Origin of the sequence: Pseudomonas sp. SJZ103, from assembly GCF_007828335.1 — a bacterium.
GTDB lineage: Bacteria > Pseudomonadota > Gammaproteobacteria > Pseudomonadales > Pseudomonadaceae > Aquipseudomonas.
The window spans coordinates 113,667-170,735 of the sequence record NZ_VIUN01000008.1 but is presented as its reverse complement, the minus strand read 5'-3'; the positions used below and the strand labels follow the sequence as shown (position 1 = coordinate 170,735).

Here is a 57,069-nt window from a genome sequence, read left to right as displayed (position 1 = left end):
TATTCACCACCGAGGCTTCAAACACATGGTGCACGGTGTCGCGGGCTTTAAGCTCCTGCAAGTACAGCAACCCGTCCACGTTCAACCCGGTTTCCTCTTCCAGCTCCCGTTCGGCCGCACCGACCGGGCGCTCGTCGCGTTCGACCTTGCCACCCGGCAAGGCCCATTTTGATCTGGCCTTGCGCACGAAGAGGATATGCCCTTCGTGTTCGCAAATGACCGTTGCGCGTATTTTCATCGTCTGTGCCCCGCAGCGGGATGAGTGTCATAAAAGTGTAATGCAATTGTCATGCTAAGTGGTTATGGCGCGCCGCGATGGGGATGTGGATACTGCTCGATTGATGAAAACGGACGAGGAAAACAGATGAGCAGCGTACGTTGGGGCATGATCGGGTGTGGCAGTGTCACTGAGTTGAAGAGTGGACCCGCTTTCTACAAAGCGCCAGGCTCGGCGCTGGTGGCCGTGATGGGGCGGCGCGAGGACGCTGTGCGCGATTATGCGTCACGTCATGGAATTGCCCGTTACTACACCAACGCCCAGGCGTTGATCAACGACCCCGAAGTGGACGCGGTGTACATTGCCACGCCGCCCGACAGCCACCTGGAATACAGCCTGATGGTGGCGGCGGCCGGCAAGCATTGCTGCGTCGAGAAGCCGATGTCGCTGAACGCCGAACAGAGCGCGCTGATGCAGCGCACCTTCGAACGTGCCGGGCTGCACCTGTTTGTTTCCTACTACCGGCGCTCGCTGCCGCGCTTCCAGCAAGTGCGCGCGTGGCTGCAGGAAGGGCGCATCGGCACGTTACGCCACCTGACCTGGACCCTGTGCAAGCCGCCGGCCGCCGAAGATGCCAGCGCCGCCAACTGGCGTACCGACCCGGCCATTGCCGGTGGCGGCTACTTTGCCGACCTGGCCAGCCACGGTTTTGACCTGTTCCAATACCTGGCCGGGGACATCGTCGAGGTCTCGGGCTTTACTGCGCGACAGGCCGGGCACTATGCGGCCGAGGACGCCGTGACGGCCTGCTGGACATTCAGTTCTGGCGCACTGGGCATGGGCTGCTGGAACTTTGTCGCTGATCGCCGGGAGGATCGAGTGGAGTTGATCGGCAGCCGGGGACGTATTCAGTTCTCGGTGTTCGAAGACCAACCGCTGCGCCTGGAGGGCGAAACGCATGAGGTGCTGGAAGTCCCGTGCCACGCACATATCCAATGGCACCACGTACTTGCCATGAACGCGCATATTCGCGGCGAAGCCGAGCACCCGTCGCTGGCGATCGAGGCATTGAAGACCGATCGGATCCTGGACAAGGTGCTGCAACGTAATCCCAATCTGCCTGGATGATGTTTCAAGGAATCGCGGAATGAAATACTGGATGGTCCTGTGGCTGGCACTTGCCACAACGGCAATGGCAGCCCCGCGTAACCAAGGGACGCCTGGGGAGTTTGATTTTTATGTGTTGTCGTTGTCATGGTCGCCGACCTTCTGCCTGACGCACCCGGACAACGAACAGTGTTCGGGCAAGGGCTACGGCTTTGTGCTGCACGGTTTGTGGCCGCAATACGCGCGCGGAGGGTGGCCGGCCTCTTGCGCGCCGCAATCACGGTTGAGCCGCGAAGAGATGGACAAGGGCGCGGCGCTGTTCCCGACGCGCTCGCTGCTCAAGCACGAATGGGCCAAGCACGGCACCTGCAGCGGGCTGGAGCCGCTGGCGTACTTGGAGAAAACCGATACGGCGTTGGGCGTGGTTACCATTCCGCAACAACTGCAACCGTTCAACACGCCGGCGTCGTTGCCGGCCCGCGAGATCGAGGCGCTGTTTCGCGAGAGCAACCCGCGCATGGGCAACCATGGGCTGGCGGTGATCTGCAAAGGCAAGGTGCTGTCGGAGGTGCGTGTGTGCCTGACTAAAGACCTGGCCTTCGCCGGCTGCCCGCGCAATGTGAAAACTCAATGCCGTGATGGCGAAATTCGCATCCCCATGCAGCGCTAAGGCAGCATTGCCACGCGGTAGCGCTCGTCAAAGTCTTCGGCCAACTGCGCCAGGGTGACCTTGCCCAGGCGTTTCAACAGCAGTGCCTGGGCTTGTTCGAAGGCATCCGTGAGCGCTGCATTCACTGCCTGCTCCACCAGGCACTCGGGGTGATCGGTGGACAGGCCGATGGCGAATATCGAGGGCGTGCCCAGGGCGTTGTGAATGTCCAGCAGGGTGATTTCACTCAGTGGTTTGCCCAGGCTCCAGCCGCCCTGATGGCCCTTTTCCGAACGCACATACCCTTTCTCCTTGAGCAGCCCCAGGGTGCGGCGCACCACCACCGGGTTGGTGCCCAGCATCTGCGCGATGGTCTCCGAGGTGGCGCGTTCTTCATGGCGGCCCATATGGATCAGCACGTGGAGCATGCGCGACAGGCGCGTGTCGTTTCTCATCGATCAGCCTTAGGTTGGGTCAGTCGAAAGTATCGTTCGTAACCCGAAAAGTTGCGAGACACTTGACGGTCTATTTTTATGTAACTTATGGTGTGTCGTGAAAGTGCGCGGATAACCCCGTGCACACAACATGGAGTCACTTTCATGATGTACGACGTGATTATCGTGGGCGGCAGCTATGCCGGCCTGTCTGCGGGCCTGCAATTGGCAAGGGCGCGGCGCCAGGTGCTGGTGATCGATGCGGGGCAGCGGCGCAACCGGTTTGCCGCCACCTCCCACGGGTTTCTCGGCCAGGACGGCCAGGCGCCGGAGGTCATTGCGGCCGAAGGGCGCAGCCAGTTGATGGAATATCCGACGGTTACCTGGGTGCAGGGCAGTGCGGTTAAGGTCAACCCACAGGCTGAGGGTTTCAGTGTACGCACCGAACATAGCGGTACGTTTCACGCCAGACGCCTGATCCTCGCCACCGGAGTGGTGGATGAACTGCCGGCGGTCGAAGGCTTGAAAGAGCGCTGGGGGACGCGAGTGTTCCATTGCCCCTACTGCCATGGCTATGAACTTGACCAAGGCCGTATCGGCGTCCTGGCAACCTCACCCCTGGCGATGCACCACGCGCTGATGCTGCCGGACTGGGGCACCACCACCTTGTTCACCAATGGTGTGTTTACCCCGGATGCCGAGCAACAGGCGCAGTTGGATCGACGTGGGGTCAGGGTGGAAAAAGCTGGCGTGCGGCGTATCAGCGGCGAGCGCGCGGACCTGGAATTGCACGATGGCAGGGTGTTCAACCTCGACGGGATCTTCACCATGTCCCGCACGCGCATCGGTCCGTTGGCCGAACAACTGGGCTGTGAATTGGCCGACGGCCCCACCGGGCCTTACCTGCACACCAACGACACTCGCCAGACCTCGGTGCCCGGCGTGTTTGCCTGTGGTGATGCATCCCTCGCCGCCGGGTCCGTGGCGCTGGCTGTGGGCGAGGGCGTACGCGCCGGGGTGGGCGCACATTTCTCGTTGATCAACGCGTGAAGCCATTGCCGCCGCAGGGGCATTTTGTTCAATACCGCTGCGCGCGGGCCTTATACCGTGGAGCCCTGTTTACGCCTCATCATAAAAAGGGAACCGCAATGAGCTTGATCATTTCCATGGCCGCCTTCGCCCTGGCCACGTCCATCACGCCGGGACCGGTCAATGTGGTCGCCCTGAGTTCAGGCGCGCGCTTCGGTTTTGTCGCCAGCCAGAAGCATGTGTTCGGTGCCGCCGTTGGCTTTACCTTGCTGTTGGTACTGATCGGCCTGGGTTTGCACGAGGTGCTGCTGCGCTGGCCCATCCTGACCCAGCTGATCCAGTGGGGCGGGGTGGCTTTCCTGCTGTACATGGCCTGGAAACTGGCGGTGGATGACGGCCGGCTTGACGCGGAGGGCGGCGCGACCGCGCCGTCGATGCTCTACGGCGCGATCATGCAGTGGCTCAACCCCAAGGCCTGGCTGGCCTGCGTGGCGGGGATGGGCTTGTTTGTGGCCGACGGCGACGCGGCGCAGGTCTGGTTGTTTGCCAGCCTCTACCTGGTGATCTGCTACCTGTCCGTGGCGTGCTGGGCCTATGCCGGGACCTTTCTGCGCCGCTACTTGGACAATCCCCACGGCGTGCGCCTGTTCAACCGCTCAATGGCCGCGTTGCTGGTGGCCAGTGTGGGTTATTTGCTGATGGCTTGAGCACCTCGCGGTATTGCCCTGGGGTGGCGGCAAAATGCTGTTTGAAGGTGCGCTGGAAGTGCGCCTGGTCGGCAAATCCCGCAGCGAGGGCCACATCGGCGATCAACTCGCCATTGCGCAGCCGGGTGCGGGCAAACTGGATACGCTGGTTGACCAGGAACGCATGGGGCGTCAGCCCGTAGTACAGCTTGAAGGCGCGGATCAAGTACGACGGCGACAGTTCGGCCGCCAGGCAGATATCTTCGAGTTTCACCGCCTGGGTGCAGTGTTCACGGATGTACTCGGCGGCCCGTTCCAGCTTGTGGTTGACCTCGCGCATTGGTGTGGGTGAAGGGTTCAGGCGCTGCTGGACTTCGCTGAAGTAACTCACCAACGCGCTTTGCTTTTGCAGGAGCTCGGCCTGCTCATTCACCAGCATCCGGTACAACGCCAGCAAGCCGCTGTACAGCAGCGGGTCACGGGTATGCGGCGTATTGAAAGCGCGATAACCCTGGTCGGTGCTGAAGCCCAGTTGGTACTGCAATTCGGTCAGCCAGGGCGTGTCGAGGTAGAGCATGTGATAGGACCATGGCTGATCGTGGATAGGGTTGCAGGCATGCACATCGCCCGGGTTCATCAGTACCACGGTGCCGGCGCTGATCAGGAACGTATCGGCGCCGTAAAGGTAATAGCTGCGCCCGGTGGTGATCGCGCCGATGGAAAAATGCTCATGGGCGTGACGGGTATAAGTGACCTTGCGCCCGTCGGCGATGGTGCGCGCTTCGATGAACGGCAGGCGCTCGTCGCGCCAGAAGCGCGGCGCGGCGGGGCAGGGGGCGGTCAGCGTCATGGGCACGACTCCAGGGCAATCAAGATCAGTAACGGATCGTTGCACAGACCCTGGCGTTTGTGTAGCCGGTGGCTTGGCAGGGGGGGCACGCAGTGATCCGATTGTGCGGCACACCCACGCGGGACGTGGGCGTGCAGATCGCTCAGAGGGGCTCTGGGCACGGCACCAGAAAGGCAGCTTCCAGCAGTTGGCGTGTATACGCATGCTGAGGATCGGCAAAGATCGCCCGCGCATCGCCCTGTTCCACCACCTGCCCCTGCTTAACCACCATCAATTGGTGACTCAGCGCCTTCACCACCGCCAGGTCATGGCTGATAAACAGGTAGGTCAGGTTGTACTTGGTCTGCAGGCTGCGCAGCAATTCCACGACCTGACGTTGTACCGTGCGGTCCAGCGCCGAGGTCGGTTCGTCCAGCAGGATCAGGCGCGGCTTGAGCACCAACGCGCGGGCGATGGCGATGCGTTGGCGTTGGCCGCCGGAGAATTCGTGGGGGTAGCGATGGCGTGACTCAGGGTCCAGGCCGACTTCCTTGAGCGCTGCGATAATCGCTGCTTCCTGCTCGGCTGGCGTGCCCATCTTGTGAATGCGCAGGCCTTCGCCGACGATCTCGCTGACGCACATGCGTGGGCTCAGGCTGCCGAACGGGTCTTGGAACACCACCTGCATTTCCCGGCGCAACGGGCGCACCTGTTGCTGGGTCAGCGTGTCCAACTGCTGGCCTTCGAAACGAATCCCGCCCTTGCTGGCAATCAAGCGCAGGATCGCCAGGCCCAGGGTGGATTTGCCCGAGCCGCTTTCGCCGACGATGCCCAGGGTCTGGCCCTGGGGCAGGCTGAAGTTGATCCCATCCACCGCTTTGACGTAATCGACGGTGTTGCGCAAGAAGCCTTTCTTGATCGGGAACCAGACTTTCAAATCGTCCACTTCCAGCAACGGCGGCCCGACTTCGTTGGTGGCCGGTCCACCACTGGGTTCCGCGGCCAGCAGTTCCTGGGTGTATGGATGCTGGGGCGACTGGAACAGCGTCTCGCACTCGGCCTGTTCGACGATGCAACCTCGTTGCATCACGCAGACGCGGTGAGCAATGCGTCGCACCAGGTTCAAGTCGTGGCTGATCAGCAGCAAGGCCATGCCCAGGCGTGCCTGCAACTCCTTGAGCAACTCCAGGATCTTCAACTGCACGGTGACGTCGAGGGCCGTGGTCGGCTCATCCGCGATCAACAGCTCTGGCTCATTGGCCAGGGCCATGGCGATCATCACCCGCTGGCGCTGGCCGCCCGACAGTTCGTGGGGCAGAGCCTTGAGCCGTTTGTGCGGCTCGGGGATGCCCACCAGCTCCAGCAACTCCAAGGTGCGCCGGGTCGCGACCTTGCCGGTCAGGCCCTTGTGCAGGCCCAGCACTTCGTTGATCTGTTTCTCGATGCAGTGCAGCGGGTTCAACGACGTCATTGGCTCCTGGAAGATCATCGCGATGCGGTTGCCGCGAATATGCCGCAGGGTCTTTTCCTTGAGGGTCAGCAGGTCTTGCCCGGAATAGGTGATGGTGCCGGACGGGTGTCGGGCCAGCGGGTAGGGCAGCAGGCGCAGGATCGAGTGGGCGGTCACCGATTTGCCGGAGCCGCTTTCGCCGACCAGGGCCAGGGTTTCGCCGCGCTTGATATCGAAGCTGACGTTGTTGACCACGCGGTGGTGATGCTCGCCCGTGACGAACTCGACGGAGAGGTCGCGGATTTCGATCAGATTGTCCTGATTCATCTCATTTCCTCGGGTCAAAGGCATCGCGAGCGGACTCGCCGATAAACACCAGCAAGCTCAACATGATCGCCAGCACGGCAAACGCGCTCATGCCCAGCCATGGTGCCTGCAGGTTGGATTTGCCCTGGGCCACCAGTTCCCCCAGCGAGGGCGAACCGGCCGGCAGGCCAAAGCCGAGGAAATCCAGGGCGGTCAGGGTGCCGATGGCGCCGGTGAGGATGAACGGCATGAAGGTCATGGTCGAGACCATGGCATTGGGCAGGATGTGGCGGAACATGATCGCGCCGTTCTGCATCCCCAGTGCCCGGGCCGCGCGCACGTATTCGAGGTTACGCCCGCGCAGGAACTCGGCGCGCACCACGTCCACCAGGCTCATCCAGGAAAACAGCAGCATGATCCCCAGCAGCCACCAGAAGTTCGGCTGCACGAAGCTGGCGAGGATGATCAGCAGGTACAGTACCGGCAAGCCGGACCAGATTTCCAGGAAGCGCTGTCCGGCCAGGTCGACCCAACCGCCATAGAAGCCCTGCAAGGCCCCGGCGATCACGCCGATGATCGAGCTGAGCACGGTCAACGTCAGGGCAAACAGCACCGACACTCGGAAGCCGTAGATCACCCGCGCCAGCACATCGCGGCCCTGGTCGTCAGTGCCCAGCAGGTTGACGCTCGAAGGCGGCGCGGGGGCCGGTACCTTCAGGTCGTAGTTGATGCTCTGGTAGCTGAACGGGATCGGCGCCCACAAGGTCCAGGCGTCCTTGGCCTTGAGCAGTTCCTGGATATACGGGCTCTTGTAGTTGGCTTCCAGCGGGAACTCGCCGCCGAAGGTGGTTTCCGGGTAGCGCTTGAGGGCCGGGAAATACCAGTCGCCGTCGTAGTGCACCGCCAGTGGCTTGTCGTTGGCGATCAGCTCCGCGCCCAGGCTCAGCCCGAACAGGATCAGGAACAGCCACAGCGACCACCAGCCACGCTTGTTGGCCTTGAACCGCTCGAACCGGCGGCGATTGAGGGGGGACAGGTTCATCTCAATGCTCCCGGCTGGCGAAGTCGATACGCGGATCGACCAGGGTGTAGGTGAGGTCGCCGATCAGTTTCACCACCAGCCCCAGCAGGGTGAAAATGAACAGTGTGCCGAACACCACCGGGTAGTCGCGGTTGATCGCCGCTTCAAAGCTCATCAGGCCCAGGCCGTCGAGGGAGAAGATCACTTCCACCAGCAACGAGCCGGTGAAGAAAATCCCGATGAACGCCGACGGGAACCCGGCGATCACCAGCAGCATCGCGTTACGGAACACATGGCCGTAGAGCACGCGGTGGTTGGTCAGGCCCTTGGCCTTGGCGGTGATCACGTATTGCTTGTTGATCTCGTCGAGAAAGCTGTTCTTGGTCAGCAGCGTCATGGTCGCGAAGTTGCCGATCACCAGCGCGGTGATGGGCAACGCCAGGTGCCAGAAGTAATCGAGCACCTTGCCGCCCCAGCTCAACTCATCGAAGTTGTTGGACGTGAGCCCGCGCAAGGGGAACCAGTCAAAATAACTGCCGCCGGCAAACACCACGATCAGCAGGATCGCAAACAGGAACGCCGGGATCGCATAACCGACGATGATTGCCGAACTGGTCCACACATCGAAATGGCTGCCATGTCGGGTGGCCTTGGCGATCCCCAGTGGGATCGACACCAGGTACATGATCAGCGTGCTCCATAACCCCAGGGAGATCGATACCGGCATCTTTTCCTTGATCAGGTCGATGACCTTGGCGTCACGGAAGAAACTGTCGCCGAAATCCAGCCGGGCGTAGTTCTTGACCATGATCCACAAGCGTTCCGGCGCCGATTTGTCGAAGCCGTACATCTTTTCGATTTCCTTGATCAGCGCCGGGTCCAGGCCCTGGGCGCCGCGATAGCTGCTGGAACCGGCCACCGAGACTTCGGCGCCGCCACCGGCAATACGGCTGGTAGCGCCCTCAAAGCCTTCGAGCTTGGCGATCATCTGCTCCACCGGGCCACCGGGGGCGGCCTGGATGATGATGAAGTTGATCAGCAGGATCCCGAACAGCGTCGGGATGATCAGCAACAGGCGGCGAACAATATAGGCCAGCATTTAATCGCCTCCGCTCGCCGCATCGGCGCTGGTATTTGTGTTCGCGTCTGAGGTGACGGCAGATTTTACGTTGGGTTTTGCCCACCAGGTGGCGGTGCCCACGTCATAGCGCGGCGGGGTTTTCGGATGGCCGAGGTGGTCCCAGTACGCCACGCGGAAGGTCTTGATGTGCCAATTGGGGATCACGTAGTAGCCGAACTGCAGCACACGGTCCAGGGCCCTGGCATGGGCGATCAGGCTTTTGCGCGAGTCGGCGTCGATCAGTTCTTCCACCAGTTGGTCGACTGCCGGGTCCTTGAGGCCCATGTAGTTGCGGCTGCCAGGTTTGTCGGCGCTGGAAGACTTCCAGAACTCCCGTTGTTCGTTACCCGGCGAAGTGGACTGCGGGAAGCTGCCCACCATCATGTCGAAGTCCCGGGAACGCACACGGTTGACGAACTGCGAGACGTCCACCCGGCGGATCACCAGGTCGATGCCCAGGTCCGCCAGATTGCGCTTGAAGGGCAGCAGGATGCGCTCGAACTCGGTCTGGGCCAGCAGGAACTCGATGGTCACCGGTTTGCCTGTGGTGTCGACCATCTTGTCGTCAACGATGCGCCAGCCGGCCTCCTGCAGCAGTTGGTAGGCCTCGCGTTGCTGGGCGCGGATCATGCCGCTGCCGTCGGTTTTGGCCGGCTCGAAGGCCTGGGTGAAGACTTCGGCCGGGATTCTGTCGCGCAGGGGTTCGAGGATTTTCAGCTCATCCGGGCCGGGCAGGCCGGTGGCGGCCATTTCGGAGTTTTCGAAGTAACTGCGGGTGCGGGTGTAGGCGCCGTTGAACAGCTGTTTGTTGCTCCATTCGAAGTCCAGCAACAGGCTGATGGCCTTGCGCACGCGCACGTCCTGGAACATCGGCTTGCGTGTATTGAACACAAAACCTTGCATGCCGGTGGGGTTGCCGTTGGGAATTTCTTCCTTGATCAACCGGCCCTCGGTTACGGCCGGAATGTTGTAGGCGTTGGCCCAGTTCTTGGCGCTGAATTCCAGCCAGTAGTCGAACTGCCCGGCCTTCAAGGCTTCCAGGGACACGGTGCTGTCGCGGTAGTAGTCGGTGATGCGGTTATCGAAATTGTAGAAACCCTTGGTGATCGGCAGGTCCTTGGCCCAGTAGTCCTTGACCCGCTCGTAGCGGATCATGCGCCCGGCCTTGACCTCGGCCACCTTGTACGGCCCGCTGCCCAGGGGCACTTCCAGGTTGCCCTTGGCAAAGTCCCGCGTGGCCCACCAATGCTTGGGCAGCACCGGCAGTTGCCCGAGGATCAGAGGCAATTCGCGGTTGTTGGTGCGCTTGAACTTGAACAGCACCCGCAGGGGGGCTTCGGCGATCACTTCATCGACATCGGCGTAGTAGGTGCGGTAGATCGGCGAGCCTTCCTTGATCAGTTCCTGGAAGGTGAACACCACGTCTTCGGCACGGATCGGGTGGCCGTCGTGGAAACGCGCCTCGGGGCGCAGGTAGAAACGCACCCAGCTGTTGTCCGGGGCTTTTTCGATCTTGCCGGCGACCAGGCCATACTCGGTGATGGGTTCGTCCAGGCTCTGCATGGCCAGGGTGTCGTAGATCAGGCTGACATTGTCGGCGGGCACGCCCTTGCTGATAAACGGGTTGAGGCTGTCGAAGCCGCCCATGCTCGACTCGCGGAAAGTGCCGCCCTTGGGCGCATCCGGGTTGACGTAGTCGAAGTGCTTGAAGTCGGCGGGGTATTTCGGCGGCTCGTTGTACAGCGTCAGTGCGTGTTGCGGGGCGGCGTGGGCCGTGGTGCACAGCAACAGGCTGCCGAGCAGTACGTTGCGCAAATACATCATTGGGCTTTCTCCGAAGCTTTCAGCCACCACGCGCTCAGGCCCAGGCTGTAGGGCGGCGTGGCGACGAAGGCGAACCGGTTGCGGTACGCCAGGCGATGATAGTTGAGGTACCAGTTGGGAATGCTGTAGTGCTGCCACAGCAGCACCCGGTCCAGGGCGCGGCCGGCAGCCAGTTGTTCTTCGCGGGTCTGGGCCGCCAGGAGTTGTTCCAGCAGGTGATCGACAATGGGGTTGGCGATGCCCGCATAGTTCTTGCTGCCCTTGATCGCGGCCTGACTGGAGTGGAAGTACTGCCACTGCTCCAGGCCGGGGCTCAAGGTCTGGTTGAGGGTGATCAGGATCATGTCGAAGTCGAATTGATCCAGGCGTTGCTTGTACTGGGCGCGGTCGACGGTGCGTAGGCGTGCGTCGATGCCGATGCTGATCAGGTTCTCGACATAGGGCTGCAGGATGCGCTCCAGGTTCGGGTTGACCAGCAGTATCTCGAAGCGCAGCGGTTGCCCGTCCTTGTTGAGCAGGCGTTGGTCCGACAACTTCCACCCGGCTTCGCCCAGCAGCGCCAGGGCACGGCGCAGGGTTTCACGGGGGATGCCGCGCCCATCGGTCTGGGGCAGGCTGAAGGCTTGGGTAAACAGGTTGGGCGGCAGCTGTTCGCGGTACGGGGAGAGCATCAGCCATTCATGGCCGGTTGGAACACCGGTAGCGGCGAATTCGCTGTTGGGGTAGTAGCTGAGCGTGCGTTTGTAGGCGCTGCTGAACAGGGTGCGGTTGGTCCACTCGAAGTCGAACATCAGCCCCAGGGCTTCACGCACCTTGGTCTGACTGAAGGTTGGCCGGCGCGTGTTCATGAACAGGCCCTGGCTCTGGGTCGGGATCTGGTGGGCGATCTGCGCCTTGATCACCTCTCCACGGTTGATCGCTGGGAAATTGTAGCCATTGGCCCAGTTCTTGGCCTGGTGCTCGATGTAAATGTCGAACTCGCCGGCCTTGAACGCTTCGAAGGCTACGTCGCTGTCGCGGTAGAACTCCACCTCGACCTTGTCGTAGTTATAGAAGCCCTGGTTGACCGGCAAGTCTTTGCCCCAGTAATCCTTGACCCGTTCAAACACCAACTGGCGTCCAGGGGTGACCTTGCTGATGCGGTACGGCCCGCTGCCCAGGGGCGGTTCGAAGGTGGTCGCCTTGAAGTCGCGGTTTTTCCAATAGTGTTGGGGCAATACCGGCAACTCGCCCAGGCGCAGGATCAGCAACGGGTTGCCGGCGCGCTTGAACACAAAGCGGATGCGATGACGGTTGAGGATGTCCACCCGCGCCACTTCCTGCAGGTTGGTGCGGTACTGCGGGTGGCCTTCGGTCAGCAGGGTGCGATAGGAAAACGCCACGTCATACGCGGTGATCGGCTTGCCATCGTGAAAGCGCGCTTCCGGGCGCAGGTTGAACACCACCCAACTGCGGTCCTCGCTGTATTCCACTGACTGGGCAATCAGCCCATAGCTGGAAGTCGGTTCATCGCCGGACGGCGCGTACTGACCGGTGCCGACCATCAACGGCTCGTTCAGCTCATTGACGCCGTATTGCAGGAAGTTGGGGGTGGAAACCGGGCTTGAGCCCTTGAACGTATAGGGGTTGAGGGTATCGAAGGTGCCAAATGCCATGACCCGCAAGGTCCCGCCTTTCGGCGCTGCAGGGTTTACCCAATCGAAGTGGGTGAATTTGGCCGGGTACTTGAGCGTGCCGAACTGCGTATAACCGTGGCTCTCGGTTATCGTCGCGTTCGCACCAAAGCTCAAGGCCAGACTTATTAGTAGAAGGAGGGGACGCTTCAAGTCAGGGATCCGATCCAGGCGGCTTGGGCTTTATGATCGGTACAGTAACAGCTTGTTCCGGCTGGAAAAAGCCGGTTGGGAGCACTGTAGATCCAATGTGGGAGGGGGCAAGCCTCCTCCCACATTGGATCTACAGTGTTCTTGAAACCTTAGCGCGGCCCGGAAACCACCAGCATCTGCCCCGGCTTCAGCGCCTGGCCAGTACGCGGGTTCCAACGCTTGAGATGCTGCATCTCGACGTTGAAGCGCTTGGCGACGATGTACAGCGAATCGCCTTTCTTGACCTTGTACTGCACCGGCTTCTTGCTACTGGCCACTGCGCGGCGTGTGTCCTGCATCACCAGGGTCTGGCCGACCTTGAGGGCTTGGCCGTTGAGCTTGTTCCAGCGCTGCAGGTCATGTACGTCGACCTTGTTTGCCTTGGCGATCAGCGTGAGGTTGTCGCCACTGCGCACCTTGTAGTTGCGGGTCCGTCCGGCCACCCGTGCGGTCTCAACTTCGTCGAAAACCTGTTTCTTCGGACGCATCGCCAGCAATTCTTCAGGCTTCATCGTCGAAAGGGTGCTGGTGAGCAATTGCGCCTTGGAACTTGGCACCAGCAGGTGTTGCGGGCCATCCAGGGTGGTACGTTGCTTGAGCGCCGGGTTGAGCTGGAACAGTTCGTCTTCGTCGATCTCGGCCAGCGCGGCAACCCGGGACAGATCCATGCTTTGCTTGACTTCAACCACTTCGAAGTACGGCGTGTTGGCAATCGGGTTCAGGTTGACGCCGTAAGCTTCGGGTGCCAGCACCACCTGGGACAGCGCCAGGAACTTGGGCACGTAGTCTTTGGTTTCCTGGGGCAGGGGCAGGTTCCAGTAGTCGGTGGGCAGGCCGAGCTTCTCGTTGCGCTCGATGGCCCGGCTTACCGTGCCTTCGCCGGCGTTATAGGCGGCCAGGGCCAGCAACCAGTCGCCGTTGAACATATCGTGCAGACGGGTCAGATAGTCCAGGGCGGCGGTGGTGGAGGCGGTGATGTCGCGGCGGCCGTCGTAGGCGCGGGTCTGGCGCAGGTTGAAGTAGCGCCCGGTGGAGGGGATGAACTGCCACAGGCCGACGGCATCGCTGCGCGAATAGGCCATCGGGTTGTAGGCACTTTCGATCACTGGCAGCAGCGCCAGCTCCAGGGGCATGTTGCGTTCTTCAAGGCGCTCGACGATGTAATGGATGTAGAGGCTGCCGCGTTCACCGGCGTTCTCCAGGAAGGACGGGTTGCTGGCGAACCACAGGCGCTGTTGCTCGATACGCGGGTTGACGCCCACGTTGTCCTGCAATTGAAAGCCCCGGCGCATGCGTTCCCAGACGTCCTGGGGCACTTCTGGAGCAGGTTTCTCTGAAAGCCAGATGACGGGTTTCTGTTTGATCTTGGCGGCAAGGTTGGGCTTGGGTTGCACGGTGGATTGTGCGGCGAAATTGGTCGATTGGCAGCCCGCCAGCGTGGCGGACACAGCCACCGCCACAGCTTGAGCCAGGCGGGTCAATGCGTCTGAATGGTTGGATTTACGAATAGATGACGACATTGGCTGGAAGTAAGTTCCGGGCAAAAATGTCGGGCGATTCTAGAAAGCACTTGGGTTCCGGTCAACCGTTCAGAAATTACGTATCAGATTGCATCCCTTTAGAACTTATCTTTCCATGCCCTCAAGCTAGCAAATACCTCGGCCCCAGAGCGGTTGTCACGGCCATTCCGTTCGTCCGCTTTTTGTTTAACAGATGTTTCAGAGGTACGCAGGAAGGGGTTGGTACGCTTTTCCAGGGCCAGGTTGGAAGGCAGCGTTATCTCGCCGCGGGCCCGCAGTTGACGGACGTTTTCCACCCGTTCGGAGATGTCGGCATTCTGCGGTTCCACCGCCTGGGCAAACTTGAGGTTACTTTGTGTGTATTCGTGGGTGCAGTACACCAGGGTGTCGGCGGGCAGGGCGGCCAGGCGCTCGAGGGAGGTGTGCATCTGCTCCGGCGTGCCCTCGAACAGGCGGCCACAGCCGGCGGCGAACAGGGTGTCGCCACAGAACAGAACGCCCTGGTGGTAGAAGGCGATATGGCCCAGGGTGTGGCCGGGCACGGCATAGACGTCGAAGTCCCAGCCCAGCACGCTGATGCGGTCGTTATCCTGCAGGGCGGTGTCCCGCGCCGGGATCGGCTCGTTGGCCGGACCGTACACCTTGGCGTCAGTCACACGCTTGAGTTGCTCGACACCCCCGACATGATCGTGGTGATGGTGGGTAATCAGGATGTCGCTGAGGGTCCACGTCGGGTTTTGCTTGAGCCAGGCCAGTACCGGCGTGGCATCGCCGGGATCGACCACGGCGCAACGTTGGGTTTGCTGGTCCTGCAACAACCAGATGTAGTTGTCGGTGAAGGCGGGCAGGGCACTGATCTGTATCATTCTTCGATTCGCCAAGCTGAACACATTGGTGCATCTTAGAACGTCTAGGCGAGTTGGAGAATGCAATGACTGATAAAGCGTTCGCCCAGGCCGATCCTGAGTGGCTGGCCCTGATCGGCGCAGCCCGTGAATGGCTGTCCGGGCCCATCGGGCAATTTCTGCTGGATGAAGAACGGCGCATGCTCGAAGACGAGTTGGGCCGTTTCTTTGGCGGCTACCTGGTGCATTACGGCCCTTCGGCCCAGACCCCGCCCGCCGCGCCCCAGGTGCAACGCAATGTGCGCCTGGGCGCGCCGTTGCCGGGGGTGGAGATTGTGTGCGAGGAGCAGGCCTGGCCGTTGAGCGAGCACGCCGCCGATGTGGTGGTGTTGCAGCATGGCCTGGATTTCTGCCTGTCGCCCCACGGTCTGTTGCGTGAAGCGGCGAGCAGTGTGCGCCCTGGTGGCCATTTGCTGATTGTCGGCATCAACCCTTGGAGCAGTTGGGGGCTGCGGCATGTGTTCGCCCATGATGGCCTGCGCCAGGCGCGCTGCATCTCGCCCTCACGGGTCGGGGACTGGCTGAACCTGCTGGGCTTCGCACTGGAGAAACGCCGCTTCGGGTGCTATCGTCCGCCGCTTGCCTCGGCCAAGTGGCAAGGCCGCCTGGCCGGCTGGGAACGCCGCGCAGGGGCGTGGCAGCTGTCGGGGGGCGGCTTCTATTTATTGGTGGCGCGCAAGATCGTGGTCGGCCTGCGGCCGGTGCGCCAGGTGCTGCGCCAGCCCATGGGCAAACTGGTGCCGATGCCGATGGCCAAGGTCAACCGCAACCAAAGCGAACCGTAGAACTTTTTTGATTTCAGACCTGCCTGTTTTGATGGATGTAACCGATGACCGATAGCGTAGAACTCTTCACCGATGGCGCCTGCAAGGGCAACCCCGGCCCCGGCGGCTGGGGCGCCTTGCTGGTGTGCAAGGGCGTAGAGAAGGAGTTGTGGGGCGGCGAAGCCAACACCACCAACAACCGCATGGAACTGATGGGCGCCATTCGCGGCCTGGAAGAACTCAAGCGCCGCTGCAACGTGCTGCTGGTCACCGACTCGCAATACGTGATGAAAGGCATCAACGAGTGGATGGTCAACTGGAAGAAGCGCGGCTGGAAGACCGCGGCGAAGGAACCGGTCAAGAATGCCGACCTATGGCAATTGCTCGATGAGCAATGCAACCGCCATGACATCACCTGGAAATGGGTGCGCGGGCACATCGGCCATCCGGGTAACGAGCGCGCCGACCAGCTTGCCAATAGAGGTGTGGACGAAGTGCGGGGCTACAAGCAGAGCTGATGTTGGCTGACGTGTTAACATCGCGCCCCTTGACTCACACCACACTGCACACCAAACCGTTGAGAGCTGAACCCTGATGGCCATCCGATCTGTTGTACTCGATACCGAAACCACCGGCATGCCGGTGACCGACGGCCACCGGATCATTGAAATCGGCTGTGTCGAACTCATGGGTCGGCGCCTCACCGGTCGTCACTTCCACGTCTACCTGCAACCGGACCGTGACAGTGACGAAGGCGCCATCGGCGTCCACGGCATCACCGACGAGTTCCTCAAGGGCAAGCCGCGTTTCGCCGAAGTGGCCGATGAGTTCTTCGAATTCATCAACGGCGCCCAGTTGATCATCCATAACGCGGCGTTCGACGTCGGCTTCATCAATAACGAATTTGCCCTGATGGGGCAGATGGATCGCGCGGACATTTCCCAGCACTGCTCGATCCTCGACACTTTGATGATGGCCCGTGAGCGTCACCCGGGCCAGCGCAACAGCCTCGATGCCTTGTGCAAGCGTTATGGCGTCGACAACTCCGGCCGTGAACTCCACGGCGCCTTGCTCGACTCCGAGATTCTCGCCGACGTTTACCTGACCATGACCGGCGGGCAGACCAGCTTGTCCCTGGCGGGAAACGCCTCCGATGGTGCCGGCTCGGCGGAAGGCTCAGGCAACCGCCCTTCGGAAATCCGTCGCCTGCCGGCGGATCGCAAGCCCTCCACCATTATCCGTGCCAGCGAGCAGGATCTGGCCGAGCATGCGGCGCGGTTGGAGGCTATTGCCAAGTCGGCGGGTGCGCCGGCGTTGTGGACCCAACTGACCCACAGTTGATCTCCATTGCTTTCAGAATCTTCATTCGCGTCATCGTCCCCGAGCTTCTACCCTTGAGTGCATAGCCCTCAGGACGACAAGCACTCATGTACAAAGACCTGAAGTTTCCCGTGCTTATCGTGCACCGCGACATCAAGGCCGACACCGTTGCCGGTGACCGGGTTCGCGGCATCGCCCGAGAGTTGGAACAAGAGGGCTTCAGTATCTTTTCTGCCGTGGACTACGCCGAAGGCCGGTTGGTGGCGTCGACCCATCACGGCCTGGCGTGCATGCTGATTGCCGCCGAAGGCGCCGGTGAGAATACCCACCTGCTGCAAAATATGGTCGAGCTGATCCGCCTGGCCCGCCTGCGGGCGCCGAACCTGCCGATCTTTGCCCTGGGCGAGCAGGTCACCCTGGAGAACGCCCCGGCCGATGCCATGAGTGAACTCAACCAACTGCGTGGCATTCTCTACCTGTTCGAAGACACCGTGCCGTTTCTCGCCCGCCAAGTGGCCCGTGCTGCCCGCACTTACCTGGATGGCCTGCTGCCGCCATTCTTCAAGGCCCTCGTGCAACACACGGCAGACTCCAACTATTCCTGGCACACCCCCGGACACGGCGGTGGCGTGGCCTATCGCAAAAGCCCGGTGGGGCAGGCGTTTCATCAGTTCTTCGGAGAAAACACCCTGCGCTCGGACTTGTCGGTCTCGGTGCCCGAACTGGGTTCGCTGCTCGATCACACCGGGCCCCTGGCTGAAGCCGAGGCCCGTGCGGCGCGTAACTTCGGGGCTGACCATACCTTCTTCGTGATCAATGGCACGTCCACCGCCAACAAGATCGTCTGGCATTCCATGGTCGGGCGCGATGACCTGGTGCTGGTGGACCGCAACTGCCACAAGTCGGTGTTGCACTCGATCATCATGACCGGTGCCATCCCGCTGTACCTGTGCCCGGAACGCAATGAGCTGGGCATCATCGGTCCGATTCCCCTGAGCGAATTCAGCCCCGAATCGATCCGCGCCAAGATCGACGCCAGCCCCTTGACCCGTGGCCGGCTACCCAAGGTAAAGCTGGCCGTGGTCACCAACTCCACCTACGACGGCCTGTGCTACAACGCCGAGCTGATCAAGCAGCAATTGGGCAACAGTGTCGAGGTGCTGCACTTCGACGAAGCCTGGTACGCCTACGCGGCCTTCCACGAGTTCTTTACCGGGCGCTACGGCATGGGCACCTCGCGCACCCCGGACAGCCCACTGGTGTTCACCACTCACTCTACCCACAAGCTGCTGGCGGCGTTCAGCCAGGCCTCGATGATCCATGTGCAGGACGGTGGCGCGCGCCAACTGGACCGCGACCGTTTCAATGAAGCCTTCATGATGCATATCTCCACCTCGCCGCAATACAGCATCATCGCCTCGCTGGACGTGGCCTCGGCGATGATGGAAGGCCCGGCCGGGCGCTCGCTGCTGCAGGAAATGTTCGACGAGGCCCTGAGTTTTCGCCGCGCCCTGGCCAACCTGCGCCAACACATCGCCGCCGAAGACTGGTGGTTCTCCATCTGGCAGCCGCCGTCGGTGGCGGGCATCGACCTAGTCGCCACGGCGGATTGGCTGCTGCAGCCGCAGGATGACTGGCACGGCTTCGGTGATGTTGCCGAAGACTACGTGCTGCTGGACCCGATCAAAGTAACCCTGGTAATGCCCGGCCTCACTGCCGGTGGCGCCTTGAGCGAGTGCGGTATTCCCGCCGCGGTGGTCAGTAAATTCCTCTGGGAGCGCGGGCTGGTGGTGGAAAAGACCGGGCTGTATTCGTTCCTCGTGTTTTTTTCCATGGGCATCACCAAGGGCAAATGGAGTACCTTGCTCACCGAGTTGCTGGAGTTCAAGCGCAGTTACGACGCGAATGTCAGCCTCGCCAGTTGTTTGCCATCGGTGTTTGCCCAGGGCCCGGCCCGTTATCAGGGCTTGGGTTTGCGCGACTTGTGCGACCAATTGCACAGCTGTTACCGCAGCAACGCCACCGCCAAGCACCTCAAGCGCATGTACACGGTGTTGCCGGAAATCGCGATGAAACCGGCCGACGCCTATGACCAATTGGTAAGGGGCGAAGTGGAGGCAGTCTCCATTGATGCCTTGCCAGGACGCATTGCAGCCGTGATGCTGGTGCCTTATCCGCCGGGCATTCCGTTGATCATGCCGGGCGAGCGCTTTACCGAGTCGACCCGGTCGATCATTGACTACCTGGCGTTTGCCCGGACGTTCGATAGCAGTTTTCCCGGTTTTGTTGCCGATGTTCATGGGTTACAACACGAAGATGACGGCAGTGGTCGTTGTTACACCGTCGATTGCATCAAGGGTTAAGGATGTTTATGCAAGCTGTAATGAACCCGAAGTATCCAGGGCTCAGTGTGCGGGTCGCCGATGAAGGCTTTGATGCCTACGTGTGGGGCAATGATTTCAGCTTTGAGGTCAACGCCTATGGCGTGCCGGAGATGGGCAGGCGAGTCGATCAATGGCCCGTGGAGCGCATCGTGCCGTACCGCAAGTGTTATGGCATCGACCCGGAAGAGTTCGCCAGTTTCCGCGACGCACCAGACAGTGCGATCTTCATGGCCTACCTGGATGATCGTGCGGTCGGGCATATCGTGGTCAGTACCAATTGGAATGGCTTTGCCCACGTTGATGAACTGGCGGTGGCCTTGCCTGCCCGGCGGCATGGGGTGGCCAAGTCGCTGCTGGATGTGGCGCAGTTCTGGAGCCGCAAGAAAAACCTGCCGGGCATGATGCTGGAAACCCAGAACAACAACCTGGGCGCCTGCCGTCTGTATGAGCGTTGCGGCTACGTGATGGGCGGGATCGACCACCTGCGCTATCGCGGCATTGACCCGCAAACACGCGAGGTGGCGATTTTCTGGTATCGGTTGTTCAAGACCGACGCCGAGCGGTTTTAACTCGCCAGCAGGCCTTGGGCCTTTTGCGTGACAATCTCCAGCAGCGCATTCAGCGCAGGTGAGGTCACGCCATCCTTGAGTGTCAGCGCATACAGGCTGACCATGATCGGCGGTGACACCGGGCACGCATCCAGACCCGCTTCGCGCGCGCCAAACGCAGTGAACGGGTCAACAATCGCCAGGCCTTCGCCGGCTTCCACCATGCTGCGCATCATCTGGTAGGTCTGCACCCGCGTCTGCACCACCGGCAGCGGGCGCAGGGCCTGGAGCTTGGCGTCCAGCAGGCGGCTGAGCGGGTCGTGTCCTTCGAGCCCGATCATCGACTGTCCGGCCAGGTCTTGCAGCGCAATGTACTTCTGCTTGGGCTTGAGCCAGCCGTGGGGTGCAAGCAGTTGCAATTTGCCTTGGGCCAGCACCGTGCTATGGATTTGCGGGTGTTCCGGGTCGTACAGGCTCAAGCCGACGTCGGCTTCGTGCAGCAGCAGGCTGCGGACGATTTCCCGGGTCGGCTGGCTCGACAGGTTGCACGGTGTGTCCTGAAAGCGTCGGCGCAGCAGCGCAATGCTCTGGGGCAGCAGCTGATTGGCCAGTGGCGGCGTGCACAAGGCGCGCAAGGTGGGGGCGTGATGGTGTTTCAGGCGGCTGGCCAGGCGTTGCACCGGTTCCAGGGCTTCGTACACGTGGGCAATTTCTGCCTGCAGCTCCAGGGTTTCCCGTGTCGCCTGCAAACGCCCGCGCACACTGGCAAACAGCATGAAACCCAATTGCTGCTCGGCATCCTTGAGTGCCGCGTCTACATCGCCCACGGGTAGCTGCAACCATTCGGCGGCGGTGCCGAGGTGTCCGGTCTGCAGGATGGCTTGAATCACTTCGAGATGACGTAAACGCATGGCCGGAGTCTATGTGCAGCGCGGAGGGGATTCAATGGCGCAGGCCATCGTGCGCAAAAAAGACGGTGTGGGTCGTGTATGTCGCTGGCGTTCAGCCAGGACCTCACTAGAATGGCTCGTCTGATCATCAACGACCAATGCCGGTTACCGGCACATACAACAAAAACAGGTCTGGTCTCATATGCCTCTACCCTCGACATTTCTCGGGGTAACGGTCAAGCAACTGCTGGTCCTGGTGACCGTAGGCTGCGTGGCTGCTTATCTCTTCAGCAATCACGATGAATCAACCCCGGAAAACCTCGAACTCGAAGCGTTCATCCTTTCCCAGGAACAGGTAGTCGAGCACATCGGCACGGTGCTGGGTATGACGCTGGTCAAGCAGGTGGTGGCGTACCCTGGCTACAATGCACCGGGTTATAAACGCTTGATGTACGAGGTGGAAGGCGAGCGGGGCAGGTTGATGGTGACGCTCAAGCAGGTGGACGGCGGGCAGGGACCTGAATTGACGGAGATTCGCAGCCCGTGATCGCCCAGCCCAGTCAATGCCGTCAATGGCCAGGACTGAGCAGGCACGCCTGGGCGATCAATCTTATGAGGCGAGGACGGTTTGCGATTCGCGGACGATAATGGTCCCCGACTGGATCAGTTTGAACTCATCGCCTTCCAGTTTTTCTACACGGTCGCCAATGGCCAGCTTGTAGGTGGTGGTGGGTGCCGAGCCAGCCAGGTCGCCTTGCGCCGGGTTGGATTCCTGGAACTCATGCACCGAATACACGCGTCCTTCTGCGTCTCTGGCATGAAACTGTCCGACTAATACTGCTGCCATCTGTTTAGAACCTCTGGAGATAAACACTCGATATGCGGTTGTGTAGACCGTCATAAAGAGAGGGAGTTTACCTATTGAAAAAAAATACTATTCGCTGATGTTTTCAGACGGTTCCTACGCATCGACTGGCGCGACAAACGTCTGGAGGATTATCAAAACCTTCTGGTGCACCCGCCGCGAAGCCTCTATAACTACAAGCTCCTTTAGTCACACGTCGGGAAACCCCAATGAGCAAGGTCTACACAATTGCCGTTCTGGTTGGCAGCTTGAGAAAAGACTCGATCAACCGCAAGGTCGCCCTGGCACTGGCCGAACTGGCCCCCGCCAACCTGAAGTTGAACATTGTGGAAATTGGCGATTTGCCGCTCTACAACGAGGACATCGACGGGGCATCACCGCCCGCAGCCTACAGTACTTTCCGTCAGCAAGTACGTTCATCCGACGCGGTGTTGTTTGTGACACCGGAGTACAACCGCTCCGTACCCGCACCGTTGAAGAATGCGATTGATGTAGGCTCCCGCCCTTATGGCCAAAGCGCCTGGAGCGGCAAGCCGGGGGCGATCATCAGCGTATCGCCGGGCGCCGTTGGCGGTTTTGGTGCCAACCACCATCTGCGTCAATCCCTGGTGTTCCTTGATGTGCCGTGCATGCAGCAGCCGGAAGCCTACCTGGGCGGTGCGGGCAGCGTGTTTGACGAGTCCGGCAAGGTGTCGGAAAAGACCAGGCCTTTCCTGCAGGCATTTATTGATGCCTACGGCAAATGGGTAGAAAAACAGAGCGCTTGAATCGGCACCCATTATCCAATGTGGGAGGGGGCTTGCCCCCGATTGCTCTCTGTCAGCCACCGGATTCATTGGCTGACACACCATAATCGGGGGACAAGCCCCTCCCACAGTATTGGATCAGCGCAACCAGTTAGTCCGCGCCAACTCGATCACCTCATCGCCGCGCCCACTCATTACCGCCTTAAGCATGTACAGGCTGAAGCCCTTGGCCTGTTCCAGCTTGATGCTCGGCGGCATCACCAGTTCCTGGGTGGCCGTCACCACATCCACCAGCACCGGGCCATCATGGGCCAGTGCGCGGCGCAGGGCCGGTTCCAGGTCTTCGGATTGCTCCACGCGAATGCCGAGGATGCCCATGGCGTTGGACATGGCGGCGAAGTCCGGGTTTTTTAGCTCGGTGCCGGCATCCAGATAACCCGCAGCCTTCATTTCCATGGCGACAAAGCCCAGCGACGAGTTATCGAACACGATCACTTTCACGGGCAATTTCAGCTGCGCCAGTGAAATGAAATCCCCCATCAGCATGGCAAAGCCGCCGTCACCGGACATCGAGATCACCTGGCGCCCAGGGAAGGCCGCCTGCGCGCCAATCGCCTGGGGCATGGCATTGGCCATGGAGCCGTGGTTGAACGAGCCGATCAGGCGACGCTTGCCATTCATTTTCAGGTAGCGCGCGGCCCACACGGTCGGCGAGCCCACGTCGGCGGTGAAGATTGCATTGTCGTCCGCCAGTTCGCTGAGCAGACGCGCCACGTATTGCGGGTGGATCGGCCGGTTGGCCTTTGACGGTTGCGCCAGGTCGTCCAGGCCCTGGCGGGCTTTTTCGTAGTGCTTAAGCGAGGTATCGAGGAAGCTGCGGTCGGTCTTGCGGGTCAGGCGCGGCAGCAGCGCGCCGAGGGTCTCGCTCACATCGGCAGCGATTCCCAGGTCCAGCGTGGCGCGCCGCCCCAGGGCCTGCGGGTTGCGATCGACCTGGATGATTTTTGCGTCGGTGGGGTAGAACTGGCGGTACGGAAAGTCAGTGCCGAGCATGATCAGCGTGTCGCAGTCGAGCATGGCGTGGTAACCGGAGCTGAAGCCGATCAGGCCGGTCATGCCCACGTCGAACGGGTTATCCCACTCCACATGCTCCTTGCCGCGCAGGGCGTGCACCACCGGCGCCCCCAGCGTGTCGGCCAGGGCCACCACTTGATCGTGGGCACCGGCGCAGCCACTGCCGCAGAGCAGGGTGACTTTCTCGCTGCTTTCAAGGATCTCGGTCAGGCGCAGCAGGTCCTGTTCCGCCGGCAGGGTGCGCGGTGCGTGCAGGGCCGGCCAGGGCTTGAGCTTGTCTTCCACCTCCAGCAACGACACGTCCCCCGGAATCACCACCACCGCCACGCCGCGATTGAGGATCGCCGAACGCATGGCACGGTGCAGCACGTGGGGCATCTGCTCGGGGTTGGTGACCAGCTCGATAAAGTGGCTGCATTCCTTGAACAGTTCCTGGGGATGGGTCTCCTGGAAGTAGTTCAGGCCGATCTCGGAGGAGGGAATTTGTGCGGCAATCGCCAGTACAGGGACATGATTGCGGTGGCAGTCGAACAGGCCATTGATCAAGTGCAGATTGCCCGGTCCGCAACTGCCGGCGCATACGGTCAGTTCACCCGTGGCCGCCGCTTCGGCACCGGCAGCGAATGCGGCGACTTCTTCGTGGCGCACGTGCATCCACTCGATGCTGTCCATGGTGCGCAGGGCATCGGTGAGGCCGTTGAGGCTGTCGCCGGTCAGGCCCCAGATACGCTTGATGCCCGCCTGTTCAAGGGTGGTCGCCAATTGCTGGGCCAGGTTGATTTTCGCCATGAAGAACTCCAATCGTCAGTGAGGTTAAAGCGGCTGATCAATAGGGGACAGTTCGATCACGGCGAATGCTCCGCCTTTAATGTGAAGATTGCGTCATGGCCGCGCGGTATTGCCGGGTGCGCCGGGCGATAAACCATTGGTCGCGCACCAATGCCAGCCACGGCGCGACCTTGGCATTGGGCAAGCGGCCGCGGCTCAGGCGGCGCATCTGGTCACGCACTACGGCCAGGGTGGCGAGGGCGGCCAAGGGTTTGCGCTGCCAACTGATCGGTTTGAGTTGCGGGTTGAGGTCGCGCCCCTCGTGCCAGTGTTTGATCAGTTGCGGTTCCAGCGTCAGGGCGGTAGCAATGCCGGCCATGGCAATACCGCTGTCCAGCACCTGCTGCACGATGGGCAGGCGGCGAATGCCGCCGGTGACCATCAACGGCATCCGGGCGATAGTCGCCAGTTCCTTGGCAAACTCCAGGAAGTACGCTTCACGGGCCAAGGTGCGACCGTCCCGCGCATCGCCTTGCATGGCCGGTGCTTCGTAGCTGCCTCCGGACAATTCCAGCAGGTCGATGGGCAAGGGGTTGAGCATCTCCACCACTGCACGCGCATCGGCCTCTGCGAATCCGCCGCGCTGGAAATCCGCTGAGTTGAGCTTTACCGCGACGCAAAAGGACGGGCTGACGCTGGCGCGAACCGCGTGGATCACCTCCAGCAGCAGGCGCGCACGGTTCTCCAGCGAGCCCCCCCAGCGGTCAGTTCGGTGGTTGCTCAACGGCGAGAGAAACTGGCTGAGCAGGTAACCGTGCGCGCCGTGGATCTGCACCCCGGTGAACCCGGCTTTCTCGGCCAGGCGTGCGCTGGTGGCGAAGCGTTTGATCACGTCTTGAATGTCGTCCTCGGTCATGGCCCTGGGCTTGGCAAACATCTTCGAAAAGCTGCCGAGGTCCAGTGCAATCGCGGAGGGCGCCAGGGCTTGCTGGCCGAGTTTGGCCATGGTCTGGCGTCCCGGATGACTGAGCTGTACCCAAAAGTGCACACCCTTGTCGCGGGCCACATCGGCCCATTCGCGAAAGCTGTCCAGATGCTGTTCGTCTTCGAGGGCAACGCCGCCGGGACCGGTCATGGCACGGCGGTCGATCATCACATTGCCAGTCAACAGCAGGCCGGGCTCGCCGTTGGCCCAGGCGGTGTACAGCTGCTTCAATTCACGGGAAGGCGCTTGATCGGCGTCCGCCATATTCTCTTCCATCGCTGCCTTGGCGATGCGATTGGCGAGGACCTGGCCATTGGGCAGTTGCAAGGGGTCGAAGGGTGACATGAGTTGACTCCGGAGCTTGGGAGGCCTCAGGCTAAGCTTAAAGTTAACTTTAATGTCAAGCGGGCGTTTTGATGAATATTGGTGAGCTGGCAAAGCAGAGTGGGTTGGCGGCGTCGCGTATCCGCTTCTATGAGTCCGAAGGGTTGATCAGCCAGGTGGGGCGCCAGGCCAACGGGTATCGACGCTATGCGCCCGATGCCCTGCAAACGCTGCAACTGATCCAGAGCGCACAGCAGGCCGGGTTTACCTTGCAGGAACTCAAGGCGCTAATGCCCGCGCCGGGGGAGCACAAGCGCGAGGAGTTGATCGAGGCGTTGGAGCGCAAGGTGACGCAGATCGAGGCGATGCAGGCGCAGTTGGCTCATAGCAAGGCGCAGTTGCTGGGCGTGATCGACGCGGTCCGAGCGCAGCCGGAAGGCGTGCCGTGCTCCATGGGGCAGAAGCAGGTGCTGGCGTCGATTAAGATCGGTGCCTGAACAAGCTTCGATGAGCATAGGTATCGACACAACGTAGCAGCCAACGCTAACCACGATGCGAAGCGAGCCGCCCTTGATCTTGCTTTAGATCTTGATCTTGATCTCAGGCGGCCAGGGGGTGGGCTGACCATACATTGGCTTACTTTTGGGCCTCACCAAAAGTGAGTCGCTGTAAGAGCGAAACCATAAGTAGCCGTTACCGCAGCAATGGATATGTACTCATTCCAACCCAAGCACATGGGCGGCCCAGAGGCCGCCATCGGGGGCAAGTCGAATCGTCGCACCGCCCCTCCCACATTTAGCGCGGGGCATCAGTTACAGAGTTGTCAGCTCCAGAGCCGTCACGGGAGCAACCCCCCCCTCCCACATTTGATGCTCAGCGACGACGGAACAGCGGCAGCGGTTCGTCCGTTGCAGCCTGGTACGTCACCGAGAAGTCCTTGAGGCTTTCCAGCGCTTCGTACGGGTCTTTGTCGGCGCGCAAGGCGAAGGCATCGAACCCGCAACGGCGCAGGTAGAACAGTTGGTCGCGCAACACGTCGCCAATCGCCCGCAGCTCGCCTTTGTAACCATAGCGGTCACGCAGCAACCGAGCGTTGGAGTAGTTGCGACCGTCGGTGAAGGCCGGGAAGTTCAGGGCAATGACTTGGAAGTGTTCCACGTCTGCGCCGATCTCCTCGGCTTCTTCATCGGCGTCCAGCCACACACCCAGGCCGCCGTCGCGAGCCTTGAGGGCGTGGCCATGTTCGCGCCACAGCGCCAGCGGCACGATCAGGTCGTCGCAGTTGGAAATGCCGTCGAAGCTCGCGTCCTTGGGCAGCAGGTGCCAGGTTTCGTCGAGGACTTCGTTGTTCTTAATGATTCGCTGCATAGACGCGCTCCTTGAACAGGTCAATGCCGATGCGCTGGTAGGTGTCGATGAAACGCTCATCTTCGGTGCGCTGTTCGATGTACACGTCGATCAGCTTGCCGATCACCTCGGGCATGGCTTCCTGGGCGAAGGATGGGCCAAGGATCTTGCCCAGGCTCGCATCGCGGCTGGCGCTGCCACCCAGGGACACTTGGTAGAATTCTTCGCCTTTCTTGTCCACGCCCAGGATGCCGATGTGGCCGACGTGGTGGTGACCACAGGCGTTCATGCAACCGGAGATGTTCAGGTCCAGCTCGCCGATGTCGAACAGGTAGTCCAGGTCGTCGAAACGGCGCTGGATCGATTCGGCAATCGGGATCGACTTGGCGTTGGCCAGGGAGCAGAAGTCGCCGCCCGGGCAGCAGATGATGTCGGTCAGCAGGCCGATGTTCGGCGTGGCGAAACCGCCTTCGCGCAGCTCGCCCCACAGGGTGAACAGTTGGCTCTGCTCAACGTCCGCGAGAATGATGTTCTGCTCGTGGGAGGTGCGCAGCTGGCCAAAGCTGTAGCGCTCGGCCAGGTCTGCGACGGCGTCCAGCTGCTTGTCGGTGATGTCGCCCGGTGCAACACCGGTCGGTTTCAGCGACAGGGTCACCGCCACATAGCCCGGCTTTTTGTGCGCCAGGGTGTTGCGGGTGCGCCAGCGGGCAAAGCCTGGGTGCTGCTGGTCGAGCGCTGCGAGCTCGGCGTCCTGATTGCTCAGGGCCTTGTACTCAGGATCGACGAAGTGCTTGGCCACACGGTGCACTTCGGCTTCGGTCAGGGTGGTCTGGCCGCCGCGCAGGTGCTCCATCTCGGCATCGACTTTCTGGGCGAACACCTCAGGGGTCAGCGCCTTGACGAGGATCTTGATCCGCGCCTTGTACTTGTTGTCCCGACGGCCGTAGCGGTTGTAGACCCGCAGGATGGCGTCGAGGTAGCTCAACAGGTCCTGCCACGGCAGGAACTCGTTGATGAAAGCACCCACGACCGGGGTACGGCCCAGGCCGCCACCCACCAGGACACGGAAACCCAGCTCGCCGGCCGCGTTGTACACCGGCTCCAGGCCGATATCGTGTACTTCGATGGCTGCACGGTCAGAGCTCGAGCCATTGATGGCGATCTTGAACTTGCGGGGCAGGTAGGCGAACTCGGGGTGGAAGGTGGTCCATTGACGGACGATTTCACACCACGGGCGTGGGTCGATCAGCTCGTCGGCGGCAACTCCGGCGAATTGGTCGGTGGTCACGTTGCGCAGGCAGTTACCGCTGGTCTGAATGGCGTGCATCTGCACGGTGGCCAGTTCAGCCAGGATATCCGGCACATCTTCCAGGGCCGGCCAGTTGAACTGCACGTTCTGGCGGGTACTGATGTGGGCATAGCCTTTGTCGAAGTCGCGGGCAATCTTGGCCATCATGCGGGTCTGGCGCGAAGTCAGTTGGCCATAAGGCACGGCCACCCGCAGCATCGGCGCAAAGCGCTGAACATAAAGGCCATTTTGCAGGCGCAGAGGGCGGAACTCTTCTTCGCTCAGTTCACCTGCTAGGTAGCGTCGGGTCTGATCACGGAACTGCTTGACGCGGTCCTCGATGATGCGCTGATCGTATTCGTCGTATACGTACATATAGGTCCTGTTCTCGGCAAATCTGCGCGCACGGCCGCGCACTCCCAACGGAGCCGGCGCACGATACCAGTTTGCGTTTATGCGCAAAAGTGATGTTTGAGTATATGCACATAACCAAAATGACTAATGAGAAGGGTTATCGTGATACCCACATTTGTCATGCGGGCAATCGTGAACTTTACTGTGAGCGTGTTTGAGTGCAATCACCTATAAAACCGACAAGAGGCGATGCAATGAGCAATCCGACAAAAGCCCGTAAACCTGACAGTACCGTCGATGCCTGGGCCATTCTGTTCTTGATCATTCTGGTGGTGGGAACGGCCGTATTCTGGGTCAGCCACCAATAAAGGACGTTGATTGAGCCTCGATTGGTTCAGGCATTGCCACTATCATGGCGGCCTATTTTCGAGGCTCAAGCATCCATGTTGAAGGTGTTGATTACGTGTGTCTGGTTGCTGGGATCGACGTATGGGGTGATGGCTCATGCAACGTCGGTGGTGTTTCTCAATCCGGGCATGTCGACGGAAACCTTCTGGGTCAGCTACACGCAATTCATGCAGGCCGCCGCCAAGGACCTCGGCCTGGATTTGCGTGTGCGTTATGGCGAGCGTAGTACCGACAACACGCTGCTCCAGGCGCGTGAAGTGCTGCAAGGCAGCCAGCGGCCTGATTACCTGATACTGGTGAATGAGCAGTACGTTGCGCCGCAGATCCTGCGCATGGCCGAGGGCAGTGGCGTCAAGCTGCTGCTCGTGAACAGTGCGCTGACCCCCGATCAGGAGCAATTGCTGGGAGCCCGCCGTGGCATCCGTTTGATCGGCAGCCTGGTCGCTGACGATGAACAGGCTGGCTACCTGATGCTCCGTGACCTGTTGCGCCAGCACGGCCCGGTTGGCCCCGGCCAATCCCTCGATCTGCTGGCCTTTTCCGGCGTCAAGACCACGCCGGTCGCGCAACTGCGTGAGCGAGGCATGCGGCGGGCGCTGGCCGAGCATCCCGAGGTGCGCCTGCGTCAGTTGGTCTACGGTGAGTGGAGCCGCGAACGCGCCTTCGAGCAAGCGACGCAACTGTTCAAGCGCTACCCGCAGACGGCGCTGGTGTGGTCGGCCAACGATCAGATGGCACTGGGTGCCATGCAAGCGCTGCAGGCCAGTGGACGGTTGCCGGGTAAGGATCTGCTGTTCAGCGCACTCAACAGTTCGCCGGAGATCTTGCAGGCGCGATTGGACGGACGCTTATCATCCTTGGTCGCCGGGCATTTCACCGTCGGTGGCTGGGCCATGGTATTGGTTCATGATGATGCCAAGGGCCTGGACATTGGCGCATACGGCGGGCGCGACCGTCAGTTGGCCTTGTTCCAATTGATCGATGCCGGCCAGGCGCGGCGCTTGTTGGGGCCGACACCGTCGGTGAATTTTCGCGCGCTGTCCGCCCAGGGTAAGCCGGCGTCCTATCGTTACCCGTTCAGCCTGCACCTGTTACTGCGCTAGACGCCGGCCAGGTGCAGCACCAACTTGACGATTCCAAACAAGGTCAAGGCAAACACCGCCGTAAACAGAATGCCCAGGATCACGAAGTGGCTGGGCTTGCCGTGGGTGAAGTCCCGCGCGCGATTTTTGCCGCTCTGCACGCCAAAGGCGGCGGCCATGACGCTGTGGAGCATCTGCCAGAAGGTCGGCGGTTTGTTGTTGACTGGATCGTCCATACATCCCTCGACAAAAGGTGTGTGACGGACAGCATAGACAATCCAGGCCGGCTTAGTTGTCGTAACCCAGGTTCGGCGCCAGCCAGCGCTCGGTCACGGCCAGATCCTGGCCCTTGCGCGCGGTGTAGCTGGTTACCTGGTCCTTGTCGACCTTGCCCACCGCAAAGTACTGCGCCTGCGGGTGGGCGAAGTACCAGCCGCTGACCGCCGCCGCCGGGAACATCGCGTAATGCTCGGTGAGGAACACTCCGCTGCGCCCAGCGTGCATTTCGCGGGCCTCGGGGTCGAGCAGTTGGAACAACTGGGCTTTCTCGGTGTGATCCGGACACGCCGGGTAACCGGGGGCAGGGCGGATGCCGCTGTATTGCTCCTTGATCAGCGCCTCATTATCCAGTTGCTCGTCCTTGGCGTAGCCCCAGTGTTCCTTACGCACCTGCTGGTGCAGCCACTCGGCACAGGCCTCGGCCAGGCGGTCGGCCAGGGCCTTGACCATGATCGAGTTGTAGTCGTCGCCGGCGTCCTGGTAAGCCTTGGCCACTTCTTCGGCGCCGATGCCGGCGGTGGTGATGAAGCCACCGATGTAGTCGGTCACGCCGCTGTCTTTTGGTGCCACGAAGTCGGCCAGGGAGAAGTTCGGCTTGCCGTCGGTCTTGATGATCTGCTGGCGCAGGTGATGCAGTTTGGCAATCGGCTGGCCGTCTTCACCGTAGACTTCCAGGTCATCGTCCTGCACCTGGTTGGTCGGCCAGAAACCGAACACCGCACGGGCGCTGATGAGTTTTTCGTCGATCAGCTTCCTGAGCATTTCCCGGGCGTCGGCGTACAGAGCGGTGGCGGCTTCACCCACCACTTCATCGGTAAGGATGCGTGGGAACTTGCCGGCCAGGTCCCAGGAAATAAAGAACGGGGTCCAGTCGATGTACTCGGCCAGGACGTTGAGGTCGATATTGTCCAGCACCCTTGAACCGGTGAAGGTTGGCTTGACCGGCGCGTAGGTGCTCCAGTCGAACTGCGGCTTCTTGGCGATGGCCGCCGGGTAGCTCAGGCGTTCGGTGCGCGCGCTGCGGTTGGAGGTGCGCTCACGCACGTCGATGTATTCCAGGCGGGTCTTCTCGACGAAGCCGGCCTTCAATTCCTTGGACAGCAGCTGCGTGGCCACCCCCACCGCGCGGGAGGCGTCGGTGACGTAGATCACTGCATCGTTGCTGTACTTGGGCTCGATCTTCACCGCCGTGTGCGCCTTGGAGGTGGTCGCGCCGCCGATCATCAGTGGCAGGTGGAAGTCCTGGCGTTGCATCTCGCGGGCCACATGCACCATCTCGTCCAGGGACGGCGTGATCAGGCCGGACAGCCCGATAATGTCGCACTTCTGCTCCTTGGCCACCTGCAGGATCTTCTCGGCCGGCACCATCACGCCGAGGTCGACGATGTCATAGCCGTTGCAACCGAGCACCACGCCGACGATGTTCTTGCCGATGTCATGCACGTCGCCTTTCACCGTGGCCATCAGGATCTTGCCCTTGGCTTCCGGCTTGTCGCCTTTTTCCAGCTCGATGAACGGGATCAAGTGGGCCACGGCCTGCTTCATCACGCGGGCGGATTTCACCACCTGGGGCAGGAACATTTTGCCGGCGCCGAACAGGTCGCCGACGATGTTCATGCCGGACATCAACGGGCCTTCGATCACTTCGATCGGACGCGCGAACGACTGCCGCGATTCTTCGGTGTCTTCGACGATATGGGTGGTGATGCCCTTGACCAGCGCGTGTTCCAGGCGCTTGTTGACCGGCCAGCCGCGCCATTCTTCGGTCTCGGCCTCTTTTACGCTGCCGTCGCCCTTGTACTTGTCGGCGATGGCGAGGAGGGCGTCGGTGCCTTCCGGGGTGCGGTTGAGGACTACATCTTCCACGGCATCGCGCAGCTCGGCCGGGATCTGGTCGTAGATCTCCAACTGGCCGGCGTTGACAATACCCATGGTCAGGCCGTTGCGGATCGCGTACAGCAGGAACACCGAGTGGATCGCCTCACGCACCGGGTTATTGCCGCGGAACGAGAACGACACGTTGGACACGCCACCGGAGGTCAGCGCGTACGGCAGCTCGTCGCGGATATAGGCGCAGGCGTTGATGAAGTCGACGGCGTAATTGTTGTGTTCTTCGATACCGGTGGCGACCGCGAAGATGTTCGGGTCGAAGATGATGTCTTCCGGCGGGAAGCCGACTTCATTCACCAGGATGTCGTAGGAACGTTTGCAGATTTCCTTCTTGCGCGCTTCGGTGTCGGCCTGGCCGGCTTCGTCGAAGGCCATCACCACTACGGCGGCGCCGTAGCGCTTGCACAGCTTGGCGTGGTGAATGAACTGCTCGACGCCTTCCTTCATGCTGATGGAGTTGACGATGCCCTTGCCCTGGATGCACTTGAGGCCGGCTTCGATCACTTCCCACTTGGAGGAGTCGATCATGATCGGTACGCGGGAGATGTCCGGCTCGCCGGCAATCAGATTGAGGAAGGTCACCATAGCCTTCTTCGAATCGAGCATGCCCTCGTCCATGTTGATGTCGATCACCTGGGCGCCGGCTTCCACCTGCTGCAGGGCGACTTCCAGGGCTTCGGTGTAGTTGTCTTCACGGATCAGGCGGGCGAAACGCGCAGAACCGGTGATGTTGGTGCGCTCGCCGACGTTGACGAACAACGAACTGCGATCAATCGTGAACGGCTCCAGGCCCGACAGGCGGCAGGCCTTGGGGATGTCCGGGATCGGGCGCGGCGCGTAGCCGGCCACGGCCTTGGCGATGGCTTCAATATGGCCCGGAGTGGTGCCGCAGCAGCCGCCGACGATATTGAGGAAGCCGCTCTGGGCGAACTCTTCGATGACCTTGGCGGTTTCCGACGGCAGTTCGTCGTATTCGCCGAACTCGTTGGGCAAGCCGGCGTTCGGGTGCGCAGACACGTGGGTGTTGGCTTTGTTGGACAACTCTTCCAGGTACGGGCGCAGCTCGCTGGCGCCGAGGGCGCAGTTCAGGCCCACGGAAATCGGCTTGGCGTGGGCGACCGAGTTCCAGAAGGCTTCAGTGGTCTGGCCCGACAAGGTACGGCCGGAGGCGTCGGTGATGGTGCCGGAGATCATGATCGGCAATTCGATGCCGAGCGCTTCGAACACACCCTGCACGGCGAAGATCGCGGCCTTGGCGTTGAGGGTGTCGAAGATGGTCTCGATCAGGATCAGGTCGGCGCCGCCCTCGATCAGGCCTTTGGTGGCCTCGGTGTAGTTCTCCACCAGTTCATCGAAGGTGACGTTGCGGTAGCCGGGGTTGTTCACATCGGGCGACAGCGAGCAGGTGCGGCTGGTCGGGCCGAGGACGCCGGCAACGAAGCGCGGCTTGGCCGGGTTCTCGGCGGTCTTGGCATCGGCGATCTTGCGTGCCAGGCGTGCGCCTTCGACGTTCAGTTCATAGGCCAGCTCTTCCATGCCGTAGTCGGCCATGGAGATACGGGTGGCGTTGAAGGTGTTGGTCTCGAGGATGTCGGCACCGGCGTCCAGGTAGGCCTTCTCGATCCCGCCGATCACGTCCGGGCGGGTGAGCACCAGCAGGTCGTTGTTGCCCTTGACGTCGCTCGGCCAGTCGGCGAAGCGCTTGCCGCGGTAGTCATGTTCTTCCAGTTTATAGCTCTGGATCATCGTGCCCATGCCGCCGTCGAGGATCAGGATGCGTTCCTTGAGGGCGTGGTGAAGGGCTTGCAGACGAGCGCTACGATCGGACATGGGACTACTCTGGTCAGGCATTACGGAGGGCGTGGATCATAACAAACCTGTGCGGATTTGCGGCATGTCCAGGTTTTGCATGAATATCGTTCATGTTGATGGAGGGCATGGCCCGCTAGAATCACCGCAACTTTAAATCGCACGTATTGAATCGGGACCGGATACATGTCACTTCGTCTTATCGTCAGCGCCGTCCTGGCCTTGATAGCCAGTACCGCGTTGGCGGAAGGTCCCTCTTCGGCGATCTCTTATACCCGCGACATCCAACCAATCTTCACCGAGAAGTGCGTGGCTTGCCATGCGTGCTACGACTCGGCCTGCCAACTGAACCTGGGCAGTGCCGAGGGTGCGACGCGGGGCGCCAGTAAGGTGCCGGTCTACGATGGCGAACGTAGCCAGGCGACCAAGCCGACCCGCCTGTTCTATGACGCGTTCGGCAAAGCTGCATGGCAGCGCGAAGGCTTCAGCTCAGTACTCGACGCCCAAGGCAGCCAAGCTGCGCTGATGGCGCGCATGCTCGAACTCGGTCATCGCGGCGCGCCGTTACAACCCAACGCCAAGTTGCCCGCTGATATTGTGCTGGGCCTTGACCGCCAGAATATGTGCCCGTTGCCGGGAGAGTTCGACGCTTACGCCGGTGCTCACCCCAATGAAGGCATGCCTCTGGCCGTAACTGGCTTGAGCGACCAGCAATACCAGACGCTGCAACGCTGGCTGGCCTCCGGTGCACCGATTGACGAGCAAGGTGTGGCCCCCAGTGCCCAGGAAGCCGCGCAGGTGCTGCAATGGGAAAACCTGTTCAACGCCCCCGGCGCCCGGGAAAGCCTGGTGGCCCGTTGGCTGTTCGAGCATTTGTTTATTGCGCACCTCTATTTCGAAGGCGGTGAGCCGGGGCATTTCTTCCAGTGGGTGCGCTCGCGTACCCCCAGCGGCCAGCCGATTGACCTGATCAACACCCGTCGTCCCAATGACGATCCCGGCACCCGCGTGTACTACCGCCTGTGGCCCGTACAAGGGGTGATCGTCCACAAGACTCACATCACATACCCCCTCAGCGCAGAAAAAATGGCGCGGATCAAAGCCTTGTTCTACAGCGGTGACTGGCAGGCCAGCGCCTTGCCGGGCTATGGCCCCGGCCGTCGTGCCAATCCTTTCGAGACATTCGAGGCGATTCCCGCCCAGGCCCGCTACCAGTTCATGCTGGATAACGCCGAGTACTTCGTGCGCACGTTTATTCGCGGGCCGGTGTGCCGCGGGCAAATTGCCACGGATGTGATCCGCGACAATTTCTGGGCGTTGTTCCAGGCGCCCGACCACGACCTGTACATCACCGATGCTCGCTATCGCGGCCAGGCCACGCCGTTGCTGGCGATGCCGGGGCAAAATGACGACGTGGGCAGCGTGCTCAGCCTGTGGCTCAAGTACCGTGATAAGCGCAACCAGTACGAAGCGCTGCGGCGGGACAGCTATGCCGAGCTGCCGGCGCCCAGTTGGTCGACGCTATGGGTCGGCAACGACAACGCGCTGTTAAGCATCTTTCGCCACTTTGACAGCGCCTCGGTCAATAAAGGCCTGATCGGTGAAGTCCCGCAGACGATGTGGTTGTTCGACTTTCCATTGCTCGAACGCACCTATTACCAGTTGGTGGTCAACTTCGACGTGTTCGGCAACGTATCGCACCAGGCCCAGACCCGCCTGTACTTCGACCTGATCCGCAACGGCGCCGAGCAGAACTTCCTGCGCCTGATGCCCGCCGATAGCCGCGATGCCTTTATGGATGATTGGTACCAGAACAGCGGCAAGATCAAGCTGTGGCTGGACTATGAGGCGATCGATGACGATAAGCCCACTGGCCTGCATCTGGATGAAAAAGACCCGAAGCGTGACTTTGCCAACCAATTGCTTACCCGCTACAGCTACCTGAATGCCAGCCCGGACCCGATCAACCGTTGCGCCGGGGCGTACTGCTCGCGTGATGGCATCGACCCGGCATTGCAGGATGCGGAGCAGGCGCTCAGCCGCCTGACCTCGCGCCCGGCGGCGGGGCTCAAGGTGATCGACCAGTTGCCCGAAGCCACGATGCTGCGTATCGAAACCGCCAGCGGCCAGCGTGTGGTCTACAGCCTGCTGCGCAACCGCGCTCACAGTAACGTGGCGTTCCTGCTCGGTGAGGCCTACCGTTATCAGCCGGGCCTCGACACGCTGACCCTCTATCCGGGCGTGCTCAGCAGCTACCCGAACTTCATGTTCAATATTCCTGCGCAGGAAGTGCCAGAGTTCGTGGCTGAAATGGAGCGGGCCAAGGACGCCAAGCGCTTTGAAAAAATCGTCGATCGTTGGGGCGTGCGCCGCAGCCATCCGTTGTTCTGGCAGTATTTCCACGATTTGTCCCAGTACATCCGCGAAACCACGCCAGTGGAAGAGGGGGTGCTGGATATGAACCGTTATGAAAACCTCTGACTGGGGCGAGAGTCTTTTCCGACAAAATTACTAGGACTTTGTACCTGCGTAATATTTTGGCGTAAACTGCCGGCAAGCCTGTGAGGAGTTTCCATGACTGCCATAACCATTACCGACGCCGCCCACGATTACCTGGCTGACCTGCTGTCCAAGCAGAACACCCCGGGTATCGGCATCCGCGTCTTTATCACCCAGCCTGGCACCCAGTACGCCGAGACGTGCATTGCCTACTGCAAGCCCGGTGAAGAGAAACCTGAAGACACCGCCCTGGGGCTGAAAAGCTTCACCGCGTATATCGACAACTTCAGCGAAGCCTTCCTGGACGATGCCGTGGTCGACTACGCCACCGACCGTATGGGCGGCCAGTTGACCATCAAGGCGCCCAACGCCAAGGTGCCGAACGTCAACGCCGATAGCCCGGTAAACGAGCGCATCAACTACTACCTGCAAACCGAGATCAACCCGGGGCTGGCCAGCCACGGCGGTCAGGTCAGCTTGATCGACGTCGTCGATGACGGCATCGCCGTATTGAAGTTCGGCGGCGGCTGCCAAGGCTGTGGCCAGGCGGACGTGACCCTGCGTGAAGGCATTGAGCGCACTTTGCTGGAGCGCATTCCGGAGCTCAAGGGCGTCCGTGACGTGACAGACCACACGCAGAAAGAAAACGCCTACTACTGAGTAAGGCGTTCACTGCGAACAAAAAACGGCGCCCGTGAGCGCCGTTTTTTTATTCTTTTAATTCAAGCTCTTACACCATCTATCTAACAATAAAGATCAAGTGTGGGAGGGGGCTTGCTCCCGATAGCGGTGCCTCAGTCGTCTCATGAGGAAGCTGACACACCGCTATCGGGAGCAAGCCCCCTCCCACATTTTTTTTCATTTATTCAGTTAAATCAGCGTGTTGTTGATGATTTGTGAATTAAAAAATCAAATTCGAATGTTGACTCTATCTCCCTGACAAGGAAGGTCAAATGTGGGAGGGGGCTTGCCCCCGATAGCGGTGTGTCAGTCGCCTCAGGAGTAGGCTGAAAAATTGCCATCGGGGGCAAGCACCCTCCCACATTGCTCTTTGTGTTTTTTAATTTAAATCAGTGTGTTGGTGTGATTTTATGAAGTAAAAAATCAAGGTCGATAAAGGTGCGCATGCCCGGCCCGATACAGTGACGACTCACTGAAATTGTCACTGGCCAGCACCCGGCCCACCACGATCAGCGCCGTACGCCGAAAGCCCTTGGCGGCGACTTTGTCGGCAATATCGCTGAGCGTGCCGACCACCCAATCCTGATCCGGCCATGTCGCCCGGTGTACCACCGCCATCGGGCAGTCCGCGCCATAGTGTGGCAGCAGTTCGGCGACGATCTTCTCCAGATGATTGACCCCCAGGTGAATCGCCATGGTCGTGCCATGCCGGGCCAGGCTGTCGAAGTCTTCCCCGGCCGGCATGCTGGTTTTATCGGCGTAGCGGGTCAGGATCACGCTTTGGGCGATGTCCGGCAGGGTCAGTTCCGTTTCCAGCAACGCGGCGCAGGCTGCCACCGCCGTTACTCCGGGAATGATCTGGAAAGGGATGCCCAACTCACGCAAGTAACGGATCTGCTCGCCAATCGCGCCATACAGGCTCGGGTCGCCGGAGTGCACGCGGGCCACATCCTGGCCGTTGGCGTGGGCAGTCTTGATCAGTTCGATGATCTGTTCCAGGTGCAGTTCGGCGCTGTTGACCACCTGTTGCGCCTGATGTCCTTCCAGCACCGCCGCCGGCACCAGCGAGCCGGCATAGATGATCACCGGGCAACTGCGGATCAGGCGTTGGCCTTTGACGGTGATCAATTCCGGATCGCCGGGGCCGGCGCCGATGAAGTAGACGGTCATGGAGAATTCCTGTGCAAAAGCGGGCGAGCATGAAGATTGCTCATGATCGGGAAGGGCGATTATCGGGATTTTAGCCGGCGCAGGCCAATGCAAAGGTGGCCTGGGCGGTTTTCTGGCGAGTGATCAACAAGCGGGCAGGACCGCCGCAGAGCTGTTCGGCCAGGGCCAGGGCAGCGCTTTCGGCGATGCCATAACAGCCGGTATGGGCAAACGCCACGGTGGATTTGTGGCTCAGCCGGTCTTCATACGCCGCCAGTTGCGCGGCGCTGAAGCACTGCAACGGCAGATTGAGCAAGCGGGCCAGGGCGAGCAACCCAGGCTCGTCCTGTTTACGGTCGATGCTGGCCAGTGCCGTGACACGCTGGCGCTCAATCCCGCCATTGGCGAGGGCGCTGTCAAACAGGCCCAGCAGGGTGTCTACATCACAACCCCGCTGGCAACCCAGGCCGACCACCAGGGTCATGCCGAGTATTGGTCGTCGCGGTTGCGGCGGAACAGCCAGGCACTGATCAGGCCGAGCGCCAGCCAGAACGCCACGTTGGTCAACTGCGAAGCGATCTTGAACTGCGCTTCGAGGGCTTCCGGCGCCAGCATGGAATGGGTTTCCGGCTGCGGCGCGCCGATCACATGTGGCACCACCAGGATCGCCACGCCCAAGACTTTCAGCAGCCAGTTGCGCCCAAACACGATCAGGGCAATACCGGCCGCCGTCGAGGCAGCGGTGCCGATCCACCAGATTTGTCGTTGCGCCAGGTCAGCGGCGGCAGTGCCCGGCAGCTCCGGTGGCAGGCCCAGAGTGGGCGCCAGCACAAAGGTGGCGTAACCGGCCAAGCCCCACAGCAAGCCTTGGGCCGTACGGGTAGGGGCGCGCAGGGTATAGAGGCCGGCGAGCATCAGGGCGAAGCCGACGGCGACCACGAGGTTGCCGCCGGTGGTCGACAGCACGCGCTGCCAGCCGTCTTCCGGTTCCCAGGCTTCGGCGTCGTGGGTGTGTGCTGCGGCGCCGGCGGCGTGCTCATGCACGACTTCAGTCGCGGCCGGGGCCTTTTCAAAGGTTTCCGCCTGCAGAATCAGCGGCGCGACCCAGAAGCTTTGCAACAGGGTCAGCAACAGGGCGGCGAGCAAGCCGGTGAACCCTGCGGTTTGCGCAATACGCTTGATCATATCGGCAGGCCTCAGTGGCACGGGAACGCGGCGCTGTGACGGGTATCGTGGGCCGCGTTGTGCACCGCCTCGATATGCGAGAAGCCGGCAAAATACACCAGACACGCACCAAGGATCGACGCACCGATGGCGGCGGTCAGGCGTTGGCTGAGGGTGGCGGAGCTGCTGGCGGTGTGCGAGGTGCTGCTGATGATCGACATGGCGCGTCCCTTTCAGGTGTCAGGGTGAAACGAGCGCATGCAAACCCCGCGAGCCAGGCACGCAGGGTTTTAACAGCGCCCGCCCACCGCGGGTTTGTTATTCGATGTTATTCGGGCCGGTCTCCGGGCTTGCGAGGGACACTGGGTCTATAAAGCGTCGCCTTCCCATGCCGTACAGGCACAGTGGATCTGACGCTTCACTCGCTTACCGTTGCGGGGGCAGCACCGGACTCGTCATAACGCTATGACTCACCGGTTTCCCGTTTCACCCTGTGAAGGGCACCCGAAACAAGATGTGTAGGAGAGCATGGGCCGGGGACGGTAGTCAAATGCGGCGAGCCCCTGTAGCCTTGCACCTTCGAGGTTCTTCGGTCCATGCCGAAGCTAAGAAGGGAACGCGGTCCAAGCCGCGGCTGCCCCCGCAACTGTGAAGGGTTTATCTGACTGCCACGCCACTGCCATTACGGCGGGAAGGCGCAGTCGGCGCCGGTCGCAAGACCCGCAAGCCCCAAGCCAGGAGACCTGCCTCGTAACCGATTTTCCAATTCAACCGGGCGGGGTGATCCGGTGACGAAATCCGCGTCTGCGCGCCGCCGCAGGGCCTATCGTCCCGTATGCCCGCCCCAAAGGGCATCCGATGAAAACACTGGCCAAACTCCCCGTCACCATCGTTACCGGCTTCCTTGGCTCGGGCAAAACCACCTTGCTGCGCCATATGCTCGACAACGCCCAGGGCCGGCGCATTGCGGTGATCGTCAACGAGTTCGGCGAGCTGGGCATCGACGGTGAAATCCTCAAGCAGTGCTCCATCGGTTGCACCGAAGAAGAGGCCAACGGCCGCGTGTACGAGCTGGCCAACGGCTGCCTGTGCTGCACGGTGCAGGAAGAGTTCTTCCCGGTGATGCGCGAACTGGTCGCCCGTCGCGGCGACCTCGACCATATCCTTATCGAAACTTCGGGCCTGGCCCTGCCAAAACCGTTGGTACAGGCCTTCCAGTGGCCGGAAATCCGCAGCGCCTGCACGGTTGATGCGGTCATCACCGTGGTCGACAGCCCGGCCGTGGCCGCCGGCACCTTTGCCGCGTTCCCGGACCAGGTCGATGCCCAGCGCAAACTCGACCCGAACCTGGACCATGAATCGCCGCTGCACGAGCTGTTTGCCGACCAACTGGCCAGCGCCGACCTGGTGATCCTCAACAAATCCGACCTGATCAGCGCCGAAGACCTGGCCCGTGTACGCCTGGAAGTCGCCGAAGAACTGCCGCCGGCTGTGAAGGTCATCGAAGCCAGCAGCGGTCGCCTGCCGTTGGATGTATTGATCGGTCTCGGCGCGGGTTCCGAAGAACATATCGACGGTCGCCATAGCCACCACGATCATCACCACGATGGTGAAGACGATCATGATCACGATGCCTTCGATTCCATCTCCATAGACCTGCCCCAAGCCGACGAGGCGCTGCTGCTCGACGCCCTGACCCAATTGGTGGTTCAGCACGGCATCCTGCGCGTCAAAGGCTTCGCCGCCATCCCGAACAAACCGATGCGCCTGCTGATCCAGGGCGTGGGCACGCGTTTCGACAAGCACTTCGACCGTGCCTGGGGCGCCGACGAAGCGCGCATCACACGGCTGGTGCTGATCGGCCAGGAGCTGGACGCGGCGGGCCTCGAAGCGCAGCTGCGCGCTGCCCTCAGCGTTTAACCCATGCACCTGCTCAGGACTCAGCCCGGTGGTTTCGTCGCGGACGACAATATTGCCGACCTTGGCCAAACCCCCGCTGAACTGGTGATTCTGTGCAGCGGCGATTCCAGCCTGGCGCTGCTGGCCGAAGCGGCCCAGCAGTTGCCTGAGGACTACCCCAGCCTGCGCCTGGCCAACCCGATGCAGGTGCAGAACCATGCCTCGGTCGACCTGTATGTAGACGAAGTGCTGCGCCACGCCAAGGTCATCCTGATTTCGCTGCATGGCGGCATCGGTTACTGGCGCTACGGCATCGAGCGTCTTGTGGAGCTGGCCGCGCGCGGCGTCACCCTGATCCTGGTGCCGGGGGATGATCGCCCGGACCCGGAACTCAGCGGCCTGAGCACGGTGAGTGCCGAACAGCGCGACCGCCTGTGGCACTTCCTTCGTCAGGGTGGTTTGGGCAATGCCCTGGACTTCTATCGCTGCCTGGCCAGCGGCTACCTCGAACGCGACTATGCCTGGGCCGAGCCGCAAACCCTGCCGCGCACGGCGATTTATCACCCGCATAAAGCCAACCCTCGTCTCAATGACTGGCAGACCGATTGGCACGCGGATTGGCCCGTGGCGGCGGTGCTGTTCTACCGCTCGCACCTGCAGGCGGCCAATACCGGTTTTATTGATGTGTTCTGCCAGCGCTTGCAGGCGGCGGGCCTTAACCCGTTGCCGATGGCGGTGGCCAGTTTGAAAGAGCCCGGCTGCCTGACGGTGGTCGAGGACCTGCTGGATGAGGTCGGCGCGGCGGTGATCCTGAACACCACCGGTTTTGCCCAATCCAGCCCCGAAGCCCCGCATCTGCGGCCGTTTCGTCGCAATATCCCGGTAATCCAGGCGATTTGCGCCCAGGATAACCAGCCGGGCTGGCAGGCCAGCGAGCAAGGCCTTGGCCCTCGCGACCTGGCGATGCACATTGCCTTGCCCGAGCTGGATGGGCGGATTATCAGCCGGCCGATCAGCTTCAAGGATCTGGCCTGGCGCAGCGAGCGCAGCCAGTCGGACGTGGTGTGCTACCGCGCAGCGCCCGAGCGCATGGATTTCGTCGCTGAATTGGCGCGCCGTTGGGTCGAACTGGCACGGCTGCCGAATGCGGATAAACGCATTGCGCTGATCCTCGCCAACTACCCGACCCGCGACGGTCGCATCGGCAATGGCGTGGGCCTGGACACCCCGGCCGCCGCGCTGAATATCCTGCGCGCCCTGCAAGCCGAAGGTTATCCGGTGCAGGATCAATTGCCCGAAAGCGGCACTACGCTGATCCATGATCTGCTCGGCGGCGTCACCAACGATCTCGACAGCCTCGACCTGCGCCCCTGCCATCAAAGCCTGGGCCTGGACGACTACGAGGCGATGTTCCAGCGCTTGCCTGAGTCCAATCGCCAGGCGGTGCTGGAGCGTTGGGGCGCTCCGCACAACGATCCGATGTTCCGCGACGGCCGCCTGATGATCGCCGGCCTGCGCCTGGGCCTGACCTTCATCGGCATCCAGCCGGCCCGGGGTTACCAGGTGGATGCCAGCGCGGTGTACCACGACCCGGACCTGGTGCCGCCCCACGGCTACCTGGCGTTCTACTTCTGGTTGCGCCACACCTACGGCGCCCATGGCGTGATCCATGTGGGCAAGCACGGCAACCTGGAATGGCTGCCGGGCAAGGGCGTGGGGCTCTCGGAGAACTGCTGGCCGGATGCGCTGCTGGGGCCGCTGCCGAACATCTACCCGTTTATCGTCAACGACCCGGGCGAGGGCGCCCAGGCCAAGCGGCGCACCCAGGCGGTGATCATCGACCACCTGATGCCGCCGCTGACCCGCGCCGAAACCTACGGGCCGTTGCGTAATCTGGAGCTATTGGCGGACGAATACTACGAAGCCCAACTGCTCGACCCGCGCCGTGCCCGCGAACTGCAAAAAGACATCCTCCAACTGGTTCGCGAAACCCGTATCGACCAGGAGCTTGAACTGGATGGCGACGCCGATGCTGCGATTTGGCTGCCGCGCCTGGACACCTACCTGTGTGACTTGAAGGAATCGCAGATCCGTGACGGCCTGCATATCTTTGGCGAGTCCCCGCAGGGTCGCTTGCGGATTGACACCCTGCTGGCTTTGCTGCGCATCCCGCGTGGCGATGGCCGTGGCCCGCAATCGAGCCTGCTGCGCGTGTTGGCCAAAGCCTTCGAGTTGGGCTTCGACCCGCTGGACTGCGCCCTGGCTGAGCCCTGGACCGGACGACGCCCGGCGGTGTTGCAGACGATCGATACGCAGTTGTGGCGTACCGCTGGTGATACCCGCGAGCGCCTGGAACTGTACGCCGCGCGACTGATCGAGCAGGCATTGGAAGGGCCGGTGGAACAGCTGGAAGAGCCCGGCTGGGAGGATGTGAAGGCGGTGATCGAAAGCCTGCGCATTGTGGTCGCGCCACGCCTGGATGCCTGCGGCCCTGCGGAAATGCACGGCTTGCTGGATGCCCTCGGCGGGCGTTTTGTGCCGGCTGGGCCAAGCGGCGCGCCGAGCCGTGGGCGCCTGGATGTGCTGCCTACCGGGCGCAATTTCTTTACCGTGGATGTGCGTAACCTGCCCACGACCACGGCATGGCGCATCGGTTTCCAGTCGGCCAACCTGATGCTTGAGCGGCACCTGCAGGACCACGGCGACCACCTGCGCCAGCTCGGCCTGTCGGTGTGGGGCACGGCCACCATGCGCACCGGTGGCGACGACATCGCCCAGGCCATGGCGCTGATGGGCGTACGGCCGGTGTGGGCCACGGGCAGTCAACGGGTGGATGACTTTGAAATCCTGCCGATCAGCCTGCTGGACCGCCCGCGCGTGGACGTCACGCTGCGCGTGTCCGGGTTTTTCCGCGATGCGTTCGCCAACCTGATCCGCCTGTTCGACGCGGCGGTGCAAGCGGTGGCTGCCCTGGATGAGCCGGACGACATGAACCCACTGGCCGCCAAGGTGCGCAGTGAGCGCGCGGCGTTGCTGGCGTCCGGCCTGGATGACGAGGTGGCGGCGAAACAGGCCGGCTGGCGTATCTTCGGGGCCAAGCCCGGTGCCTATGGCGCGGGCGTGCAGGGCGCCATTGACGGGCGTCTGTGGCAAAGCCGCGAGGACTTGGCCGAGGTCTACCTGAACTGGGGCGGCTACGCCTATGGCGGTTCCGATGAAGGCACCGCCGCTCGCGAGCAGTTCGTCCAGCGCCTGAGCCAGGTGCAGGCGGTGTTGCAGAACCAGGATAACCGCGAGCACGACCTGCTCGACTCCAACGACTACTACCAGTTCCAGGGCGGCATGCTCGCTGCCGTGGAAACCCTGAGCGGCGACAAGGCCGTCAGCTACCATGGCGACCACAGCCAGCCGGACCTGCCCAGGATTCGCACCTTGAAGGAAGAGCTGAACCGGGTGATCCGTTCCCGCGCCGCCAACCCCAAGTGGATCGACGGGGTGAAGCGCCACGGCTATAAAGGTGCGTTCGAAATGGCCGCGACCGTGGACAATCTGTTCGCCTTCGACGCCACCACTGAGCTGATTGACGATCATCAATATGCATTGCTCGCCGACGCCTACCTGCTCGACCCTGACACCCGGGCCTTTGTGCAGCAGCACAACCCCGCAGCGCTGCGTGATATGACCGAGCGCATGCTCGAAGCTCAGCAGCGCGGTTTGTGGCAGGAACCGGGGGCGTACCGCGAGGCGTTGGAAAACCTGTTGCTGGATATAGAAGAAGACAGCTGATGACCAATATTCCCCATTTCCCGCTGTCCGCCGTGGTCGGCGCCGACGACCTGAAACTGGCGCTGTGCCTGACCGCCATCGACCCGAAGATCGGTGGCGTGCTGATTGAAGGCCCACGCGGCATGGCCAAATCAACCCTGGCCCGTGGCCTGGCGGATCTGCTGGCCAGCGGGCAATTTGTCACCTTGCCGCTGGGCGCCACCGAAGAGCGTCTGGTCGGGACCCTGGACCTCGACGCCGCGCTGGGCGAAGGCCGCGCGCAGTTTTCCCCTGGCGTGCTGGCCAAGGCGGACGGCGGCGTGTTGTATGTGGATGAAGTCAACTTGTTGCCTGATCACCTGGTGGACCTGTTGCTCGACGTCGCCGCCAGCGGCACCAACCTGATCGAACGCGACGGCATCTCCCATCGGCATTCGGCGCGCTTTGTACTGATCGGCACGATGAACCCGGAGGAGGGCGAGTTGCGCCCGCAGCTGCTGGACCGTTTCGGTTTCAACGTAGCGCTGAGCGGGCAGACGGTGCCGTCCGAGCGCGGGCAGATCATCCGGCGTCGCCTGGATTTCGACAGCGACCCCGCCGCTTTCTGCGCGCAGTGGACCGAGCAGCAGGCAGCGTTGCGCGAGCGCTGCACCCAGGCGCGGGCGCGGCTGGACAGTATCGATCTGGATGATCAGGCCTTGGCGCAGATCACCGAGCGTTGCTTTGCCGCAGGTGTCGACGGCTTGCGTGCTGACCTGGTCTGGCTGCGCGGCGCCCGGGCCCACGCGGCGTGGCGGGGCGCGGATAAAATTGCCGAAGAAGACATCGAAGCGGTTGCGGAATTTGCCTTGCGCCACCGTCGCCAGGAGCAATCTCCACCGGCCAGCCCACCCAATCAAGGGCAGTCGCCGACACCCTCGGATACGTCGCCCGGGCAAGGCCAATGGGGCGACATGCCCGCGCCGGCCCTGCCCACCGGCACACGCCGAGACGTGCCCACCTGGCCAAAAAAGCCCTAGGCATTCGCCCCCGACCTGACGCGGGGGCGGATGCCCGCCCCAAGGCGGGGCGACTGGACAACGGCAGGCAGGGCAAGGCACGCAGTGCGCAGCAGGGTTCGATCAACTGGCCGGGCACCTTGCTCGGCGGTCGGCCGCACTCCCGTGAAGACCTGCGCTACCACCTGCGCAGCCGCTCGCCCCATGAGTTGTGGCTGGTGATCGTGGATGCGTCGGCGTCCACCCGGCGGCATCGTGCATTAACCGACGCGAAGGGATTGCTCGCCCAGCTGTTTGACGACGCCTACCGGCAACGCGCACGCATGGCGTTGTTGACCGCCAGCGGCCAGGCGCCGAAGTGGCAGGTACAGGGGTTGAAAGCAGCGAAAGGCCTGGCGGGCTGGCTGGATCAGTTGGGTGCAGGCGGTGGTACGCCATTGCTGGCGGCGCTGACCGAGGCCGGGCATTGGCTGCTGGCGCGGCGCAAGCGTTATCCCGCGGAGCAGCAGCGCGTGCTGGTGATTACGGATGGGCGACTCAAGGACATCGACGGGTTGCCGTTATTGGCGTGTGCGGGGTTGCTGGTGGATATCGAGCGCGGGCCGATCAGGCTGGGGCGGGCCCAGGCGTTGGCGGCGGGGTTGCAGTTGGATTATCGGCATATCGATGAGTTGTAGTGCCGGTACCGTCGCCATCGGGGGCAAGCCCACCTCCCACATTTGATCGAGTACACCCTTTGGAATGCGGTCAGTGTGGGAGGGGGCTTGCCCCCGATGAGGCCCTCAATACACCACACACTCTATCAGCCAGCCCCCGGCACATTCGGCCAAAGATCCGCCACCAGGAACAACCGTTCGGCTTCCTCCCAATCCTCGCCGTTCTGCACCATGCGCACGAGCAACTGTGCGGGTGCCATCGGATCAAGGTCTGCCAGCCAGGCCTGCATCTGTCCTTCACTCCACACTTCGTCCGCCGGGTAGTGCGCCGGCGCCAGCCACGCATGCCGGGGCAACGGTTGCCAGCGACCTGGCGCGCTGGCGCTGACAAAATCCCGCCAATCACGTTGATGCAACCAGCGCCCGCGCAAATGCTGCGGATGGGCACCGTGGGGCGATTCGGCCTGGCCCGGCCATGGATAGAGCAAATACCCGCCGAGCCACAGGTGCGCGTCAAACTGCTGAATATCCAGGGCCGCCAACACCTCACGGCTCTCCGCCCGCGCCGAAATCGGCAATTGATGCTGGGCCAGGTGCGCCAGCTTGCGGTCCAGCCGGTCATGGCAGCCCGGGCCCAGCCACTGCGCGGTGTCCCGGCCGTTGCCGTCCTGCGGGCCGAGATAGAGCTTGATCGCCAGTTCCAGGTGGTGCACGCCATCGCGGTCGCGCAGCAGCATGTCCAGCTCGCCCAGGGTGTGCCCGGCACGGCGGATCGGCAGGTTGGCGGCGAGCAATTCCACCCCCGGCGCGTGCTGCACGGCGAACTGCCACAGGCGTTCGTAGTACAGGCCCAGGCGCCGGGTGCGCGACAGGCTCAGCCAATGCTGCAAGGCGCGGCTGTCCTGGTCGAGTGCGCGTAGCCAGTGTTCAAGACGCTCGGGCGCCTGCACCCAGTCGCTGCCCGCCAGCGGGTGGCGCTGCGGCCAAGGTGTTTGCGCGAGCATCGGCGGGGCAAGCATCACCCACGCCAGGTCGCGCACCTCGGGGTGGCGCAGCTGGCGGGGCAGGTTGTGCAAATCCGGGAACACAGTCATGGTCCGAGCATAGCCCTTTAACCGTTGCGCAGGTGGGCGAGAACCGTTGTCATCAAGGCTTCACGGCGACAAAGGATTTTGCCTGAGGCGGCCTTTCGCCCATAATCGTTTCTTTTTTGCCACACCCCCAATCCCGCAGGAGCCCCATGGAGCACTTTCGCAATATCGGCATTATCGGTCGCCTGGGCAGTACCCAGGTGTTGGACACCGTCCGCCGGCTGAAAAAATTCCTGCTGGAACGCCACCTGCATGTGATCCTCGAAGACACCATCGCCGAAATCCTCCCCGGCCACGGCCTGCAAACCTCCTCGCGCAAGATGCTTGGCGAAGTCTGCGACATGGTCATCGTGGTCGGCGGCGATGGCAGCCTGCTCGGCGCGGCCCGGGCCCTGGCGCGGCATAACGTGCCGGTGCTGGGGATCAACCGCGGCAGCCTGGGGTTTCTCACTGATATCCGCCCCGACGAGCTGGAAGTCGAAGTGGCCAAGGTGCTCGACGGCCATTACCTGGTGGAAAACCGCTTCCTGCTGCAGGCCGAAGTGCGCCGCCACGGCGAAGCCATCGGCCAGGGCGATGCGCTCAATGACGTGGTGCTGCACCCGGGCAAATCCACGCGGATGATCGAATTCGAGCTGTATATCGACGGCCAGTTCGTGTGCAGCCAGAAGGCCGACGGCCTGATCGTCGCCACCCCGACCGGCTCCACCGCCTACGCGCTGTCGGCCGGTGGCCCGATCATGCATCCCAAGCTCGATGCCATTGTGATCGTGCCGATGTACCCCCATATGTTGTCCAGTCGGCCAATTGTGGTCGATGGCAACAGTGAGCTGAAAATCGTGGTGTCCAAAGACATGCAGATCTACCCGCAAGTCTCCTGTGACGGGCAGAACCATTTCACCTGCGCCCCCGGTGACACCATCACCGTGAGCAAGAAGGCACAGAAGTTGCGGTTGATCCACCCGCTGGATCACAACTACTACGAAGTGTGCCGCACCAAGTTGGGCTGGGGCAGCCGCTTGGGGGGTGGAGGCGACTGATGCTCGATCCCGCGCGTAGCTACGACCTGATTGGTGACGTGCACGGTTGCGCTCATACCCTTGAGCACTTGCTCGAGCAGTTGGGCTACCACAAGCAGGCTGGCACCTGGCGCCATCCGTCGCGCATGGCGGTGTTCCTGGGCGATATCATCGACCGTGGCCCTCGCATTCGCGAGGCGCTGCATATCGTCCACGACATGGCCGAGGCCGGCCAGGCGCTGTGCATCATGGGTAACCACGAGTTCAATGCCCTGGGCTGGGCCACACCGGCGCCGCCGGGCAGTGGCAAGCAGTTCGTGCGTGAGCACACCCCACGGCATGAGCGGCTGATCCACGAGACCCTGACCCAGTTCGAGCACCACCCGGCCGACTGGCGCGACTTCCTCGGCTGGTTCTACGACATGCCGCTGTTTGTCGATGCCGGGCGTTTCCGCGTGGTGCATGCGTGCTGGGACGACGGCTTTATCCAGCCACTGCGCGCGACGTTCCCGGATGGCTGCATCGACCAGCACTTCCTGCAGGCCGCCGCCGTGCCCGGCAGTTTTGCCTGCAACGCTTTCGACCGTCTGTTGCGCGGCACCGATATGCGCCTGCCGGACGGCCTGACGCTGACCGGTGGCGATGGCCTGACGCGCTCGTTCTTCCGCACCAAGTTCTGGGAAGACGACCCGAAAACCTACGGCGACATCGTGTTCCAGCCCGACGCCTTGCCTGAGCCGGTGGCGCGCACGCCCTTGTCGCCCCATGAAAAAAATTCCCTGCTGCGCTACGGCGCCGACGAACCCTTGCTGTTCGTCGGCCATTACTGGCGCAGCGGCAAACCGGCGCCGATCCGCCCGAACCTGGCGTGCCTGGACTACAGCGCGGTGCTGTACGGCAAGCTGGTGGCGTATCGGCTGGACCAGGAAACCCGACTGGATCCGCATAAATTCGTATGGGTCGACGTTGAGCGACCCGAGGTGATTGTATGAGTGCCGTGCCCGTATTGCGCTTGCCGTTGAGCGTCGACCTGGGCGGTTTCGTGAAATTGCTGCAACGCATGCAAGTGCCCCATCGCGTCAGCGAGGAAGCCGGCGAGCAGGTGTTGTGGGTGCCCGAGACCATCAGCGACGACGTGCGCGTGCTGTACCAGCGCTTTCCCGCCGGTGATCCGGACCAGACGCTGGATATTCCCGAGCAGGCGCCGGTCACGCGGCCCGGCTTTGCCCAGCAAGTGCGCCATAGCCCGGTAACGGCGCTGGTGCTGCTGGCGAGCATCATTTTCGGCGCCGTGACCTTGCTGGGTGAAAACCTGCAGGCCATGAGCTGGCTGACCTTCCTGCCGTTCCGGGTGATGGGCGAGTACATCCAGTTCACGCCGTTCGCCGAGATGTTGGCCTCCGGTCAGTGGTGGCGGCTGGTCACGCCGATGCTGATCCATTTCGGCATCCTGCACCTGGCCATGAATGGCATGTGGTACTGGGAGCTGGGCCGGCGTATCGAAGTGCGCCAGGGCAGCATCAACCTGCTTGGCCTGACCCTGTTGTTCAGCCTGGTCTCCAACTACGCGCAATATGCCTACGGTGGCCCGGGTCTGTTCGGTGGCTTGTCCGGCGTGCTGTATGGCCTGCTCGGGCATTGCTGGATCTTTCAACTACTCTCGCCCAACCCGGCCTATCGCTTGCCCCGTGGGGTGCTGGTGATGATGCTGGTGTGGCTGGTGCTCTGCCTGTCAGGGCTGGTCTCGATGATCGGTTTCGGCGAAATTGCCAACGCTGCCCACGTCGGCGGCCTGGCCATCGGTTGCCTTACCGGTTTGCTGGGCGGTTTGTATAACCGTCGCAAATCCTCTCTTTGATAAGGAAGAGCCTTATGTCCTCTTTTGCTGAAATGATCGAAAACATCACCCCGGACATCTACGAGAGCCTCAAGCTCGCCGTGGAAATCGGCAAGTGGTCCGATGGCCGCAAGCTCAGTGCCGAGCAGCGCGAACTGTCCCTGCAGGCCATGATCGTCTGGGAGATCCAGAACCTGCCGGAAGACCAGCGCACCGGCTACATGGGCCCGCAGGAATGCCAGTCGAAGTCGACCACCGTGCCGAACATCCTGTTCAAGTCGGATGCGATCCATTGATTGAAATTGGTCGCGGTGCAGTCAGCAAAATGTCGGCGCAACTGGGTGAGCCGACCGTTCAATACGCGTTTCGTTTGGGCGATACCGAAGTGCCGGTCAACCCCCTGATCGGCACCCATGTGCGCCTGGAATACCTCGGTGCCATCCATTGCAGCCATTGCGGCCGCAAGACCAAGACCAGCTTCAGCCAGGGCTACTGCTACCCGTGCATGACCAAGCTGGCCCAGTGTGACTTGTGCATCATGAGCCCGGAGCGTTGCCATTACGACGCCGGCACCTGCCGCGATCCTGGCTGGGGCGAGACATTCTGCATGACCGACCACGTGGTGTACCTGGCCAATTCGTCGGGGATCAAGGTCGGCATTACCCGTGCCACGCAATTGCCGACGCGTTGGCTGGACCAGGGCGCCAGCCAGGCGTTGCCGATCATGCGCGTGGCTACACGCCAGCAATCCGGGTTTGTCGAGGATGTGCTGCGCAGCCAGGTGGCGGACAAGACCAATTGGCGTGCGTTGCTCAAGGGCGACGCGGCAGCGGTGGACCTCAAGCAGGTGCGCGACGAGTTGTTCGCCTCCTGTGCCGACGGCCTGCTGCAATTACAGGAACGCTTCGGCCTGCAGGCCATCCAACCGGTAACCGACCTCGAACCGTTGGAAATCCGTTACCCGGTGGAGCAGTATCCGGCCAAGATCGTCAGCTTCAACCTGGACAAGAACCCGATTGCCGAAGGCACGCTGCTGGGGATCAAGGGCCAATACCTGATCTTCGACACCGGCGTGATCAATATTCGTAAGTACACGGCCTACCAGCTCGCCGTGCATCAGTAGAAGGATGCCACCCATGCGCACCGAACAACCGAAGATGATTTACCTGAAGGACTATCAGGCGCCGGACTACCTGATCGAAGAGACGCACCTGACCTTCGAGTTGTTCGAGGACCACAGCCTGGTCCACGCGCAGCTGGTAATGCGCCGTAACCCCGAGCGTGGCGGCGGCCTGCCGCCGCTGGTACTCGACGGCCAGCAGCTGGAGTTGCTGACGGTCAACCTCGGCGACCAGGAACTGAGCGAGGCCGACTACCAGCTGACGGACAGCCACCTGACCCTGCATCCGACCCGCGAGACCTTCACGGTCGATACCAGCGTGCGCATCCACCCGGAAAGCAACACTGCCCTGGAAGGCTTGTACAAATCCGGCAGTATGTTCTGCACCCAGTGCGAGGCCGAAGGTTTCCGCAAAATCACCTATTACCTCGACCGCCCGGACGTGATGAGTGCCTTCACCACCACGGTGATCGCCGAGCAACACCGCTACCCGGTGTTGCTGTCCAACGGCAACCCGATTGCCAGCGGTCCTGGTGAAGACGGCCGCCACTGGGCAACCTGGGAAGACCCGTTCAAGAAGCCCGCCTACCTGTTCGCACTGGTGGCCGGTGATTTGTGGTGTGTCGAAGACAGCTTCACCACCATGACTAACCGCGAAGTGGCGCTGCGCATCTACGTCGAGCCGGAAAACATCGACAAGTGCCAGCACGCCATGACCAGCCTGAAAAAATCCATGCGCTGGGACGAAGAAACCTACGGCCGCGAGTACGACCTCGACATCTTCATGATCGTCGCGGTCAACGACTTCAACATGGGCGCCATGGAGAACAAGGGCCTCAATATCTTCAACTCCAGCGCCGTGCTGGCCCGGGCCGAAACCGCCACCGACGCCGCGCACCAACGGGTCGAGGCCATCGTCGCCCACGAATACTTCCACAACTGGTCGGGCAACCGTGTGACCTGCCGCGACTGGTTCCAGCTGTCGCTGAAAGAAGGTTTCACCGTGTTCCGTGATTCGGGCTTCTCCGCCGACATGAACTCCGCCACGGTCAAGCGCATCCAGGACGTGGCTTACCTGCGTACCCACCAGTTCGCCGAAGACGCCGGCCCCATGGCCCATGCGGTGCGCCCGGACAGCTTTATCGAGATATCCAACTTCTACACCTTGACCGTGTACGAAAAAGGCTCGGAAGTGGTCGGCATGATCCATACCTTGCTCGGCGCCGAAGGCTTCCGTAAAGGCAGCGACCTGTACTTCGAACGCCATGACGGCCAGGCCGTGACCTGCGACGACTTCATCAAGGCCATGGAAGACGCCAACGGCGCCGACCTCAGCCAGTTCAAGCGCTGGTACAGCCAGGCCGGTACGCCACGCCTGGCGGTGAGCGAGTCCTACGACGCTGCGGCCAAGACCTACAGCCTGACCTTCCGCCAGAGCTGCCCGGAAACCCCGGACAAGGTCGAGAAACTGCCGTTCGTAATTCCGGTCGAGCTGGGCCTGCTGGACGGGAAGGGCGCGGGCATTGCCTTGCGCCTTGTCGGTGAAGCGACAGCCGGCGGCACGTCCCGCGTGATTTCGGTGACCGAAGCCGAGCAAACCTTCACCTTCGTCGACATCGCCGAACAGCCATTGCCGTCGTTGCTGCGTGGTTTCTCGGCACCGGTGAAACTGAGCTTCCCGTACAACCGCGACCAACTGATGTTCCTGATGCAGCATGACAGCGACGGCTTCAATCGCTGGGATGCGGGGCAGCAGCTGTCGGTGCAGGTGTTGCAGGAACTGATCGGTCAGCATCAACAGGGCAAGGCGTTGCAGATGGACCAGCGCCTGATCACGGCATTGCGCAGTGTGTTGAGCGACGAAAGCCTGGACCAGGCCATGGTTGCGGAAATGCTGTCGTTGCCGGGCGAAGCGTACCTGACGGAAATCAGTGACGTGGCGGATGTGGATGCCATCCACGCCGCGCGTGAGTTTGCGCGCAAGCAACTGGCTGACAACCTGCATGAACCGCTGTGGTTGCGTTACCAGGCCAATCGCGAGCTGTCCAAGCAGACGCCTTATGTAGCCGCCGCCGAGCACTTCGCCCGGCGTGCCTTGCAGAACATCGCGCTGTCGTACCTGATGCTCAGCGGCAAGCCCGAAGTGCTGGCGGCGACGCTTGAGCAGTTCGACACCAGCGACAACATGACCGAGCGCCTGACCGCGCTGGCGGTGCTGGTGAACTCGCCGTTCGAAGCGGAGAAGACCCAGGCGCTGGCGGTATTTGCCGAGAACTTCAAGGACAACCCCTTGGTCATGGACCAGTGGTTCAGCGTGCAGGCCGGCAGCACGTTGCCGGGCGGGCTGGCGCGGGTCAAGGCGTTGATGGAGCACCCGGCATTCACTATCAAGAACCCGAACAAAGTGCGTGCACTGATCGGCGCGTTTGCCGGGCAGAACCTGATCAACTTCCACGCCGCCGACGGTTCGGGCTACCGCTTCCTGGCGGACCTGGTGATCCAGTTGAATGCTTTCAACCCTCAGATCGCTTCGCGCCAGTTGGCGCCGCTGACCCGCTGGCGTAAATACGACAGCGCGCGCCAGGCGTTGATGACGGCGGAGCTGGAGCGCATTCGTGGGTCGGGTGAGTTGTCCAGCGATGTGTTCGAGGTGGTGAGCAAGAGTCTTGCTTAAATAAACCGCTTCGGTAAAAAAAACGGCCTGTTCAGGCCGTTTTTTTTGCCCCGGAGCTTCGTTCAAGGAGCGCTTTTTTGCTGCTGACGTTTCCTGGCAGAAGGCTCTGCTAAGCTGCGGCACTTTTCCTTATTCGGTGGGATCAACGTGTCGCGTACCACTCGTCTACTCACTTTGTTGCAGGCCCTGCGGGGCAAGAAACGCCCGGTGACCGCCGCCGTGCTGGCGGCGCAGTTGGAGGTGTCGGAGCGCACGCTGTACCGCGACATTGCTGAGTTGACCGCCCTGGGCGCGCCGATTTTCGGCGAGGCCGGGGTAGGGTATGTGCTGCGCAGCGGGCTGTTTCTACCGCCGTTGATGCTCAACGCCGAGGAAACCGAAGCCGTGGTGCTGGGCTTGCGTTATGTCGATCAGCGCGGGGATGAGGTGTTGAGTCGAGCCGCCGCCAACGCGTTGGCCAAGATTGCCGATGTACTTGACCCTGCCGCCCAGGAAGCCTTGCGCAACCCGACGCTATTGCCCGGCCCGCCAGGGTTCGGCTACCCGGAAAACCGCGTGCCCCTCAATGTGTTTCGCGAGGCGATCCGCAATCAGGCCAAGTTGCATATCGACTACGCCGATGCCAGCCAGACCCAGAGCCAACGCCTGATCTGGCCCCTGGCCCTGGGGTTCCTCAATGAAGTGCGGGTGGTTGTGGCTTGGTGTGAGCTACGCGGCGCCTATCGCACCTTTCGCACCGACCGCGTGGCGAGTGCCAAGGCCCTCGGTGAACGTTATCCGGGGCGGCGCAGCGACTGGCTGCGGGCCTGGCGCAAGCTGATGGAGCAGAATGAAACCGGGCCGTTTACTCCTGACAAGAACTGACACATCCCTGGCTTAGCATGGTGCCACAACCACCTAAGAAGGAGCTTTGCCATGTCCCAGCCTGAACTGGCCCCAGCCATCGCGGCTTATATCGCGGCGACCAATGCCCGCGACACCTCGGTCATTGCCCACTGTTTTGCCGACGATGCCAATGTGTTCGATGAAGGCCAGCACCAGGTGGGCACCGCCGCCATTGCGCACTGGATGGAAGACACCGGGCGCCGTTACCAGCCGCGTGTCGAGGTGCTCAACGTGCAGCACCGTACTGGCAAGGTGCTGGTCAGCAATGTGGTCTCCGGCAACTTTCCCGGCAGCCCGCTGGAATTGCGCTACACCTTTCGCCTGAACGCGCAGGGCAAGATTTCACGACTGGACATCTCCCTGTAGGTCATAATCGCGGGCATGACTTTCGACTCGCCCCTCGCTGCCTACCAACACGCCATCGCCCAACAGGGTTTCGTCGTCGACGACGCCCAGCGCCGGGCGGTGGACGCCCTGCAAGCCTGCCATGCAGCCTTGCATCAAGGCCATTCGCCCGTGACTGGCGTTTACCTGTGGGGGCCAGTGGGCCGTGGCAAGACCTGGTTGATGGATCAGTTCTACCAAAGCCTGCGGGTGCCCGCACGGCGTCAGCATTTTCACCACTTCATGGGCTGGGTGCACCAGCGTCTGTTCCAGCTCACCGGCACCCATGACCCGTTGCGGGCGCTGGCGCGGGAATTGAGCCGGGAGGTGCGGGTGTTGTGTTTCGACGAGCTGTTCGTCAATGACATCGGTGACGCGATCATCCTCGGCCGGCTGTTCCAGGTCATGTTCGAGGACGGTGTGGTGATGGTCTGCACCTCCAATCAACCGCCGGCCCAGCTGTATGCCGATGGCTTCAATCGGGAGCGCTTCCTGCCGGGCATTGCGGCGATCGAGCGGCATATGCAAGTGGTGGCGGTAGACGGTGGTGAGGATCATCGCTTGCATCCCGGTATTGGCCTGCAGCGCTATTGGGTGAACCGACCCGAAGCGCTGTCGAATGTGTTCGAACAATTGGCCGAAGGGCAAACGGTAAGTCGTGGCCCGGTCACCGTTGGGCATCGTTCCATCGTTTGCGTGCAGGCCAGTGACAGCGTGCTTTGGTGCCGCTATGCGGACCTGTGCGAACAACCCCTGGCGGCGATGGATTTCATGCTGCTGTGCGATCGCTTCAAGGTGATCCTGCTGGGGGAGGTGCCCAACCTGAGTGCGCAAAAGCGCCCAGGCCGGATTGCCCGTGGCACCGAGGACGGAGCCGAGCGTGTGGTGGCCGGTGATCGCGAGTTACCGCAGCTGTCGGTGCACGACGACAGTGTGCGTCGGTTCATCGCTCTGGTGGACGAGTGCTACGACCGCAAGGTGCCGTTGTTTATCGAAGCCCAGGTGCCGCTGGAGTGCCTGTATACCGACGGTTACCTGGAGTTTCCTTTCCGTCGCACCCTGAGTCGGTTGCAAGAAATGCAGCTGCAGCGCTTCGGCTGAGACCTGTACGAAAAAAGCCCTGAATTGGCACTTTGTGCTTTTTTAGCGCCAAAGCCTTCG

51 protein-coding genes and 2 riboswitches (1 of these 53 cut by a window edge) are annotated in these 57,069 nt (G+C 61.8%); of the genes, 28 read left to right on the top strand and 23 right to left on the bottom strand.

The annotated features are described in order from the left end of the window. On the bottom strand, nt 1-238 hold the 5' portion of the coding sequence (locus FBY10_RS18595) for an NUDIX hydrolase (protein WP_131700636.1). It extends 125 nt beyond the left edge of the window; only the first 238 of its 363 coding nucleotides appear in the window; it begins with the start codon at nt 236-238; the stop codon falls past the left edge of the window. A gap of 126 nt (nt 239-364) precedes the next feature. Here FBY10_RS18595 and FBY10_RS18590 point away from each other — a divergent pair, with 126 nt between their 5' ends. Together FBY10_RS18590 and FBY10_RS18585 are read left to right on the top strand one after the other, a co-directional pair. Continuing rightward, entirely contained in the window at nt 365-1,345 is a 981-nt protein-coding gene (locus FBY10_RS18590; RefSeq protein ID WP_131700637.1) for a Gfo/Idh/MocA family protein, read from the top strand. A 19-nt stretch (nt 1,346-1,364) separates the two neighbouring features. Further along, nucleotides 1,365-1,994: a ribonuclease T2 gene (locus FBY10_RS18585; RefSeq protein WP_145337266.1), complete on the top strand. Its 630-nt coding sequence runs from the start codon at nt 1,365-1,367 to the stop codon at nt 1,992-1,994. Here the strand turns inward: FBY10_RS18585 and FBY10_RS18580 are convergent. Beyond that, nucleotides 1,991-2,428, bottom strand: coding sequence for an Rrf2 family transcriptional regulator (locus tag FBY10_RS18580; RefSeq protein ID WP_092488675.1), 438 nt, complete (start codon nt 2,426-2,428; stop codon nt 1,991-1,993). The two genes, FBY10_RS18585 and FBY10_RS18580, sit on opposite strands and share 4 nt — an antisense overlap. 144 nt (nt 2,429-2,572) lie before the next feature. On the opposite strand from FBY10_RS18580, the gene FBY10_RS18575 reads away from it, so the two are divergent. Together FBY10_RS18575 and FBY10_RS18570 are read left to right on the top strand one after the other, a co-directional pair. After that, nucleotides 2,573-3,457: an NAD(P)/FAD-dependent oxidoreductase gene (locus tag FBY10_RS18575; RefSeq protein WP_145337267.1), complete on the top strand. Its 885-nt coding sequence runs from the start codon at nt 2,573-2,575 to the stop codon at nt 3,455-3,457. Between the two features lie 98 nt (nt 3,458-3,555). Beyond that, on the top strand, nt 3,556-4,143 hold the full coding sequence (locus FBY10_RS18570; protein ID WP_131700640.1) for a LysE family translocator: 588 nt from the start codon (nt 3,556-3,558) through the stop codon (nt 4,141-4,143). Here FBY10_RS18570 and FBY10_RS18565 read toward each other — a convergent pair. The 8 genes from FBY10_RS18565 to gloB all read right to left on the bottom strand — a co-directional run bounded on the left by FBY10_RS18565 (nt 4,085) and on the right by gloB (nt 14,923). Next, nucleotides 4,085-4,972: an AraC family transcriptional regulator gene (locus tag FBY10_RS18565; RefSeq protein WP_145337268.1), complete on the bottom strand. Its 888-nt coding sequence runs from the start codon at nt 4,970-4,972 to the stop codon at nt 4,085-4,087. The two genes, FBY10_RS18570 and FBY10_RS18565, sit on opposite strands and share 59 nt — an antisense overlap. Nucleotides 4,973-5,114: 142 nt before the next feature. Then, nucleotides 5,115-6,728 carry an ABC transporter ATP-binding protein gene (locus FBY10_RS18560; protein ID WP_145337269.1) on the bottom strand — a complete coding sequence of 538 codons (1,614 nt, stop codon included), beginning with the start codon at nt 6,726-6,728 and terminating at the stop codon, nt 5,115-5,117. Nucleotide 6,729: 1 nt separating this feature from the next. Next, nucleotides 6,730-7,749, bottom strand: coding sequence for an ABC transporter permease (locus FBY10_RS18555; protein ID WP_053134921.1), 1,020 nt, complete (start codon nt 7,747-7,749; stop codon nt 6,730-6,732). 1 nt (nt 7,750) lies between these two features. Beyond that, complete coding sequence (locus tag FBY10_RS18550) at nt 7,751-8,827, bottom strand: microcin C ABC transporter permease YejB (protein WP_027606500.1); 1,077 nt, start codon at nt 8,825-8,827, stop codon at nt 7,751-7,753. Further along, nucleotides 8,828-10,672 (bottom strand): extracellular solute-binding protein, encoded by a 1,845-nt coding sequence (locus FBY10_RS18545; RefSeq protein ID WP_145337270.1) that lies wholly within the window; start codon nt 10,670-10,672, stop codon nt 8,828-8,830. Further along, a complete protein-coding gene (locus FBY10_RS18540) occupies nt 10,669-12,498 on the bottom strand; it encodes an extracellular solute-binding protein (RefSeq protein ID WP_131700645.1) in 1,830 nt (609 codons plus the stop codon). The genes FBY10_RS18545 and FBY10_RS18540 overlap by 4 nt, the downstream gene beginning before the upstream one ends. Before the next feature lie 149 nt (nt 12,499-12,647). Continuing rightward, nucleotides 12,648-14,057, bottom strand: a complete 1,410-nt coding sequence (locus tag FBY10_RS18535; RefSeq protein WP_131700646.1) for a lytic transglycosylase domain-containing protein — start codon at nt 14,055-14,057, stop codon at nt 12,648-12,650. Between the two features lie 98 nt (nt 14,058-14,155). Continuing rightward, a complete protein-coding gene (gene gloB / locus FBY10_RS18530) occupies nt 14,156-14,923 on the bottom strand; it encodes a hydroxyacylglutathione hydrolase (protein ID WP_145337271.1) in 768 nt (255 codons plus the stop codon). A 65-nt stretch (nt 14,924-14,988) separates the two neighbouring features. Here gloB and FBY10_RS18525 point away from each other — a divergent pair, with 65 nt between their 5' ends. The 5 genes from FBY10_RS18525 to FBY10_RS18505 all read left to right on the top strand — a co-directional run bounded on the left by FBY10_RS18525 (nt 14,989) and on the right by FBY10_RS18505 (nt 19,999). Next, entirely contained in the window at nt 14,989-15,747 is a 759-nt protein-coding gene (locus FBY10_RS18525) for a class I SAM-dependent methyltransferase (RefSeq protein WP_131700648.1), read from the top strand. Between the two features lie 44 nt (nt 15,748-15,791). Next, a complete protein-coding gene (gene rnhA, locus FBY10_RS18520; protein ID WP_003173571.1) occupies nt 15,792-16,244 on the top strand; it encodes a ribonuclease HI in 453 nt (150 codons plus the stop codon). Nucleotides 16,245-16,326: 82 nt separating this feature from the next. Beyond that, complete coding sequence (gene dnaQ, locus FBY10_RS18515) at nt 16,327-17,067, top strand: DNA polymerase III subunit epsilon (protein WP_167655525.1); 741 nt, start codon at nt 16,327-16,329, stop codon at nt 17,065-17,067. Nucleotides 17,068-17,153: 86 nt separating this feature from the next. Beyond that, on the top strand, nt 17,154-19,409 hold the full coding sequence (locus FBY10_RS18510; protein ID WP_145337272.1) for an Orn/Lys/Arg decarboxylase N-terminal domain-containing protein: 2,256 nt from the start codon (nt 17,154-17,156) through the stop codon (nt 19,407-19,409). 8 nt (nt 19,410-19,417) lie between these two features. Beyond that, complete coding sequence (locus FBY10_RS18505) at nt 19,418-19,999, top strand: GNAT family N-acetyltransferase (RefSeq protein WP_131700651.1); 582 nt, start codon at nt 19,418-19,420, stop codon at nt 19,997-19,999. Here FBY10_RS18505 and FBY10_RS18500 read toward each other — a convergent pair. After that, nucleotides 19,996-20,889 carry a LysR substrate-binding domain-containing protein gene (locus FBY10_RS18500; RefSeq protein ID WP_131700652.1) on the bottom strand — a complete coding sequence of 298 codons (894 nt, stop codon included), beginning with the start codon at nt 20,887-20,889 and terminating at the stop codon, nt 19,996-19,998. The genes FBY10_RS18505 and FBY10_RS18500 overlap by 4 nt on opposite strands. Before the next feature lie 181 nt (nt 20,890-21,070). On the opposite strand from FBY10_RS18500, the gene FBY10_RS18495 reads away from it, so the two are divergent. Then, nucleotides 21,071-21,415: a hypothetical protein gene (locus tag FBY10_RS18495; protein WP_131700653.1), complete on the top strand. Its 345-nt coding sequence runs from the start codon at nt 21,071-21,073 to the stop codon at nt 21,413-21,415. 63 nt (nt 21,416-21,478) lie between these two features. Here the strand turns inward: FBY10_RS18495 and FBY10_RS18490 are convergent, their stop codons facing one another. After that, on the bottom strand, nt 21,479-21,715 hold the full coding sequence (locus tag FBY10_RS18490; protein WP_065927911.1) for a hypothetical protein: 237 nt from the start codon (nt 21,713-21,715) through the stop codon (nt 21,479-21,481). A gap of 227 nt (nt 21,716-21,942) precedes the next feature. Here FBY10_RS18490 and FBY10_RS18485 point away from each other — a divergent pair, with 227 nt between their 5' ends. After that, on the top strand, nt 21,943-22,500 hold the full coding sequence (locus FBY10_RS18485; RefSeq protein ID WP_131700654.1) for an NADPH-dependent FMN reductase: 558 nt from the start codon (nt 21,943-21,945) through the stop codon (nt 22,498-22,500). Nucleotides 22,501-22,617: 117 nt separating this feature from the next. Here FBY10_RS18485 and poxB read toward each other — a convergent pair whose 3' ends face one another. After that, nucleotides 22,618-24,342 carry a ubiquinone-dependent pyruvate dehydrogenase gene (gene poxB / locus FBY10_RS18480; RefSeq protein WP_145337273.1) on the bottom strand — a complete coding sequence of 575 codons (1,725 nt, stop codon included), beginning with the start codon at nt 24,340-24,342 and terminating at the stop codon, nt 22,618-22,620. 76 nt (nt 24,343-24,418) lie between these two features. Beyond that, nucleotides 24,419-25,651 (bottom strand): NADH:flavin oxidoreductase/NADH oxidase family protein, encoded by a 1,233-nt coding sequence (locus FBY10_RS18475; RefSeq protein ID WP_145337274.1) that lies wholly within the window; start codon nt 25,649-25,651, stop codon nt 24,419-24,421. 71 nt (nt 25,652-25,722) lie between these two features. On the opposite strand from FBY10_RS18475, the gene FBY10_RS18470 reads away from it, so the two are divergent. Then, nucleotides 25,723-26,127, top strand: coding sequence for a MerR family transcriptional regulator (locus tag FBY10_RS18470; RefSeq protein ID WP_131700657.1), 405 nt, complete (start codon nt 25,723-25,725; stop codon nt 26,125-26,127). A gap of 376 nt (nt 26,128-26,503) precedes the next feature. Here the strand turns inward: FBY10_RS18470 and FBY10_RS18465 are convergent, their stop codons facing one another. Beyond that, nucleotides 26,504-26,998, bottom strand: coding sequence for a DUF934 domain-containing protein (locus FBY10_RS18465; protein WP_003235539.1), 495 nt, complete (start codon nt 26,996-26,998; stop codon nt 26,504-26,506). Then, nucleotides 26,982-28,640: a nitrite/sulfite reductase gene (locus FBY10_RS18460; protein WP_145337275.1), complete on the bottom strand. Its 1,659-nt coding sequence runs from the start codon at nt 28,638-28,640 to the stop codon at nt 26,982-26,984. The genes FBY10_RS18465 and FBY10_RS18460 overlap by 17 nt, the downstream gene beginning before the upstream one ends. A gap of 422 nt (nt 28,641-29,062) precedes the next feature. Between FBY10_RS18460 and FBY10_RS18455 the strand changes: the two genes are divergently transcribed. Beyond that, on the top strand, nt 29,063-30,130 hold the full coding sequence (locus FBY10_RS18455; RefSeq protein ID WP_145337276.1) for an ABC transporter substrate-binding protein: 1,068 nt from the start codon (nt 29,063-29,065) through the stop codon (nt 30,128-30,130). Here the strand turns inward: FBY10_RS18455 and FBY10_RS18450 are convergent. Then, nucleotides 30,127-30,345 (bottom strand): DUF2970 domain-containing protein, encoded by a 219-nt coding sequence (locus FBY10_RS18450; protein WP_027606482.1) that lies wholly within the window; start codon nt 30,343-30,345, stop codon nt 30,127-30,129. The genes FBY10_RS18455 and FBY10_RS18450 overlap by 4 nt on opposite strands. Before the next feature lie 52 nt (nt 30,346-30,397). Then, nucleotides 30,398-34,108, bottom strand: coding sequence for a methionine synthase (gene metH, locus FBY10_RS18445; protein ID WP_131696632.1), 3,711 nt, complete (start codon nt 34,106-34,108; stop codon nt 30,398-30,400). A 165-nt stretch (nt 34,109-34,273) separates the two neighbouring features. On the opposite strand from metH, the gene FBY10_RS18440 reads away from it, so the two are divergent. Then, on the top strand, nt 34,274-36,568 hold the full coding sequence (locus FBY10_RS18440; RefSeq protein WP_145337277.1) for a fatty acid cis/trans isomerase: 2,295 nt from the start codon (nt 34,274-34,276) through the stop codon (nt 36,566-36,568). Nucleotides 36,569-36,661: 93 nt separating this feature from the next. Next, complete coding sequence (gene nfuA / locus FBY10_RS18435; protein WP_027606479.1) at nt 36,662-37,246, top strand: Fe-S biogenesis protein NfuA; 585 nt, start codon at nt 36,662-36,664, stop codon at nt 37,244-37,246. A 444-nt stretch (nt 37,247-37,690) separates the two neighbouring features. Here the strand turns inward: nfuA and cobM are convergent, their stop codons facing one another. The 4 genes from cobM to FBY10_RS18415 all read right to left on the bottom strand — a co-directional run bounded on the left by cobM (nt 37,691) and on the right by FBY10_RS18415 (nt 39,801). Beyond that, nucleotides 37,691-38,437, bottom strand: coding sequence for a precorrin-4 C(11)-methyltransferase (gene cobM, locus FBY10_RS18430; protein ID WP_131696630.1), 747 nt, complete (start codon nt 38,435-38,437; stop codon nt 37,691-37,693). A 70-nt stretch (nt 38,438-38,507) separates the two neighbouring features. Further along, entirely contained in the window at nt 38,508-38,900 is a 393-nt protein-coding gene (locus FBY10_RS18425) for a cobalamin biosynthesis protein (protein WP_131696629.1), read from the bottom strand. Next, nucleotides 38,897-39,601: a CbtA family protein gene (locus FBY10_RS18420; RefSeq protein ID WP_131696628.1), complete on the bottom strand. Its 705-nt coding sequence runs from the start codon at nt 39,599-39,601 to the stop codon at nt 38,897-38,899. Before FBY10_RS18420 ends, FBY10_RS18425 begins: the two co-directional genes overlap by 4 nt. A gap of 11 nt (nt 39,602-39,612) precedes the next feature. Next, nucleotides 39,613-39,801, bottom strand: a complete 189-nt coding sequence (locus FBY10_RS18415) for a CbtB-domain containing protein (RefSeq protein ID WP_027606475.1) — start codon at nt 39,799-39,801, stop codon at nt 39,613-39,615. Nucleotides 39,802-39,897: 96 nt separating this feature from the next. Further along, nucleotides 39,898-40,103: riboswitch (cobalamin riboswitch) on the bottom strand. 42 nt (nt 40,104-40,145) lie between these two features. Continuing rightward, nucleotides 40,146-40,346, top strand: a riboswitch (cobalamin riboswitch). Between the two features lie 92 nt (nt 40,347-40,438). Here FBY10_RS18415 and cobW point away from each other — a divergent pair. Genes cobW through FBY10_RS18395 form a run of 4 tightly spaced genes read left to right on the top strand, consistent with a single transcriptional unit; the run spans nt 40,439 to nt 46,919 of the window. Beyond that, nucleotides 40,439-41,500, top strand: a complete 1,062-nt coding sequence (gene cobW, locus FBY10_RS18410) for a cobalamin biosynthesis protein CobW (RefSeq protein ID WP_131696626.1) — start codon at nt 40,439-40,441, stop codon at nt 41,498-41,500. A 3-nt stretch (nt 41,501-41,503) separates the two neighbouring features. Next, complete coding sequence (gene cobN / locus FBY10_RS18405; RefSeq protein WP_145337278.1) at nt 41,504-45,265, top strand: cobaltochelatase subunit CobN; 3,762 nt, start codon at nt 41,504-41,506, stop codon at nt 45,263-45,265. Beyond that, nucleotides 45,265-46,263 carry an ATP-binding protein gene (locus tag FBY10_RS18400; protein WP_131696624.1) on the top strand — a complete coding sequence of 333 codons (999 nt, stop codon included), beginning with the start codon at nt 45,265-45,267 and terminating at the stop codon, nt 46,261-46,263. Before cobN ends, FBY10_RS18400 begins: the two co-directional genes overlap by 1 nt. Nucleotides 46,264-46,316: 53 nt before the next feature. After that, nucleotides 46,317-46,919 carry a VWA domain-containing protein gene (locus FBY10_RS18395; RefSeq protein WP_145337343.1) on the top strand — a complete coding sequence of 201 codons (603 nt, stop codon included), beginning with the start codon at nt 46,317-46,319 and terminating at the stop codon, nt 46,917-46,919. Between the two features lie 125 nt (nt 46,920-47,044). Here FBY10_RS18395 and FBY10_RS18390 read toward each other — a convergent pair whose 3' ends face one another. Continuing rightward, nucleotides 47,045-47,992, bottom strand: coding sequence for a DUF1853 family protein (locus FBY10_RS18390; protein ID WP_131696623.1), 948 nt, complete (start codon nt 47,990-47,992; stop codon nt 47,045-47,047). A 146-nt stretch (nt 47,993-48,138) separates the two neighbouring features. Between FBY10_RS18390 and FBY10_RS18385 the strand changes: the two genes are divergently transcribed. From FBY10_RS18385 to zapE, 9 genes are all read left to right on the top strand, one after another. Continuing rightward, nucleotides 48,139-49,029: an NAD(+) kinase gene (locus FBY10_RS18385; RefSeq protein WP_003190745.1), complete on the top strand. Its 891-nt coding sequence runs from the start codon at nt 48,139-48,141 to the stop codon at nt 49,027-49,029. Then, complete coding sequence (locus FBY10_RS18380; protein WP_178116770.1) at nt 49,026-50,000, top strand: metallophosphoesterase; 975 nt, start codon at nt 49,026-49,028, stop codon at nt 49,998-50,000. The genes FBY10_RS18385 and FBY10_RS18380 overlap by 4 nt, the downstream gene beginning before the upstream one ends. Further along, nucleotides 49,997-50,866 (top strand): rhomboid family intramembrane serine protease, encoded by an 870-nt coding sequence (locus tag FBY10_RS18375; protein WP_145337280.1) that lies wholly within the window; start codon nt 49,997-49,999, stop codon nt 50,864-50,866. The genes FBY10_RS18380 and FBY10_RS18375 overlap by 4 nt, the downstream gene beginning before the upstream one ends. Nucleotides 50,867-50,880: 14 nt before the next feature. Beyond that, the gene (locus FBY10_RS18370) at nt 50,881-51,141 is read left to right on the top strand and encodes a YeaC family protein (RefSeq protein ID WP_145337281.1); all 261 of its coding nucleotides are present in this window, start codon (nt 50,881-50,883) and stop codon (nt 51,139-51,141) included. Beyond that, a complete protein-coding gene (locus FBY10_RS18365) occupies nt 51,138-51,968 on the top strand; it encodes a DUF2797 domain-containing protein (protein ID WP_065941225.1) in 831 nt (276 codons plus the stop codon). Before FBY10_RS18370 ends, FBY10_RS18365 begins: the two co-directional genes overlap by 4 nt. Nucleotides 51,969-51,981: 13 nt before the next feature. Next, on the top strand, nt 51,982-54,639 hold the full coding sequence (gene pepN / locus FBY10_RS18360) for an aminopeptidase N (RefSeq protein WP_145337282.1): 2,658 nt from the start codon (nt 51,982-51,984) through the stop codon (nt 54,637-54,639). Between the two features lie 147 nt (nt 54,640-54,786). Continuing rightward, complete coding sequence (locus tag FBY10_RS18355) at nt 54,787-55,503, top strand: YafY family protein (RefSeq protein ID WP_145337283.1); 717 nt, start codon at nt 54,787-54,789, stop codon at nt 55,501-55,503. Nucleotides 55,504-55,554: 51 nt separating this feature from the next. Further along, nucleotides 55,555-55,890, top strand: a complete 336-nt coding sequence (locus FBY10_RS18350; RefSeq protein ID WP_145337284.1) for a nuclear transport factor 2 family protein — start codon at nt 55,555-55,557, stop codon at nt 55,888-55,890. Nucleotides 55,891-55,905: 15 nt separating this feature from the next. Next, on the top strand, nt 55,906-57,009 hold the full coding sequence (gene zapE, locus FBY10_RS18345; protein ID WP_145337285.1) for a cell division protein ZapE: 1,104 nt from the start codon (nt 55,906-55,908) through the stop codon (nt 57,007-57,009). The last annotated feature ends 60 nt before the right edge of the window (nt 57,010-57,069 follow it).

Bases quoted from the DNA above. Each gene is read 5' to 3' on its own strand.
- pepN (WP_145337282.1), top strand. From the start codon at position 51,982: ATGCGCACCGAACAACCGAAGATGATTTACCTGAAGGACTATCAGGCG.
- FBY10_RS18580 (WP_092488675.1), bottom strand. From the start codon at position 2,428: ATGAGAAACGACACGCGCCTGTCGCGCATGCTCCACGTGCTGATCCAT.
- FBY10_RS18575 (WP_145337267.1), top strand. From the start codon at position 2,573: ATGATGTACGACGTGATTATCGTGGGCGGCAGCTATGCCGGCCTGTCT.
- FBY10_RS18560 (WP_145337269.1), bottom strand. From the start codon at position 6,728: ATGAATCAGGACAATCTGATCGAAATCCGCGACCTCTCCGTCGAGTTC.
- FBY10_RS18370 (WP_145337281.1), top strand. From the start codon at position 50,881: ATGTCCTCTTTTGCTGAAATGATCGAAAACATCACCCCGGACATCTAC.
- gloB (WP_145337271.1), bottom strand. From the start codon at position 14,923: ATGATACAGATCAGTGCCCTGCCCGCCTTCACCGACAACTACATCTGG.
- FBY10_RS18545 (WP_145337270.1), bottom strand. From the start codon at position 10,672: ATGATGTATTTGCGCAACGTACTGCTCGGCAGCCTGTTGCTGTGCACC.
- FBY10_RS18585 (WP_145337266.1), top strand. From the start codon at position 1,365: ATGAAATACTGGATGGTCCTGTGGCTGGCACTTGCCACAACGGCAATG.
- FBY10_RS18350 (WP_145337284.1), top strand. From the start codon at position 55,555: ATGTCCCAGCCTGAACTGGCCCCAGCCATCGCGGCTTATATCGCGGCG.
- poxB (WP_145337273.1), bottom strand. From the start codon at position 24,342: ATGGCGAAAATCAACCTGGCCCAGCAATTGGCGACCACCCTTGAACAG.
- FBY10_RS18570 (WP_131700640.1), top strand. From the start codon at position 3,556: ATGAGCTTGATCATTTCCATGGCCGCCTTCGCCCTGGCCACGTCCATC.
- FBY10_RS18510 (WP_145337272.1), top strand. From the start codon at position 17,154: ATGTACAAAGACCTGAAGTTTCCCGTGCTTATCGTGCACCGCGACATC.
- FBY10_RS18550 (WP_027606500.1), bottom strand. From the start codon at position 8,827: ATGCTGGCCTATATTGTTCGCCGCCTGTTGCTGATCATCCCGACGCTG.
- FBY10_RS18460 (WP_145337275.1), bottom strand. From the start codon at position 28,640: ATGTACGTATACGACGAATACGATCAGCGCATCATCGAGGACCGCGTC.
- FBY10_RS18420 (WP_131696628.1), bottom strand. From the start codon at position 39,601: ATGATCAAGCGTATTGCGCAAACCGCAGGGTTCACCGGCTTGCTCGCC.
- FBY10_RS18450 (WP_027606482.1), bottom strand. From the start codon at position 30,345: ATGGACGATCCAGTCAACAACAAACCGCCGACCTTCTGGCAGATGCTC.
- FBY10_RS18485 (WP_131700654.1), top strand. From the start codon at position 21,943: ATGAGCAAGGTCTACACAATTGCCGTTCTGGTTGGCAGCTTGAGAAAA.
- FBY10_RS18590 (WP_131700637.1), top strand. From the start codon at position 365: ATGAGCAGCGTACGTTGGGGCATGATCGGGTGTGGCAGTGTCACTGAG.
- FBY10_RS18475 (WP_145337274.1), bottom strand. From the start codon at position 25,651: ATGTCACCCTTCGACCCCTTGCAACTGCCCAATGGCCAGGTCCTCGCC.
- cobW (WP_131696626.1), top strand. From the start codon at position 40,439: ATGAAAACACTGGCCAAACTCCCCGTCACCATCGTTACCGGCTTCCTT.
- FBY10_RS18455 (WP_145337276.1), top strand. From the start codon at position 29,063: ATGTTGAAGGTGTTGATTACGTGTGTCTGGTTGCTGGGATCGACGTAT.
- nfuA (WP_027606479.1), top strand. From the start codon at position 36,662: ATGACTGCCATAACCATTACCGACGCCGCCCACGATTACCTGGCTGAC.
- zapE (WP_145337285.1), top strand. From the start codon at position 55,906: ATGACTTTCGACTCGCCCCTCGCTGCCTACCAACACGCCATCGCCCAA.
- FBY10_RS18565 (WP_145337268.1), bottom strand. From the start codon at position 4,972: ATGACGCTGACCGCCCCCTGCCCCGCCGCGCCGCGCTTCTGGCGCGAC.
- FBY10_RS18385 (WP_003190745.1), top strand. From the start codon at position 48,139: ATGGAGCACTTTCGCAATATCGGCATTATCGGTCGCCTGGGCAGTACC.
- cobN (WP_145337278.1), top strand. From the start codon at position 41,504: ATGCACCTGCTCAGGACTCAGCCCGGTGGTTTCGTCGCGGACGACAAT.
- FBY10_RS18555 (WP_053134921.1), bottom strand. From the start codon at position 7,749: ATGAACCTGTCCCCCCTCAATCGCCGCCGGTTCGAGCGGTTCAAGGCC.
- rnhA (WP_003173571.1), top strand. From the start codon at position 15,792: ATGACCGATAGCGTAGAACTCTTCACCGATGGCGCCTGCAAGGGCAAC.
- FBY10_RS18470 (WP_131700657.1), top strand. From the start codon at position 25,723: ATGAATATTGGTGAGCTGGCAAAGCAGAGTGGGTTGGCGGCGTCGCGT.
- FBY10_RS18505 (WP_131700651.1), top strand. From the start codon at position 19,418: ATGCAAGCTGTAATGAACCCGAAGTATCCAGGGCTCAGTGTGCGGGTC.
- FBY10_RS18490 (WP_065927911.1), bottom strand. From the start codon at position 21,715: ATGGCAGCAGTATTAGTCGGACAGTTTCATGCCAGAGACGCAGAAGGA.
- FBY10_RS18500 (WP_131700652.1), bottom strand. From the start codon at position 20,889: ATGCGTTTACGTCATCTCGAAGTGATTCAAGCCATCCTGCAGACCGGA.
- FBY10_RS18425 (WP_131696629.1), bottom strand. From the start codon at position 38,900: ATGACCCTGGTGGTCGGCCTGGGTTGCCAGCGGGGTTGTGATGTAGAC.
- metH (WP_131696632.1), bottom strand. From the start codon at position 34,108: ATGTCCGATCGTAGCGCTCGTCTGCAAGCCCTTCACCACGCCCTCAAG.
- FBY10_RS18465 (WP_003235539.1), bottom strand. From the start codon at position 26,998: ATGCAGCGAATCATTAAGAACAACGAAGTCCTCGACGAAACCTGGCAC.
- FBY10_RS18415 (WP_027606475.1), bottom strand. From the start codon at position 39,801: ATGTCGATCATCAGCAGCACCTCGCACACCGCCAGCAGCTCCGCCACC.
- FBY10_RS18525 (WP_131700648.1), top strand. From the start codon at position 14,989: ATGACTGATAAAGCGTTCGCCCAGGCCGATCCTGAGTGGCTGGCCCTG.
- FBY10_RS18440 (WP_145337277.1), top strand. From the start codon at position 34,274: ATGTCACTTCGTCTTATCGTCAGCGCCGTCCTGGCCTTGATAGCCAGT.
- FBY10_RS18390 (WP_131696623.1), bottom strand. From the start codon at position 47,992: ATGACTGTGTTCCCGGATTTGCACAACCTGCCCCGCCAGCTGCGCCAC.
- FBY10_RS18375 (WP_145337280.1), top strand. From the start codon at position 49,997: ATGAGTGCCGTGCCCGTATTGCGCTTGCCGTTGAGCGTCGACCTGGGC.
- FBY10_RS18400 (WP_131696624.1), top strand. From the start codon at position 45,265: ATGACCAATATTCCCCATTTCCCGCTGTCCGCCGTGGTCGGCGCCGAC.
- FBY10_RS18495 (WP_131700653.1), top strand. From the start codon at position 21,071: ATGCCTCTACCCTCGACATTTCTCGGGGTAACGGTCAAGCAACTGCTG.
- FBY10_RS18535 (WP_131700646.1), bottom strand. From the start codon at position 14,057: ATGTCGTCATCTATTCGTAAATCCAACCATTCAGACGCATTGACCCGC.
- cobM (WP_131696630.1), bottom strand. From the start codon at position 38,437: ATGACCGTCTACTTCATCGGCGCCGGCCCCGGCGATCCGGAATTGATC.